38 protein-coding genes (1 of these 38 cut by a window edge) are annotated in these 40,845 nt (G+C 71.3%); 8 read left to right on the plus strand and 30 right to left on the minus strand.

Annotated features, from left to right (window positions below; genetic code table 11):
• Together P3T39_RS08850 and P3T39_RS08855 are read left to right on the plus strand one after the other, a co-directional pair.
• A protein-coding gene (locus P3T39_RS08850) for a serine/threonine-protein kinase (RefSeq protein ID WP_280696803.1) crosses the window boundary here: on the plus strand, window positions 1-399 show its 3' end. The gene continues 1,206 nt to the left of window position 1, outside the view; the window shows 399 of its 1,605 coding nt (coding positions 1,207-1,605); the start codon falls outside the window, past its left edge; the stop codon is at window positions 397-399.
• Window positions 400-696: 297 nt separating this feature from the next.
• Window positions 697-2,490: an alkaline phosphatase family protein gene (locus P3T39_RS08855; protein WP_280696804.1), complete on the plus strand. Its 1,794-nt coding sequence runs from the start codon at window positions 697-699 to the stop codon at window positions 2,488-2,490.
• A gap of 467 nt (window positions 2,491-2,957) precedes the next feature.
• On the opposite strand, the gene P3T39_RS08860 is transcribed toward P3T39_RS08855, so the two are convergent.
• Complete coding sequence (locus P3T39_RS08860; RefSeq protein ID WP_280696805.1) at window positions 2,958-3,605, minus strand: DUF4232 domain-containing protein; 648 nt, start codon at window positions 3,603-3,605, stop codon at window positions 2,958-2,960.
• 62 nt (window positions 3,606-3,667) lie between these two features.
• Window positions 3,668-4,303, minus strand: a complete 636-nt coding sequence (locus tag P3T39_RS08865; protein ID WP_280696806.1) for a hypothetical protein — start codon at window positions 4,301-4,303, stop codon at window positions 3,668-3,670.
• Between the two features lie 364 nt (window positions 4,304-4,667).
• Between P3T39_RS08865 and P3T39_RS08870 the strand changes: the two genes are divergently transcribed.
• Complete coding sequence (locus P3T39_RS08870) at window positions 4,668-5,732, plus strand: PP2C family protein-serine/threonine phosphatase (protein WP_280696807.1); 1,065 nt, start codon at window positions 4,668-4,670, stop codon at window positions 5,730-5,732.
• Between the two features lie 177 nt (window positions 5,733-5,909).
• On the opposite strand, the gene P3T39_RS08875 is transcribed toward P3T39_RS08870, so the two are convergent.
• Window positions 5,910-6,869, minus strand: a complete 960-nt coding sequence (locus tag P3T39_RS08875) for a pirin family protein (protein WP_280696808.1) — start codon at window positions 6,867-6,869, stop codon at window positions 5,910-5,912.
• Between the two features lie 270 nt (window positions 6,870-7,139).
• Window positions 7,140-7,823 (minus strand): ribulose-phosphate 3-epimerase, encoded by a 684-nt coding sequence (gene rpe / locus P3T39_RS08880; RefSeq protein WP_280696809.1) that lies wholly within the window; start codon window positions 7,821-7,823, stop codon window positions 7,140-7,142.
• A 186-nt stretch (window positions 7,824-8,009) separates the two neighbouring features.
• On the opposite strand from rpe, the gene P3T39_RS08885 reads away from it, so the two are divergent.
• The gene (locus P3T39_RS08885) at window positions 8,010-8,864 is read left to right on the plus strand and encodes a hypothetical protein (protein WP_280696810.1); all 855 of its coding nucleotides are present in this window, start codon (window positions 8,010-8,012) and stop codon (window positions 8,862-8,864) included.
• A gap of 31 nt (window positions 8,865-8,895) precedes the next feature.
• Here P3T39_RS08885 and P3T39_RS08890 read toward each other — a convergent pair whose 3' ends face one another.
• From P3T39_RS08890 to P3T39_RS08900, 3 genes are read right to left on the minus strand one after another with little or no spacing between them, the layout of a single operon-like run.
• A complete protein-coding gene (locus P3T39_RS08890; RefSeq protein ID WP_280696811.1) occupies window positions 8,896-9,600 on the minus strand; it encodes a hypothetical protein in 705 nt (234 codons plus the stop codon).
• A 2-nt stretch (window positions 9,601-9,602) separates the two neighbouring features.
• On the minus strand, window positions 9,603-10,247 hold the full coding sequence (locus P3T39_RS08895; RefSeq protein WP_280696812.1) for a sigma-70 family RNA polymerase sigma factor: 645 nt from the start codon (window positions 10,245-10,247) through the stop codon (window positions 9,603-9,605).
• Window positions 10,247-10,381 (minus strand): hypothetical protein, encoded by a 135-nt coding sequence (locus P3T39_RS08900; protein ID WP_280696813.1) that lies wholly within the window; start codon window positions 10,379-10,381, stop codon window positions 10,247-10,249. The genes P3T39_RS08895 and P3T39_RS08900 overlap by 1 nt, the downstream gene beginning before the upstream one ends.
• A 287-nt stretch (window positions 10,382-10,668) precedes the next feature.
• Between P3T39_RS08900 and P3T39_RS08905 the strand changes: the two genes are divergently transcribed.
• Window positions 10,669-11,481 carry an SAM-dependent methyltransferase gene (locus tag P3T39_RS08905; RefSeq protein ID WP_280696814.1) on the plus strand — a complete coding sequence of 271 codons (813 nt, stop codon included), beginning with the start codon at window positions 10,669-10,671 and terminating at the stop codon, window positions 11,479-11,481.
• A 38-nt stretch (window positions 11,482-11,519) separates the two neighbouring features.
• On the opposite strand, the gene P3T39_RS08910 is transcribed toward P3T39_RS08905, so the two are convergent.
• The 5 genes from P3T39_RS08910 to P3T39_RS08930 form a co-directional block, all read right to left on the minus strand.
• A complete protein-coding gene (locus tag P3T39_RS08910) occupies window positions 11,520-13,076 on the minus strand; it encodes an ATP-dependent DNA ligase (protein WP_280696815.1) in 1,557 nt (518 codons plus the stop codon).
• Between the two features lie 430 nt (window positions 13,077-13,506).
• Window positions 13,507-14,127 carry a C39 family peptidase gene (locus P3T39_RS08915; RefSeq protein ID WP_280696816.1) on the minus strand — a complete coding sequence of 207 codons (621 nt, stop codon included), beginning with the start codon at window positions 14,125-14,127 and terminating at the stop codon, window positions 13,507-13,509.
• 87 nt (window positions 14,128-14,214) lie between these two features.
• Entirely contained in the window at window positions 14,215-15,186 is a 972-nt protein-coding gene (locus tag P3T39_RS08920; protein WP_280696817.1) for an aldo/keto reductase, read from the minus strand.
• Between the two features lie 224 nt (window positions 15,187-15,410).
• The gene (locus tag P3T39_RS08925; protein WP_280696818.1) at window positions 15,411-16,247 is read right to left on the minus strand and encodes an ABC transporter permease; all 837 of its coding nucleotides are present in this window, start codon (window positions 16,245-16,247) and stop codon (window positions 15,411-15,413) included.
• Window positions 16,244-17,197: an ATP-binding cassette domain-containing protein gene (locus P3T39_RS08930; protein WP_280696819.1), complete on the minus strand. Its 954-nt coding sequence runs from the start codon at window positions 17,195-17,197 to the stop codon at window positions 16,244-16,246. Before P3T39_RS08930 ends, P3T39_RS08925 begins: the two co-directional genes overlap by 4 nt.
• Before the next feature lie 97 nt (window positions 17,198-17,294).
• Between P3T39_RS08930 and P3T39_RS08935 the strand changes: the two genes are divergently transcribed.
• Window positions 17,295-17,990, plus strand: coding sequence for a TetR/AcrR family transcriptional regulator C-terminal domain-containing protein (locus tag P3T39_RS08935; RefSeq protein ID WP_280696820.1), 696 nt, complete (start codon window positions 17,295-17,297; stop codon window positions 17,988-17,990).
• Window positions 17,991-18,111: 121 nt separating this feature from the next.
• On the opposite strand, the gene P3T39_RS08940 is transcribed toward P3T39_RS08935, so the two are convergent.
• From P3T39_RS08940 to def, 3 genes are all read right to left on the minus strand, one after another.
• Window positions 18,112-19,542, minus strand: a complete 1,431-nt coding sequence (locus P3T39_RS08940) for a transcription antitermination factor NusB (RefSeq protein WP_280696821.1) — start codon at window positions 19,540-19,542, stop codon at window positions 18,112-18,114.
• A 70-nt stretch (window positions 19,543-19,612) separates the two neighbouring features.
• Window positions 19,613-20,548, minus strand: a complete 936-nt coding sequence (fmt, locus tag P3T39_RS08945) for a methionyl-tRNA formyltransferase (protein WP_280696822.1) — start codon at window positions 20,546-20,548, stop codon at window positions 19,613-19,615.
• Window positions 20,549-20,616: 68 nt separating this feature from the next.
• A complete protein-coding gene (gene def, locus P3T39_RS08950) occupies window positions 20,617-21,162 on the minus strand; it encodes a peptide deformylase (RefSeq protein WP_280696823.1) in 546 nt (181 codons plus the stop codon).
• Window positions 21,163-21,405: 243 nt separating this feature from the next.
• On the opposite strand from def, the gene P3T39_RS08955 reads away from it, so the two are divergent.
• Window positions 21,406-21,918 (plus strand): hypothetical protein, encoded by a 513-nt coding sequence (locus P3T39_RS08955; protein ID WP_280696824.1) that lies wholly within the window; start codon window positions 21,406-21,408, stop codon window positions 21,916-21,918.
• Window positions 21,919-22,111: 193 nt separating this feature from the next.
• On the opposite strand, the gene P3T39_RS08960 is transcribed toward P3T39_RS08955, so the two are convergent.
• The 15 genes from P3T39_RS08960 to pyrR form a co-directional block, all read right to left on the minus strand.
• Window positions 22,112-24,187: a primosomal protein N' gene (locus tag P3T39_RS08960; RefSeq protein WP_280696825.1), complete on the minus strand. Its 2,076-nt coding sequence runs from the start codon at window positions 24,185-24,187 to the stop codon at window positions 22,112-22,114.
• Between the two features lie 184 nt (window positions 24,188-24,371).
• The gene (gene metK / locus P3T39_RS08965) at window positions 24,372-25,580 is read right to left on the minus strand and encodes a methionine adenosyltransferase (RefSeq protein ID WP_280696826.1); all 1,209 of its coding nucleotides are present in this window, start codon (window positions 25,578-25,580) and stop codon (window positions 24,372-24,374) included.
• 133 nt (window positions 25,581-25,713) lie between these two features.
• Entirely contained in the window at window positions 25,714-26,955 is a 1,242-nt protein-coding gene (coaBC, locus tag P3T39_RS08970) for a bifunctional phosphopantothenoylcysteine decarboxylase/phosphopantothenate--cysteine ligase CoaBC (RefSeq protein ID WP_280696827.1), read from the minus strand.
• A gap of 165 nt (window positions 26,956-27,120) precedes the next feature.
• Complete coding sequence (gene rpoZ / locus P3T39_RS08975; RefSeq protein ID WP_030240625.1) at window positions 27,121-27,387, minus strand: DNA-directed RNA polymerase subunit omega; 267 nt, start codon at window positions 27,385-27,387, stop codon at window positions 27,121-27,123.
• Between the two features lie 91 nt (window positions 27,388-27,478).
• Window positions 27,479-28,036, minus strand: a complete 558-nt coding sequence (gmk, locus tag P3T39_RS08980) for a guanylate kinase (RefSeq protein WP_280696828.1) — start codon at window positions 28,034-28,036, stop codon at window positions 27,479-27,481.
• Between the two features lie 72 nt (window positions 28,037-28,108).
• On the minus strand, window positions 28,109-28,435 hold the full coding sequence (gene mihF / locus P3T39_RS08985) for an integration host factor, actinobacterial type (protein WP_280696829.1): 327 nt from the start codon (window positions 28,433-28,435) through the stop codon (window positions 28,109-28,111).
• 265 nt (window positions 28,436-28,700) lie between these two features.
• Window positions 28,701-29,537, minus strand: a complete 837-nt coding sequence (pyrF, locus tag P3T39_RS08990) for an orotidine-5'-phosphate decarboxylase (protein ID WP_280696830.1) — start codon at window positions 29,535-29,537, stop codon at window positions 28,701-28,703.
• Entirely contained in the window at window positions 29,534-30,505 is a 972-nt protein-coding gene (locus tag P3T39_RS08995; RefSeq protein WP_280696831.1) for a dihydroorotate dehydrogenase, read from the minus strand. The genes pyrF and P3T39_RS08995 overlap by 4 nt, the downstream gene beginning before the upstream one ends.
• Window positions 30,505-31,353: a dihydroorotate dehydrogenase electron transfer subunit gene (locus P3T39_RS09000; RefSeq protein ID WP_280696832.1), complete on the minus strand. Its 849-nt coding sequence runs from the start codon at window positions 31,351-31,353 to the stop codon at window positions 30,505-30,507. Before P3T39_RS09000 ends, P3T39_RS08995 begins: the two co-directional genes overlap by 1 nt.
• Window positions 31,354-31,660: 307 nt before the next feature.
• Entirely contained in the window at window positions 31,661-32,761 is a 1,101-nt protein-coding gene (locus P3T39_RS09005; RefSeq protein ID WP_280696833.1) for a quinone-dependent dihydroorotate dehydrogenase, read from the minus strand.
• Between the two features lie 70 nt (window positions 32,762-32,831).
• The gene (carB, locus tag P3T39_RS09010) at window positions 32,832-36,140 is read right to left on the minus strand and encodes a carbamoyl-phosphate synthase large subunit (protein WP_280696834.1); all 3,309 of its coding nucleotides are present in this window, start codon (window positions 36,138-36,140) and stop codon (window positions 32,832-32,834) included.
• Window positions 36,141-36,142: 2 nt separating this feature from the next.
• A complete protein-coding gene (gene carA, locus P3T39_RS09015) occupies window positions 36,143-37,318 on the minus strand; it encodes a glutamine-hydrolyzing carbamoyl-phosphate synthase small subunit (protein WP_280696835.1) in 1,176 nt (391 codons plus the stop codon).
• Entirely contained in the window at window positions 37,315-37,878 is a 564-nt protein-coding gene (locus P3T39_RS09020; RefSeq protein ID WP_280696836.1) for a hypothetical protein, read from the minus strand. The genes carA and P3T39_RS09020 overlap by 4 nt, the downstream gene beginning before the upstream one ends.
• Window positions 37,875-39,179 (minus strand): dihydroorotase, encoded by a 1,305-nt coding sequence (locus P3T39_RS09025; RefSeq protein WP_280696837.1) that lies wholly within the window; start codon window positions 39,177-39,179, stop codon window positions 37,875-37,877. Before P3T39_RS09025 ends, P3T39_RS09020 begins: the two co-directional genes overlap by 4 nt.
• A gap of 87 nt (window positions 39,180-39,266) precedes the next feature.
• On the minus strand, window positions 39,267-39,863 hold the full coding sequence (gene pyrR, locus P3T39_RS09030) for a bifunctional pyr operon transcriptional regulator/uracil phosphoribosyltransferase PyrR (protein WP_280696838.1): 597 nt from the start codon (window positions 39,861-39,863) through the stop codon (window positions 39,267-39,269).
• Window positions 39,864-40,209: 346 nt separating this feature from the next.
• On the opposite strand from pyrR, the gene P3T39_RS09035 reads away from it, so the two are divergent.
• Entirely contained in the window at window positions 40,210-40,713 is a 504-nt protein-coding gene (locus P3T39_RS09035; protein WP_014134541.1) for a transcriptional regulator, read from the plus strand.
• Window positions 40,714-40,845: the final 132 nt, after the last annotated feature.

Consider the following 40,845-nt stretch of genomic DNA (forward strand, 5'->3'; position numbering starts at 1 on the left):
GACAGCGACCCCGCCACGGTCCCGGGCTACACCGAGGTCTACACCGAAGCCGAACTCACCTCGCCGGACCACACGTACGAGTTCGACATCAAGACCGGCAAGGTGCTCCCCGAGGGCACCGCCCCCTGGTACCTCGGCCGCAGCGCCACCGAGTTCTCCGTCCCCGAGGAGAACGACGCCTACATAGCCCAGAGCGACCAGCTCGCGCTCGCCGACTGCATCAAGGGCATCGAGAGCCAACCGGTCACCCAACTGCCGTTCAGTGCCCTGCCCTCGGGCCGGTCCTTCTGCGTCCGGGCCCAGGCCAACCATGACATCGCGATCGTCAGAGTGATCTCGACGACCACCGACGACGGACCGGTCAAGGTCTCGATGGACTACTACCGCGCCGGAGACTGACCCACTGCCTGCCCGGCCCTCGGCCGTGACCGCGGCTGTGGCCGTGACCGCGGCTGTGGCCGTGGCTGTTGCTGTTGCTGTTGCTGTTGCTGTTGCCGTGACGGGCGTTGACGCCGCGGCAGCTTCACAAGGCGGACTCTCCACCGCAGCGCACGGCTCGTCCGAACACCCGGCCGTGTCCCGGCCCTTCCCCTGCTATGGCACGTTAGCCCATTGTTTCCTCGACCGACCGCCGGGACCGCTACCAATGACCCGGCAGACGAAGGCTGTTCACACCGAGGGGACGGGTTACCGGAGATGAGACGACTTTGGCGAGCGCTCGGCGGCGCTCTCCTCCTGCTGAGCGCACTGGTCGGGGTGACGCCCGCGAACGCGGCCACCACCAGCGGGAATCTGATCGTGAACGGCGATGCGGAGGCGGGCTACTGCACCACCGACTGGACGGCGGCGTCCACCATGCCGGGCTGGACGGTGCTGTCCGGCAGTCCTGACGTGGTCTGCTACTCGGCGGGGAGTTTCGGCCACCCTGCCGCCCCGGCGCCCGGCACGGCGTTCTTCGCCCCCGGCAACCAGGGCGACGGCGCGATGGAGCAGACCGTCGACGTCTCCTCCGCCGCCACCGCGATCGACGGCGGCGGTGTCGGCTACAACCTGTCCGGCTGGCTCGGTGGTTGGACCAGCTACGCGGGCTACGTCCAGGTCTCGCTGCAGTTCCGGAACGGCTCGGGCCAGCAGCTCGGCTCGACCGCCGAACTGCCCACCGTCTCCGCGGCCGACCGCTCCAACTCCACCTCCTTCCTCGCCCGCAGCAGCACCGGCGCCGTCCCGGCCGGCACCCGCTCGATCCTCGTCGAGGCGCAGTTCCTGCAGAGCTCCGGGGAGTCCGGCTATCTGGACAACCTGTCGCTCACCCTCTCCACCCCCGTCACTCCGGCCACCCTCACTCCCCCGGCCTCCAAGGTGCCCGGCTACGACCACGTCTTCATGGTCATGATGGAGAACACCGACTACTCGGCGGTGATGGGCGACCCGACGGACACTCCCTTCATCCACAGCCTGATGGCGCAGGGCGCGTCCATGACCGACTACCACGCCGTCTACCACCCCAGCGACGAGAACTACATGGCCGTCGCGGGCGGCGACACCTACACCACCGGTGCGACCTACTGGCCCCACATCAACGCCCCGGGCACCAACCTGGGAGACCGGATCGAGGCCGCGGGCAAGACCTGGAAGGCGTATGAGCAGGGCATGGGCACGCCCTGCAACACCACCACCCAGTACGACTCGTACTACCAGCCGGACGACGCGCCGTTCATCAACTACACCGATGTCAGCGGCAATGCGACCCGCTGTGCCGCCCACCTCTTCGACACCGGCCAGCTGACCACCGACCTGCAGAACGCGGCCACCACCCCGGCCTTCTCCTGGATCGCAGCCGACGACTACAACGACGGCGAGGCCTCCGGCAACGGCAACTCCACCAGCCTCAAGGTCCAGGACGCCTGGCTCAAGCAGACCCTGGCTCCGATCATGCAGTCCCCGGCCTGGACCACGCAGAAGTCCCTGCTGATCCTCACCTGGGACGAGGACACCAGCAACCCCGACAACCAGGTGGCCGCGATCGTCGACGGCTCCCAGGGCACCGTCCCGGCCGGCACCACCAGCGGTACCCGCTACGACCACTACAGCACCGCCCGCACCATCGAGGCAGCGCTGGGCCTGTCCGGCATCACCGCCAACGACACCTACGCGACACCGCTCAACGACGCCTTCGTCCCCGTCTCCGCCCCCGCTCCGACCAGCACGCTGACCACCAGCACCCCAACCGTCACCAATGGGGCGAGCGTCACCTTCCAGTACTCGACACCGGCGGCGAGCACCAGCTCGACCAACTGGATCGGAATCTACCCGTCTGGTGTGACACCGGGTCAGAAATCCTCCCTGACCTGGCAGTACGCCCCGAACAGCAGCGGCAGCCAGACCTTCGCCACCAGCAACCTCCCCGGCCCCGGCACATACGCCGTCTGGTACCTCTACAACAACGGCTACACGCCGCTGGCGGGCCCACTCGGCCTGACGGTGCACTGACGGTGCACTGACGGTGCGCTGACGGAGCACTGACGGAGCGAGCCCTCTCCCCGGTACGGGAAGAGGGCTCGCTTCTCTGCTTTGCAAGGGACCGCCTGCCCACGGGTTCGAGGATCAGCGGTGGACCCTGGCCCGGGTCCAGACGGTGATCGCGGATTCTCTGGGGGAGAGGTGTGGCGCGAGGCGAGTCGGGACGACTTTGTGCAGCTCAGCGGCCAGTGCGCCCGGCACTACCGCGTGCAACAGGTGTGGTGCTATCGCTGGATCGGGTGAGCTGACACGGGGGCTCCCGGACCTGCCCGGTGGCATACGGCCACTGAAAGAGCGCTCGGGACGAGCCGAACGTCGACGACCTACTCCCGGCGCAGGAATTCCCGCAGGTCCGCGACTACGGCCGTCATGCCGGAGGCCACTCGACCGGCGCCGCCGCTGGCGGCGGCGCCGGTCGAGTGGCCTCCGGACGGTTCCTACCGGGCGACGGGCGGGCTCATTCGGACCTCGTCACCGCAGATGGTGACCTCCGTCGGCTTGCCGCTCTGATCCACCACCGGGACCTGGACTCCGGTGCTGTCACCCGGCGCGGCCACATCGGCGGTACTGGCAGTGACCAGGCAGTTGCCGCTGTCCGGCCCCTTGCCGTTCAACTCGGAGTAGCGCAGGGCGATCACCGCCTTCTTGCCCGCGCCCAGCGTCACCGGAGCAGGGCTGCCCTTCCCGACCCCGTCGACCTCCGGCCCCTTGCCCACGTGGAACTCAAGCTTCGGGTAACCGGCCAGGGTGCAGCTGTGGGAGCCGGAGTTGACGGCGACGAGTTCGGCGTTCGCCGGGTCCTTCGCGCTGGTGCCCGCGTCGGTGAGGCGGGTGAGTGTCCACCTCAGGTTCCGCGTGCCGCACTTGGCGGCCTTCGAGCTGCCATTGCCCGTCGGCGCCGTGGTCCCGGCGGCGGACGAGGCGGGGGCCGGAGCTGCGGACTGGCCCGCGATCGGTGCGGCGGATATCGGCACGGCCCCATCGGCCTTCGGCGGGTTGGCCGTGGGGCTGGAACTGCAGGCCGTCAGGCCGAGTCCGGCCAGCAGCGCGGACAAGGAAACCGTCAACAGATAGCGCGAGCGCATGGATCCCCCCGGATCGTCAGGACAGCCGACGGGCCACCTCTGCCCGGCCGGGCTGTGCGTTCTCAGGGGTGAAGACACCGGGGAAGGCTCGCTCGGTTGCCTCTGGATGAGATTTTCCTGAGACGCACTCGCTGAGGTTTTCGTACTGTTGTCGGGTGGTGACAGATGGTGATCCCTGCTCGCGGTTCCTCGTACCTGAGGTTCGAGACTCCTGCCTCCGCGGCGAACGTGCGTAGATGCACATCCACGGCGACGTGCGAGCGGCCGACGAGGTCACTGATGTAGTCCACGGTCTTCGGCTCTACACCCTTCACCTCCCGCAGGGCGACGCGGTTCGCCCGGTCGCCGAGCCAGGCGTGGAGGTCATCGCGGTCATCAACTCCGTTGGCAGCAAGCAGATCGGTGATGTCTTGGGCCGTCGCGACCTTGCGGGGGCTGTTGAATTTCATGGCGACGGCGAGATCTCCCATAGAGAGTCGCGCCTGGAAGCCACGGACCGTGGCAGCGTCGGGCCATGCCGACTGGAGCTGGAGGAGCCGAGGCCGGATCTGCACCTCATACTTGCGTTGCGCATGGAAGCTGGCATCGCAGATCACAGCGCCCATGTGCGTCCAGCCGCCGGGCGGCGGGAACGGGCCGTCTCCAAGGAGGGTCCGCACCTGAGCGGCGAGCCGCTCGACTGGGCTGAGTGTGGTCATGGACCAATGCTGCTGGTTCGGGCTGACAGTTGGGGCGGGACGGCAGAACTCGGAAGATCGGGAGGGCTTTCCTTCGACGGCCCCGCCACAGGAATACGGCACCCCACGAATAACGGCAGCCCACCAGTCCAGGCCGAAACCCCTGCAGGCGACCAGCGATACCCGGACGCTCCTCGCCACTCCGGCAGAAGCCGAGATTGCCGCCTGCCCGCCGGCCGAGGCTGTCGGCCCAGAGCGTGTCTGAAAGATCGTGTAAGTCCGCGATGTGACAGGCTGGCCGGGGCCTGCGATCTGGGCCTTGATCAGCCGGGACGGGAGATGCACTGTGAAAGTCCTGCGACCCACGCTGGCGAAGGTGCCGTGGATGCTCGCGGCGCTGGCCCTCGTCGCTGGCGTCCTGCTGGACCGTTTCGCGCCCCAGCCGTACACGGGACTCCCGCTGCTGGCAGCCGCACCGCTCGTCGCGGGTGCCACGCTCTCCTTCCGCTCCGCGCTCGCCGTCGTGTGTGTCACATGCGTGGTCTCGGTGTTGGTGGATATCGAACGCGGGCGTCCGGCGACACCATTGTTCGTCGATCTTGCCGTGGTCGGCTTGATCGGAGTGCTGGCTCTAGCGGTCAACCGGCTGATTGTGCGGCAAGGGCGCGATCTGGCGCTGGCCAGGGATGTCGCGGAGGGGGTCCAGCGGGCGGTGCTCCCGGAGCCGCCGAGGAAGGTCGGGCCGCTGGCCGTAGCTGCGGGGTACACGGCGGCGCAGGCCGAGGCGCGGATCGGTGGTGATTTCTTCACGGTGCAGGAGACGCCGTTCGGGGTTCGGATGATCATCGGCGATGTGCGGGGCAAAGGTATTTCGGCTGTCGCCGCCGTGTCGATCGCGATCGGAATCTTCCGTCAGGAGGCCGAGTACGCTCCCACCTTGGTCACGCTGGGGCAGCGGATGGACGAGGCGCTGACCAGGGAAGCAGCCCGGAGCAGCACGGTGTATTCCATGGAGGGCTTCATTACCGCTGTGCTGGCCGAGGTCTCCGCCGACGGCGAGGTACTGAGCCTGGTGAACCGCGGGCATCCGCCCCCGTACCTGATTCACGACGGACAGCTTGTACGGCTCGACCCGAGCACCCCGCAGCTGCCCCTCGGCCTGGGGCTGGGTGATCTCACTCCTGCTGGCTCCGTGCCTGCCGATGTGGTGCGGCTGCCCCCGGGGGCCTCGCTGTTGTTGGTGACTGACGGTGTCACCGAGGCGCGGGACAAGCGGGGGACTTTCTATGATCCGCTCGCCTCAGAGTGCATGCGCAGGTGGTTCAGTAACCCCGATGCGGTGGTGGATGCCCTCATCAAAGACGTCGGCCGCTGGACCGAGGGCAAACGCGACGACGACATGGCCATCCTGGTGGTCACCCGGCGCCACCGCCCTCCCCGCGTCGCCTGAAGTCTCGGAACCCGTGCCGATGCGCAGGCGCGCCGCCGCAAGGTGGACCTGGGCGCAGTACATCTCGGCCGCCTCGACGTCCGCAAGGTGCGTCGTCCACGCTTCGAGCCGACGGCTGCGGACTGCCGCCGGCGGACGCATCTCGGTGCGCCCCGCCCCGGGACACGTAAGCCCAGGTCAGCGTGCCCGACCCCGTGGTTTCAGGGGGACGGCGGGCAGCTCGGGAGCGGCCAGCCGAGCACCGTCGTAGCCGTGCACCTCACCGAACCGGGCCCCCTTTGCCCAGTCCTCCCGGGCCTGTACGATCTCCTCACCGGATCGGCCGATGAAGTTCCACCACATCACGATCTGCTCCTCGAACGGCTCGCCGCCGATCAGCAGGATCGAGCTGTCCGTCCGGGCCAGCAGCGGCAGTTCGCGGCGCCCGCAGCCCAGGTAGAGCATCGACCCCGGCTCGACCCGGGCTCCGTCCACATCCACGCTGCCCGTCATCGCCATCACCGCGTACTCGAAGTCAGGCTCCAGCGGCAGTCGGTGTTCGGCACCCTCGCGCAGTGTGAGGTCGGCGCCGACCAGTGGCGTGTACGTCCGTCCCGGCGAGGTCGCGCCGTCCAGTGAGCCCAGGATCAGGGTGGCGTCCAGGCCCGCCGCGGTGACCTTCGGCAGCTCGGCGTGGTGCTCGAAGGCGGGGTCGGCGTGCCGGTGTTCGCCGGGGAGCGCGACCCAGAGCTGCGCGCCGTGCAGCAGCCGGGCGTGCTCACGCGGAGACTCCTCCGAGTGCGAGATCGCCCGGCCCGAGGTCATCAGGCCCAGCTCGTACGGGCGTACGGTCTGCAGGCTGCCGAGGCTGTCGCGGTGCAGCACCTCGCCCTCGTGCAGCCAGCTGACCGTCTGCAGACCCATGTGCGGATGCGGGGGCACCTGCATACCGGTCTCGTCCGCGATGTCGTCCGGGCCGTAGTGGTCCACGAAGCACCAGGCCCCGACCATCCGCCGTCCGATGTTCGGCAGCAGCCGCCGCACCTCGGTGGACTCCCCCAGCTCCACCTGACGGCCGGTCAACAGCTCCTTCACGGGACCGGTGCCGGCCTCCCCGCCGCAGCGGGTCGGGGCGGGCTTGAGATCGAGATTGCTCATTCGCACTCCAGGGCTGGCAACGGGGTCCGCGGTCTCACGGTTTCACGGCCGAAACGATCGTCGGTCATACCGTACGGTTCACGATCCATCGGCTCACGCGCGCCACCGTCAAACCGCGGCCCGCCGCTCGGAATCCGGGCGGGCCACTGCCCGTCGAACTCGCTCGGACTCCGTCAACTTCCCCGCCGCACAGCCGCGTCGCCGCCGAACGCAGACGCCGACGGTCCGTCAGACGTCGACTGTCCGTCAGACGCCGGGGCCCCGGGCCGCTCAGTGCGCGCAGGCCCAGGGCGCGGTCGCCGTGGCCGCCTCCGCCTGGGCGCGCAGCGCGCGGACGGCCTCGGCCGGGTCGGCCGCGCCGTACACCGCCGAGCCCGCCACGAAGACATCGGCGCCGGCCTCGGCGCAGCGCTCGATGGTGGCGGCGGAGACGCCGCCGTCGACCTGGAGCCAGAGGTCCAGGCCGTGCTTGTCGATCAGTTCACGGGTGCGCCGGATCTTGGGGAGCATGATGTCCAGGAACGCCTGGCCGCCGAAGCCCGGCTCCACGGTCATGATCAGAACCATGTCGAGCTCGGGCAGCAGGTCCTCGTACGGCTCGATCGGGGTGGCCGGCCTGAGGGCCATCGAGGCACGGGCGCCCTTGGCCCGGATCTCCCGGGCGAGGCGGACGGGGGCGGCGGCGGCCTCGGCGTGGAAGGTCACCGAACCGGCGCCCGCCTCGACGTACTGCGGGGCCCAGCGGTCGGCCTGCTCGATCATCAGGTGGCAGTCGAGCGGGATGTCGGTGGCCCGGGCCAGGGACTCGACGATCGGCACGCCCAGCGTGAGGTTGGGGACGAAGTGGTTGTCCATGACGTCCACATGGAGCCAGTCCGCGCCTCGGACCGCCTCGGCCTCCTGGGCGAGGCGGGCGAAGTCGGCAGACAGGATGCTGGGGTTGATCTGCGCCATTTCCGGGTACCTTCACAACTCGGTGCGGGCGGCGGGAGCGGCCACCTGAGATCCATCATCCCTCCTGTCGTCGGCGCAGCGTGTGCAGCGAGATCCGCTCGTGACCCGCATCACAACGGTTGCGGGCCAGGATCCCGTACCCTGTGGCCCGCTTCGGTCGCGGCCCGCTCCGAGAAAGGTGTCCCGATGTCCGAGCTGGTGCATCCCGCGCGCGCCCTGTGGTGGCTCTTCGAGCCGGTGCACGCTCTCACCTACTTCTCCCCCGAGGGCCGGGCGGCGTACGAGGATGCGGGGCTGCGCGGCAGCTGGCGCGGGTACTTCGCCGGTCGGTCCGCGCCGCTGGGCGCGGTGGACGCCGCGCCGGTGGTCGCCGCCTTCTTCAACTTCGCCCCGGCGATGGTCGAGCGGGCACTCCCGGACGTCTGGCAGCGCGCCAGCCCCGAGGCCGCGCTTCGGGCCCGGACGGCAGGGGCATCGGCGGCGCTGGAGCGCGTACTGGCCACCGTCAAGCCGGATCTGATCGAGCGTTCGGTGCAGCTGCTGGAGCGCGCGGTGGACGGCCTCGACTGTTGTGGGCGCGTGCTGGCCGCCGCGAACTCCGCTCTGCCGCGCCCCGAGGGCCAGTTGGCCCGGCTCTGGCACGCCACCACCGTCCTGCGCGAGCACCGGGGCGACGGACACGTCGCCGCCCTGGTCACCGAGGGACTGGACGGCTGCGAGGCGCTGGTGGTGCGCTGCGCGCTGGACGTCCGCCGCGAGATGCTCCAGCCGTTCCGGGGCTGGACGGACGAGGAGTGGGACGCCGCCACCGTCCGTCTGACCGAACGCGGCTGGCTCGACCCCGACGGCACCATCTCCCCCGACGGACGCCGCCGCCACCAGGCCCTGGAGGCCGCCACCGACCTCGCCGCCGCCCGCGTCTGGTCCGGCTTCCACCGCTCCGAACTCGACGAACTCGCCGCCGCGCTGGGACCTGTCTCCACCGCCTGCCGCGCCGAACTCCCCCCGCTCAACCCGATCGGCCTCCCCAGCAGCAGCTGACGGCTCGCCGCAGGCGGCTCAGAGGCGGGGCTCAGGGTTGCCGGCCGGCCTGGGCGGCCGCGAACTCCCGGGCGAGGACGGGGGAGAGCGCGGGGACTTCGCCGAAGTCGGGGTCGACACGGTAGTGGAGGCGGTTGAGGGCGGCTTCGAGCCTGTGGGGCAGCACCAGGCGGCGCCTGCTGTGGCACTGCCTGATCAGGTCGCGCTGCACCTCCTCGGACAGGAGCGAGCGCAGGCCGCCGTCGGTGTGCTCGCTCAGGTGCGCCGCCAGGCGTCGGCTCTGGGCTCGCCAGTAGTCGGCGTCCCGGTGCTCGGCGCGTCTGCGGTGGGCGAGGAACAGGCAGAAGGCCGCATTTCTGCTGCCGCCGCCCGCCGCGAACTGCCACCAGAAGCAGGCGGAGTCCCGGTAGCCGGCCAGGTGCAGCAGGGCGCCGAACACGAGGGCCCCGGCGGGTTCGATGTCGCCGGTGTCGGCGAGTTTCCGCAGACCGGCGGCGGCCTGCGGGGCGGTGACGATCAGAGTGACGGCGAGGTCCAGGTCATGGGCGGCCTGGTCCGCGGCCGCGGGAAAACGGTGCGGCACCTCGGTCTTCGGCCGTGACCTGCGGCGGGCCTGCACGGCCTGGTCGATGCGCCGGCGTGCGGCCTCGCCGTCGTAGTCGTCGTACTCGTCCGCGAGAACCTCGGCATCGTCCAGCACGGCGTCGATGGAAGGGAGTTCGTCGGCGCGGTGCACGGTCACTCTTTCGAATCGGGCGGATCGGGCGGATCGGGCGGAGCCGGCAGCTCGGGCGGCTCGGGCAGGCAGAGCTCCTTGGCCAGCGCACGTCTGGCGTGCCGGACATGGGACCGGACGGTTGCCTCCTCGATCCCCAGCTGATCGGCCGTCTCCGCGGCGGACAGCTGTAGTACATAGCGCAGCACTATGACGTCGTACTGGCGGTCGGGGAGCCCGGAGATCGCCGAGTACAGGCCGAGTCCGCTCTCGATGGCGGCGAACTCGTCGCGCGTCTCGTGGACGAGCAGCTTGCGGATCGCCGCCTGGAAGGACGCGGTGCCGACCAGGGCCGGCTGTATGCCGCGCTTGTCCAGCCAGCTGTGGACGTGCTCCCTCAGGACCGTCCAGGCGTAGCCGGGCACCGACTCCTGCTCCAGGACGTGGTCCCAGTTCTCCAGGAGATCCGCGCAGGCGTCGTCCACGACGGACTGCGCCGCCGCCCGGTTGCCCACCTGGGTGTGGGTGTAGCGCAGCCAGAGTCTGCAGTGGTGCTCGTGGAAGGCGGAGAAGGTCAGGTTCCCCCGCAGAGCCGGCCGTTGCGGCGGTCGGAGGTGCGGGACGCAGGTGCCGACGGCGCCCAGGGCGCCGGTGGGCGGATGCCCCATCAGGCGCTCCTCTCCGGGGTGTCGGCCGGATCGACCGCGGCGGTGCGTATGCCGGCGGCGAGGATCCGGGAGGCGGTCCCCCGATCCGCCAGGGTTTCCAGAGCGATGATCACGGACGTCCCGTTCGTGGGCACCGCACCGCTCCACGGTGGAGGCGGCCGTCGGTGTGAGACACGCGTACTCTTGCTGATCAGCCAACCGGATAAGTGCCCCTCCTGTGCAGCCTTACCACCAAGTTTTCTCACTCAACGGAATAGTGTGACTACTTTCTGTTCAATCACCCCGGCCGGTGCCCCCTCGAAGCACGGAGGGTGTCGGCCGGATGGTTGCTCCCACCAGGAGCCGGGCATTGATCACCGGTGGCGGGGGGTGGCACGACCTGGCGCGGCCCGGATCGTCCGACGGCGGCAAGGGGCGCGCGATGGCAGACGAAGACGGCGTGGTGGACCTGGAGCTCGACCAGGCCCACTCGGCCCGGATGTACGACTACTACCTGGGCGGGACGACCAACTTCCCCGCCGACCGCGAGGCGGCCGCGAAGGCCATGACGGTGTTCCCCTCGATCCTGGCGACGGCCCGGATCAACCGGCGGTTCATGCACCGCTCCACCCGCCTGCTCGCACGGCACGGCATGTCGCAGTTCCTCGACATCGGCACCGGTATCCCCACCTCCCCCAATCTCCACGAGGTCGCCCAGAGCGTGCTTCCCGAGGCCCGGGTCGTCTACACCGACAACGACCCGATCGTCCTCACCCACGCCCGTGCCCTGCTCCAGAGTCATCCGGCGGGCCGTACCGCCTACGTACAGGCCGACGTCACCGACCCCGGCGCGCTTCTCGCCTCGCCCGGGCTGCTGGACACCCTCGACCTGGACCGGCCCGTCGCCCTGAGTCTCAACGCGCTGCTGCACTTCGTCCCGGACGCACTCGGCGCCCACGAGATCGTCGATCGTCTCAAGGCCGCCCTGGCCCCGGGCAGCACTCTCACCGTCTCCCACGCCACCCCCGACTTCGACCCCGCGGGGATCGCCCGCCTCACCAGCGCCTACCAGGCGGCCGGCACCCCCGGGCAGGCCCGCACCCGCGACGAGATAGTCCGCTTCTTCGACGGCTGGCGGCTCCTGGACCCCGGCGTCACTCCGACCCACCAGTGGCGCCCCGACCTCGACGAGGACACCGCCAACGCCACCAGTGTCGAGGCCGCCTGCTATGCCGGCGTCGCCCGCAAACCCTGACGCGGACTGCCACATCCCACTTCCCGCTTCATCCCGCTTTACCCCGCTTCATCCCGCTGCAGCCCCTCCGCCGCCAGACTGCGGACGGTGGCGACGGTGTCGGCCTCCGAGGCCGGTTTGTCCTCGCGGTAGCGCACGACCCGGGCGAAGCGCAGGGCAAGGCCGGCGGGGTAGCGGGGGCTGCGCTGGAGGCCGTCGAAGGCGACCTCGACGACCAGTTCGGGGCGGACGAAGACGGTGTACGAGTCACGGGACACCTCGCGGGCCAGGAACTGCCGGGTCTGCCAGGCGAGCAGCTCGTCGGTGAGGCCCTTGAAGGTCTTGCCGAGCATGACCCAGGGTTCGAGGCCCGCCTCACCGTCGTTGCGGGCGGCGAGATGGAGGTTGCTCAGAAAGCCCCGTCGGCGGCCGCTCCCCCACTCCGCGGCGGTCACGACCAGGTCGAGGGTGTGCCGGGGCTTCACCTTGATCCAGCCCGCGCCCCGCCGACCAGCCGCGTAGGGCGCGGCGGGATCCTTGACCACCACACCCTCGTGCCCGTGCGCCAGCGCGTCGCGGAAGAAGGCGTTCGCCTGCGCCGCTTCGCCCGTCACCGTGCGCGGGACACGCAGGTGTTCGGGTACCACGCGGGCGAGTTCGGCCCATCGCTGCTCGGCCGGACGGTCGATCAGGTCCTCGCCGTCCAGGTGCAGCAGGTCGAAGAAGAAGACCCGGAGCGGGACTTCGGTACGCAGCCGCTCCGGGTCCTGCCGGGAGGCGGTACGGGCCGACGTCACCTGGAAGGGACGCGGGCGCCCGTCGGGCCCGACGGCGATGGCCTCGCCGTCCAGGACCGCCGACGAGACGGCCAACGAGCCTGCCGCCTCGACCACTTCGGGAACCCGTGTGGTGATCTCGTCGAGGCTGCGGGTGAAGACGGAGATGCGGTCGCCCCCACGGTGCACCTGGACCCGGATACCGTCCAGCTTCCACTCCAGCGCCGCCGGGGCGACCCGCTCCAGCGCGGCGCCGACGTCGGGCGCCGAGGCGGCCAGCATCGGACGTACGGGGCGGCCGAGTTCGAGGCCGAAGGCACGCAGCGCGGGCGCACCGCCGGAGAGCGCGGCCGCCGCGACCGCCCGCGCCGAGCCACGGAACATCAGGGCCCGGCGGACGGCCGCCGCAGGCACGGCGGCGGCCTTGGCCACCGCGTCGCCGAGGACCGCGTCCAGGGCTCCCTGGCGCAACTCGCCGACCAGGACCGCCCGCAGGAACTCCTGTTCCCCGGCCGTCGCCCGCCCGAACAACTCCGCCAGCAGCCGGGCCCGTTCGGCCTGTGCGCCCTTGCCGTGGACCGCCGCGATCGCGGTGAGCGCGTCCTCGGCCTCGCGGACGCCGAGTGTCGCGGCCTGCGCCGGGGGCGGGAGCTCGCGGAGCGCGGCGTACCCGACACCGATCCGCAGCCGCCTGGACTCGCCGGAGAGCAGCGCCACGGCTGCCGGGATCTCCTCGGGGCCGAGCTCGCGCAGACAGTCGGCCAGCAGCGCGATCTTGGCGTTGCGGGCCGAGGTCGCACCGGTGGCGCGCGAGGTACTGGCGAGACGTTCCAACAGCACTGCGGACCCCCGGACACCTCTGGCGACTCACTGGGCTCCCCCATAATCCACCGGCCCCCACCCCACTCGCCTGCGCACCGCCGGTACGTTCCACGGAGGGTGACCATGCACCGCCCGGGGACGCGGGGTCGGCGTCGCGCCCGAGCCGCCCCCAGGAGGCTTCAGCTCACCGAAGGCGCCTCGGCGCACCGAGGACCGCCGGTTGATCAGCGTCTGTTCGCGGTACGGGCCGGGGAGGTCGGACATCGCCGGCAGCCGGTCGCAGGCCTCCGGCGAACTCCGCGGGTCACCGACCCAGTACGTGACAGATCCCTGCTCGGCGAACCCGCCCGTCCCCGGCCACCGCTCCGGGGGCGGGCGGCGGCGCGTTCCCCGCCCGTCGCCCCGGCAGTGCAGCACCGCACGGACAGGCCGGACGGCAGGACAGGGCTCAGTGCGCGTACGGCCCCAGCACGATCCCGCGTCCCGCGTAGAAGCGCCCGAGGTCGGCCCACGGCACCGGGGCGAAGCTCTGCGAACCGTCCGGGAACCCGGACGGGTTGTGGATGAGCAGGTGCTCGTCCTCCGCGCCGACGGCGAGCACCAGGTGGCCGCCGGTGCGCGGCGGTTGCGGGTCCAGCGTCCGGATGGAGGGGTGGACGGAGAGCATCGCAAGACGCCCCTCGGCCAGCAGGTCGGGCAGGTCCTCGGCGGGCAGCGAGCGGGCTTCGGCGAACAGCCCCCACCGCCGGTGCGCGTAGGTGGCGAAGGGCGCGTGGATCAGCCCGTCGAGCCGCCCGTCGGGGTGCCGTACATACGCCCCGGCGGCCAGGCACTCCTGGGCGAGGGCGACGGGCCCCGGGCTGACGCCCCACCAGAAGTCGAGTGCCATCCGCAGGCAGGCCATCCCGCAGAGCCGCCAGGACCAGTACTCGTAGTCCTCCGGGCTCTCCGCGCCCGAGCGTTCCCAGAGCGGGTCGTCGGCGGCGAGCAGCGTCCCGGCGAGGATGTCGGGGACGAGGTCGGGGGACTCCCACTGGGAGTGATACGGCACCTGGTGGATGATCGCCACGGAAACGATTGTCGCCTACCTGCGCGATTACGGCGTACGGCGCGCCCGCCGTCCGCAAGGCGGGCGCGCCGCAGAGATAACCGGCCGCTACCAGGCGTAGTCCTCGGGTGCGGTGCGGTGGCCGGGGAAGATCTCGTCCAGCCGGTCGAGGGTCTTCTGGTCCAGGGTCAGATCGAGGGCGCGGACCGCGGCGTGCAGTTGGCCGAGCGTGCGCGGGCCGACGATCGGGGCGGTCACGACGGGGCGGGAGAGCAGCCAGGCGAGGGCGATGTCGCCCGGCTCGTGGCCGAGTTCGGCGGCCAGGTCCTCGTACGCCTGGATCTGCTCGCGCTTCTGCTCCAGCGTCTCGGCGGAGCGGCCGGTGGCGCGCCGTACGCCTTCGCGCTCCTTGCGCAGGACGCCGCCGAGCAGTCCGCCGTTCAGCGGCGACCAGGGGATCAGGCCGAGCCCGTAGTGCTGGGCGGCCGGGACGACCTCCAGCTCCACGCTGCGCGCCAGCAGGTTGTAGAGCGACTGCTCGCTCGTCAGGCCGAGGAAGTGCCGTGCCCTGGCGGCCTCCTGGGCCTGGGCGATGTGCCAGCCGGCGAAGTTGCTGGAGCCGACATAGATGATCTTGCCCTGGGCGACCAGGACCTCCATCGCCTGCCAGATCTCCTCCCACGGCGTGGCCCGGTCGATGTGGTGCATCTGGTAGAGGTCGATGTAGTCGGTCTGCAGGCGGCGCAGGCTGGCGTCCACGGCGCGGCGGATGTTGAGCGCGGAGAGCCTGCCCTCGTTGGGCCACTCCCCCATGTCGCCGTACAGCTTGGTGGCGATCACGGTCTTCTCGCGGCGGCCGCCGCCCTGGGCGAACCAGTTGCCGATGATGCTCTCGGTGCGGCCCTTGTTCTCGCCCCAGCCGTAGACATTGGCGGTGTCGAAGAAGTTGATGCCCAACTCGTGGGCGGTGTCCATGATCTGGTGGGCCTCGGCCTCCTCGGTGTGCGGGCCGAAGTTCATGGTGCCCAGGCAGAGACGGGAGACGGTGAGGCCGGTGCGGCCGAGATGGGTGAACTTCATGCCGTCACCCTCCGCCCGCACCGGCCCGTTTGTCCAGCACTCGGTTCCCGCGCGCCTCAGACCGACCGGGCAATAGGGCCCGCGGCGTCGCGACCCCGGGGCACGCACCTCGCCGCGTTGTCGTCGGTCGCCCCAGCTCCGCTGCTACTCCCTCCTCCGCCTTGCGATGCACGCACCCCAACGCCGCTCCTTCACCCGCGCTCCCTATTGCCGGTCGGTCTCAATCACCGCCCGTGCGAGGCGAATTTGCGCACGGCGAGCGGGACGAACACGGCCAGCAGCAGTCCCGACCAGAGCAGGGTGGCGGTCACCGGGTGCTGGACCGGCCAGGCCTCCCCCACGGCGCCGGGGTTGTCGAACAGCCGGCGGCAGGCGGCGACCACCGCACTGATCGGGTTCCACTCGGCGACTGTACGCAGCCAGCCCGGCATTCCGCCGGTGGGCACGAAGGCGTTGGTCACCATAGCCAACGGGAAGGTGAGGACGGACAGTTGGGCCGCCATCTCCTCCTTCCCCGCCGCCAGTCCGAGATAGGTTCCGACCCAGGTCATCACAGACCGGAACAGCACCAGCAGTCCGTACGCGCCGAGGGCGGGGCCGAGGCCGTCCCTGATCCGCCAGCCGACGGCCAGGCCCACCAGGGTGAGCGGGACGAGGACGACGACACCCACCAGCAGGTCGGCGAGCGCCTGGCCGAGCAGCAGGGCGCTGCGCGAGACGGGCATGGACCGCATCCGGTCGGTCAGCCCCCGGCCGACGTCACGGGCGGCACCGACCATGGTCGGCATCAGCCCGTTGACGGCGACCATCACGAAGAGTCCCGGCATCAGGAACTCGCGGTAGTTCCCGCTGCCCGGCACGGTCATCGCGCTGCCGAAGACGTATCCGAAGACCAGCACCATGGCCACCGGCACGGCGAGCGAGGCCAGGACCAGACCCGGCGAACGGCGGTACGCCAGCAGCACGCGCAGCGCGGAGGTCAGGGTGTCGGACACCGGCCCGGCCCGGCGGCCGGGGGTGGTGGCGGCCGGGGCGGCGGCGGTCGTCGCGGTGGTGGTCATCGGGCGGCCCTTCCGGGTGCGGCGGTGAGTGCGAGGAAGACGTCGTCCAGGGAGGGGGTGCGCAGGGCTACGTCCTGGGCACTCACCCCGGCGGCGTCGAGCTCCCGGACGAGTTGCGGCAGAGCGATCGTCCGACCTGCGCCGGAGGTGACCTCGACCCGGCGTTCGGCCGGATCGGCGACCGGCACGCCGGCGGCCAAGTCGGCCAACACCCTGACGGCGGTGTCGAGTTGGGCGGCCTGTGCGACCGTCACCTCGATCCGGATGCCGATGGCGGCCTTGAGTCGCCCGGGCGTCCCGTGCTCGATCACCGTCCCGTGGTCGAGCACCGCGACGGCGTCGGCGAGCCGGTCGGCCTCGTCCAGATACTGGGTGGTGAGCAGTACGGTGGTGCCGCCTTCCGCCAACTCCCTTACCGCGTCCCAGATTTCCTGCCGGCTGCGCGGGTCGAGACCGGTGGTGGGTTCGTCCAGGAAGAGGACGGGCGGGGCGGTGACCAGGCTGGCGACCAGGTCAAGCCGGCGGCGCAGGCCGCCGGAGTAGGTGCGGACCAGCCGATCGGCGACCTCGGCGAGGTCGAAGCGTTCGAGCAGGTCGTCGGCGCGACTGCGGGCCCCCCGGGAACCGAGGCCGTGGTAGCGGCCGATCAGACGGAGGTTGTCCCGCCCGGTGATGCCCTCCTCCACAGCGGCGTGCTGCCCGGCCAGCCCGATGGAGCGGCGGACCTGGGCGGCCTGGCGCACCACGTCGAAGCCGTTGACGCGGGCACTGCCGGCGTCGGGGGCCGCGAGGGTGGCCAGGACCCGGACGGCGGTGGTCTTCCCCGCGCCGTTGGGGCCGAGCAGGCCGCACACGGTGCCGGCCGGGACGGTCAGGTCGAGGCCGCGCAGAGCAGCGGTCTTGCCGAAGCTCTTGCGCAGGCCGACGACAGCGATGGCTGCCTCGGTCATGTCGAAGCCTTTCTAGGTACAGCGTACGTAGAAGATGGCTCCACAGTACTACGTACGGCGTACGTAAGTAAGATGGCTGCCGAGGTGATCTTCCGAAATGCCGCACAGCCAGTACGAAGCCCCCGAACTGATCTGGCTCCACCCGGAGCACAGCGGCCGGGGACCGCGCCCCGCACACAGCCGAGCCTCGATCGCGGCAGCCGCGGTCCGCATCGCGGACGCCGAGGGGATCGAGGCGGTCTCCATGCGCAGGGTCGCCGCCGAACTCGGCGCGGGGACGATGTCGCTCTACAACTACGTCCCGAAGAAGGAACACCTCTTCGATCTGATGATCGACCAGGTAGCGGGTGAGTACGACCTCCCGGCCGGCCCCTCGGGAGACTGGCGGGCCGACCTCACCGCACTGGCCTCGATGCAGCTGGCCGTCCTGCGCCGACACGCCTGGGTGCCCCGGCTGGTCGCCACGCGGCCCGCCATCGGACCAAACGGGCTGCGCTACACCGAGTTCTTTCTCTCAGCGGTCGCTGGCACCGAGCTGAGCGGCGCCGCCAAGATGGAGGCGATGGCCCAACTCAATGGATTCCTCTGCCAGTTCGCCGAATGGGAGCGCGCGGCGACCGGCAGCAGTCCGCGCTGGATGGCCGACATGGTGACCTACCTCCAGGGCGTGGCGATGAGCGGCCGGTACCCGAGCCTCACCCAGGTACTGGCCGAGGGGTCGACCCCGGCCGACCCGAACGCCGTCTTCGACCGCCTGCTTCAGCGCATCCTGACGGCACTCTGCGAAGCCTGATGCCCCACGGCTGATGCCGTGCGGCGGACATGGGCGGCCACTGCCGCAGGACGAAGGGGCCGGGCACCGCCGAACCGGGCGGCGTAGCGCCGGTCGGCGGGTCCTCCCGCTCCCCGGACGCTCAGGCGGTGCGCCGCAGCAGCGCCAGGTACATCGCGTCGGTCCCGTGCAGGTGCGGCCAGAGCTGGATGTCCGGGCCGTCGCCCAGCGCGGGGACCCCGGGCAGCAGCGGGCGGGCGTCGATCCATTCGAGACCGGGCTCCGCGCGCAGTACGTCGTCCACCACGGCGCGCGTCTCGGCGAGGTGCGGCGAGCAGGTCGCGTAGCCGACCACGCCGCCGATCCGGGTGGCCCGGATCGCGGAGCGCAGCAGGTCCCGCTGGAGCGGGCCGAAGCCGGGGATGTCGTCCTGACGGCGGCGCCAACGGGCCTCCGGGCGACGGCGCAGCGCACCGAGGCCGGAACAGGGGACGTCCACCATGACCCGGTCGAACGCCCCGGGCCGCCAGGCGGGCCGGGTGCCGTCGGCGGCGATCACGGTGTACGGGCCCGGGTTGCCGTCCAGCGCCCGGGCGACCAGGCGGGCCCGGTGCGGCTGCTTCTCGGAGGCGACCAGCACGGCGCCGCGCTCGGCGGCGAGAGCGCCGAGCAGCGCGGCCTTGCCGCCGGGACCCGCGCAGCCGTCCAGCCAGAGCCGGTCCTGGCCCTCCACGGGCGCGTTGGCCAGAGCGAGCGCGACGAGTTGACTGCCCTCGTCCTGGACGCCGACCCGGTTCTCCCGTACCGCCTCGACTGCGCCGGGTTCGCCGCCCTCGGAGAGCTGCACGGCGTACGGGGACCAGCGTCCCGGCTCGGACTCGGGCAGCGCCTCGCGCAGTTCGGCGACGGTGGCCCGTCCCGGGCGCGCGACCAGGGTGACGGCGGGGCGCTCATTGTCGGCCCGCAGCAGCTCCTCGATCGCGGCCCTGCCGGACGCGGCGGGCTGCCAGCGGCCGAGCGAGTCCCAGAGTGCGGAGACCACCCAGCGCGGGTGCGAGTGCACGACGGCGAGGTGGTCCTCGGCGTCCTCCTCGTACGGCGGGGCGACCTGCTGGACCCAGGCGTCCAGGTCCTGGGCGCTGATCTTGCGCAGCACGGCGTTGACGAACTTGGCCCGTCCCTCGCCGAGCACCGCACGGGCCAGCTCGACGGTGGCCGAGACGGCGGCGTGCGTGGGGATGCGGGTGGTGAGCAGCTGGTGCGCGCCGAGCGAGAGCACGTCCAGGACGGGCGGGTCCACCTCGCGCAGCGGGCGGTCGATGCACGCGGCGATGATCGCGTCGTAGGTGCCCTGCAGGCGCAGCGTGCCGTAGACCAGCTCGGTGGCGAGCGCGGCGTCGCGGCGGTCCATGCCCTTCTGCTCGGCCTCGCGCAGCAGCGAGGGGAGGATCAGGTTGGCGTACGCGTCGCGCTCGTCCACGGCGCGCAGGGCGCGGAACGCGACGATCCTGGCCGGGTCCTTCTTGGGGCGGCGGTGCGGGCGGGGGGCGCGCTTGGCGCTGGGGGTGGTCACTTGTGCCTCGAAAAGTGCTGCGTTGGTTATCCGGAAAGGGGGGGTGGCGCCGGGGCCGTAACGCCGGGGCTCAGAGTCCGAGCTGCTCGCCGGACTCGATACGGACTCCTCGGGCCCAGTCTGCCGCGCGCATCGGCTTCTTGCCCTGCGGCTGGACCTCGCCCAGTTCGATCTCGTGGCTGCCGGTACCGACCCGGACGCTGTTCTTGGCGACGGCGAGCTCGCCGGGGGCCAGTTCGGCGGCGTCGGTGAGCAGCTTGACCGGGCCCGAGACCTTGAGGCGCTCGCCCCGGAAGGTGGTCCAGGCGCCGGGCGCGGGGGCGCAGCCGCGCACCAGGCGGTCGATCCGCAGTGCGGGGTGGGTCCAGTCGATCCTGGCATCCTCGACGGTGATCTTGGGTGCGAGGGTGATGCCTTCGGCGGGCTGCGGAACCGCCTTCAGGGTGCCGTCCTCGATGCCGTCCATGGTCGCGACCAGCAGCCGGGCGCCGGCGTGCGAGAGCCGCTCCAGCAGGACACCGCTGGTGTCGCCCGGACGGATCTCCTCGGTGAGCAGACCGAAGACCGGGCCGGAGTCCAGGCCCTGCTCGATCTGGAAGGTCGAGGCGCCGGTCACCTCGTCGCCCGCGAGCACCGCGTGCTGCACGGGGGCGGCACCGCGCCAGGCCGGGAGCAGCGAGAAGTGCAGGTTGACCCAGCCGTGCTCGGGGATCTCCAGGGTGCCGGGGCGCAGCAGCGCGCCGTAGGCGACCACCGGGCAGCAGTCCGGGGCGATCTCGGTGAGGCGGGCCTGGAAGTCGGGGTCGCTCGGCTTGGCCGGCTTGAGGATCTCGATCCCGGCCTCCTCGGCGCGCTGGGCGACAGGGCTGGCGACCAGTCGGCGGCCGCGCCCGGCGGGGGCGTCGGGGCGGGTGACCACCGCGACGACCTCGTGCCGGTCGGAGGCCAGCAGGGCGTCCAGGGCGGGAACGGCGACCTCGGGGGTGCCGGCGAAGACGAGGCGCATGGGTTCCTTTCGGAGGACGTTGGGGGCGTTCGGCGGGGCGTTCGGGGCGCGCTCGGGGTGAGCGGATGTCAGCGGGCGGAACCGAAGGTGCTGTGCGGGGAGATCTTCACGGTCGGCGCCGGGCCCTCGCCCCAGTCGGCCTCGCGGATCGCCTTGAGCGCGGCCTTGCGCTGCTCGCGGTCGAGGCGGTCGATGAAGATGATCCCGTCCAGGTGGTCGGTCTCGTGCTGGATGCAGCGGGCGAGCAACTGGGTGCCCTCGATGCTCACCGGGTCGCCGTACATGTTGAAGCCCTTGGCGACCACGCCGTAGGCGCGCTTGGTGTCGAAGCGCAGTCCCGGCAGTGAGAGGCAGCCTTCGGGGCCGTCCTGCTCCTCGTCGGTGAGGCTGAGGTCGGGGTTGATCAGGTGGCCGACCACGCCGTCCACGTTGTATGTGAACACCCGCAGCGAGACGCCGAGTTGAGGCGCCGCCAGCCCCGCACCGGGGGCCTCCAGCATGGTGTCGGTGAGGTCCTTGACGAGCCGGCGCAGCTCCTTGTCGAAGGTGGTCACCGGCTTGGCCGTGGCACGGAGCACGGGGTCACCGAAGATCCGGATCGGCTGGATCGCCATGGCTGGGGCTCCTGTCGGTGCGGGTTTCGGCTGGGGTGCGGCACCGGCGCGATACGGGTGTCGACCAAGGTCACAGGGAAGTCTATGCAATCGCGGACGCCCATTCGGCCCAGCTTCTGGCATATCCCGTCTCGTCCCTGTGCGTGACCCCGGCCCCCGGTCCGGCGTTGGTCAAGTCAGATTGACCGGGGCGCGATCGCGTCCCGACCGGATTCACCGTACGGAGAGGCGGCACCAAGGGCCATGGCCGAGCAGATCAACCACGACGCGCGGGCGCGGGCCAGCCTGCACCTGCTGGTGCGGGACATCGAGCGGGTACGGCGGCAGGTGGACGCGCTGCGGACCCTCACCGCCCAGCTGGGCAACGTCTACCGGCCGCGCCGACCCAGCACCTCCGCCGGATTCGTGGTGTACGGGCGCGCGCCCGCCCCCACCGTCCGGCTTGCCCAGGAACTGCGCGAAAGCGTGGAGACCCTGGTCGCGGCGGCCGTCGAATTCGACCGGGCCCTGGGCTTCTCCTGGGACTCCGTCGGCTCCGCGCTGGGCGTCACCAAGCAGGCGGTCCACCGGCGGTACGGCATGCGCCGGCCGAGCAGCGAGCTGCTGGCCGCAGGCGTACCCGCCCCGGGCGTCCCCGCACCGTCCCGACCCGACCGCGGCGAGGACCTGGCCCCCAGCAGCCAACCGCTGACCCGCACCGTCCCCGCCGCCCGCCAGGGCGGCCTCGAACGCCCGAGCATCCCCCTGCGCGGCTGACCAGGAAAACCCCTCCGTCCCCGGCGCCAAGCCGCCCCCAGGCCCCCTCCACGGCCCGGCGCCGGGCCTCCACACCACACGCCGCGTGTTCCCCGGTACAGCGACCATGCACCACCCGTCAAGCACCCCCCACGCCCCTTGAAAGCACTCCCCCAGCGCCCCTTCCGCGTCGCGCACGTGGTTGGTCCCGGCCTCAGCCGATGTCCGGCGGGTCGATGCGGACCTTCACCGGGTCCGCCGTGCGCAGGGCCACCCGGGCGATCTGCGCTGCCTTGAGGGCCGCCGCCAGGGCCGCGCCCTGGCCCGGGGCGACCCGGAGCAGGGCACGCTCCAGCTCTTCGCCGCGCCCGGCGAGCCCCTGGACCGGGATCGGCCCGAGGATGTCGGTGCCCTCCGGCAACCGGACCAGCGAAAGCAGATCCTCGACGGCCTGCGGCACACCCGTCACCGAGGCCATCCGCGAGACCGGCGGGAAGTGGAGTTGGGCCCGCTCCTCCAGCTCCAGCGCCGCATGCCCCGCCGGATCCCACCGCACCAGCGCCTGCACCGGCCGCGCCGTCGGCTCCGCGACCACGACCACCGTGCCGCCCTGCTCGGCGGGCCGGACCAGCCCGGCGGCGTTCGTCCACAGCCGCAGCGCCTCCTCCCCTGCCCGCAGGTCGGGGCGGCCCAGCAGCGCCCATCCGTCCAGCAGCAGCGCGGCCGCATACCCGACGCCCTCGGCGACCGGCTCCGCGCCCGGCGTGGAGATGACCAGTGCGGGCTCCCCCGGCACGGTCGCGAGCACCGCGTCCCGCCCCGAAGTACGGACGGGTACCCGCGGGAAGGCCTTGCCCAGCTCCTCGGCCGTCCGCCGCGCCCCGACCACCTGAGCCCGCAGCCGGAACGACCCGCACTCGGGGCAGTGCCACTCCGCCTCCGGCTGCCCGCACCAGCCGCACTCCAGCGGCGCCGCCGCCGAGCCGGCCTCCAGCGGCCCTACGCAGTGCCGGCACCGCGCGGGCGTCCGGCACCGGGCGCAGGCCAGCCTCGGGACGTAACCCCGCCTGGGCACCTGGATCAGCACCGGGCCGTGCTTGAGCGCCTCGTGCGCGACCTCCCAGGCCAGCCACGGCAGCCGGGCCGCCTGGGCGGCCGCGTCCCGCGCCTGATCCTGATCGGTGACGGTACGCACCCGGGGGGCAGTTGCCCGTACGGTCTCCCGCTCGGCGGCCAGTGGGCGGGCCCAGCCCGTCCGCATCAGCTGCGCGCCCTCGACCGTGACCGACAGGCCGCCGAGCAGGACGCCGGTGTTCTCCTCGGTGGCCCGCAGCAGTGCCACCTCGCGGACGTGGGGGTGCGGGGCACGCGGGTCGCTGTGGCTGCTGTCGCCGTCCGACCAGACCACCACGAGGCCCAAGTCCCTGACCGGTGCGAAGACCGCCGCCCGAGTCCCGACGGCCGCCCGCACCGAGCCCCGGCTGACCGCAAGCCAGCGGCGGTAGCGCTCCTTCGGACCCAGGTCGGCGGCCAGCACGGCGTGTCGGCCGCTGCCGAGCAGTGCGGTGAGTGCCTCGTCCACCCTGGCCACCGCCCGGCCGTCCGGGAGGACTACGAGTGCTCCCCGGCCGCCGGCCAGGGTGGCCGCGACCGCGCGGGCGATCTCCTGCGGCCAGCTCGGCCCCGGCAGCGCCGTCCACACCGCACGTGGCGATCGGCCCTCGGCGAGTGCCTCCAGGTAGTCCGCGCCCTGCGGGTAGCGCGCCCAGCTGCCGGCCTCGGGCCGCGCGGGCGGGGGCAGCAGCGACGGCGAGGGCTCGGCCTCGGCCTTGGCGTGCCGGGGCGGAACCGCCAGCTGGAGCACATCGGCGAGCGAGCCCGCGTAGCGGTCCGCGACCGTGCGGCAGAGCCGCAGCAGCTCGGGGGTGAGCACCCGCTCCGGCGAGAGCACCTGGGCGAGCGGGGCCAGCGGCCCCGCGTAGTCGGAGTCCGCCCGGCGCTCCACGATGAAGCCGCTGTGCAGCTCACCACCCTCACGGCGGCCCGGCGCGACGATCCGGGCGCCGAAACGGACCCGCACCCGGACCCCGGGCTGGGCCTCCTCGGCCATGGTCGCGGGGACGGCGTAGTCGAAGTACTGGTCGAGGTGGAGCAGCCCCTTGTCGACCAGCACCCGCGCCACCGGCAGCTCGTCCGCCAGCTGCGCACCGCGCCACGTCCGGGGCTTGGCCCTGCGGACCGTCTCCCGGATGAAGGCCAGCTGCTCCCCGGCCCCGTCTTCGCTGCTCATCGGACCTCTCCGTACCACCCACCACCCCAGGCCTGCCCAACATAGCCCCCACCACCGACAACGTGGAAAAACGCCCCAGCGGCAAGCGCCCCTGAAGAGTTGCCCCTTGCCCCTTGCCCCTGAAAAGCCGGACGGCGGCCACCCCGAAGGGTGACCGCCGCCTGCGGCATGCGGTAGTGCGGGGTCAGGCGCCGACGGCCTTCTTCAGGGCCTCGGCGCGGTCGGTCCGCTCCCAGGTGAACTCCGGCAGCTCACGGCCGAAGTGGCCGTACGCGGCGGTCAGGGAGTAGATCGGGCGCAGCAGGTCGAGGTCGCGGATGATCGCGGCCGGGCGAAGGTCGAAGACCTCCGTGACGGCCTCCTGGATCTTCAGCACCGGGGCGGTCTCGGTGCCGAAGGTCTCGACGAACAGACCCACCGGCTCGGCCTTGCCGATCGCGTAGGCGACCTGGACCTCGGCGCGGCTGGCCAGACCGGCCGCGACGATGTTCTTGGCGACCCAGCGCATCGCGTAGGCGGCCGAGCGGTCGACCTTGGACGGGTCCTTGCCGGAGAAGGCGCCGCCGCCGTGGCGGGCCATGCCGCCGTAGGTGTCGATGATGATCTTGCGACCGGTGAGGCCGGCGTCGCCCATCGGGCCGCCGATCTCGAAGCGGCCGGTCGGGTTGACCAGCAGCCGGTAACCCTCGGTGACCAGCTTGATGCCCTGGTCGGCGAGTGCCTTGAGCTCGGGCTCCACGACGAACTCGCGGATGTCCGGGGTCAGCAGCGACTCCAGGTCGATGTCGCTGGCGTGCTGCGAGGAGACCACCACGGTGTCCAGGCGGACGGCCTTGTCACCGTCGTACTCGATGGTGACCTGGGTCTTGCCGTCGGGGCGCAGGTACGGGATGGTGCCGTTCTTGCGGACCTCGGTCAGGCGGCGCGAGAGGCGGTGCGCCAGGGTGATCGGCAGCGGCATCAGCTCGGGCGTGTCGTCGCACGCGTAGCCGAACATCAGGCCCTGGTCGCCGGCGCCCTGCCGGTCGAGCTCGTCGTCCTCGCCGTCGACGCGGTGCTCGTGCGCGGTGTCGACACCCTGGGCGATGTCCGGGGACTGTGCGCCGATCGAGACCGAGACGCCGCAGGAGGCGCCGTCGAAGCCCTTCTTGGAGCTGTCGTAACCGATCTCCAGGATCTTCTCCCGGACGAGCTGCGCGATGGGCGCGTACGCCTTCGTGGTGACCTCACCGGCGATGTGCACCAGGCCGGTGGTGATCAGCGTCTCCACGGCGACCCGGGAAGTCGGGTCGTCCTTGAGGAGAGCGTCCAGGATGGTGTCGCTGATCTGGTCAGCGATCTTGTCGGGGTGTCCCTCGGTGACGGACTCCGAGGTGAACAGGCGGCGAGACACAGCGCTCCCTGGGGTTGCAGCGGCTGCTGACTGAATGCCTCCGGCAGTCCGGGGGCATCCGGAAAGAGTTGATTCCTGGAGTGTAACGGTCAGCTACCGGCTGGCGGCACTCACATCGAAATCTTGAGACCGATCACTCACATTCGGCCGTACGGCCGAGCCGGGCGGCCACCTCGTCCCAGATCCGGTCGGCCAGGTCCTCCTTGGGCCCGTCGGGGACGGCGACCTCGGCGCCGTCCGCGCCCAGCAGCACCGCCGCGTTGGTGTCCCGGCCGAACGCCTTGCCGCCGCCCACCTCGTTGACCACCAGCAGATCGCAGCCCTTGCGGGCGAGCTTGACCCGGCCGTTGGCGAGGACGTCGTCGGTCTCGGCGGCGAAGCCGACCACCAGCTGGCCGGGACGGGCCCGATGGGCGGAGAGCTCGGCCAGGATGTCCGGATTGCGCACCAGGGTGATCGGCGCCGGGTCCACCCCGTCCACCTTCTTGATCTTGCCGGTGACGTACTCGGCCGGACGGAAGTCGGCCACGGCGGCGGCCATCACGACCACGTCGGCGTCCGGGGCGGCCTTCAGCGCGGCCTCGCGCAGCTGGAGGGCGGTGGAGACGTGCACCACGTCCACCCCGGCGGGGTCGGGCAGGGTGGCGTTGGCCGAGAGCAGGGTGACCCGGGCACCTCGGGCGGCGGCCGTGGTCGCCAGCGCGTAGCCCTGCTTGCCCGAGGAGTGGTTGCCGAGGAAGCGGACCGGGTCGAGCGGCTCGCGGGTGCCGCCCGCCGAGATCACCACGCGGCGGCCCGCCAGGTCCTGCTCCAGAGTGCCCCTGGCGAGCACCCGGCGGCAGGCTTCGAAGATCTGGCCCGGCTCCGGCAGCCGTCCCTTTCCGGTGTCCACACCGGTGAGCCGTCCGACGGCGGGCTCCAACACGATCGCACCCCGGCGGCGCAGCGTGGCGACGTTCTCCCGGGTGGCCGGGTGCTCCCACATCTCGGTGTGCATGGCGGGGGCGAAGACCACCGGACAGCGCGCGGTGAGCAGGGTGTTGGTGAGCAGGTCGTCCGCCATGCCGTGGGCGGCCTTGGCGAGCAGGTCCGCGGTGGCGGGGGCGACCACGACCAGGTCGGCCTGCTGGCCGATCCGTACGTGCGGGACCTCGTGCACCCGCTCCCAGGTCTCGGTGGCGGCCGGGCGGCCGGAGAGCGCGGCCCAGGTGGCCTCGCCGACGAAGTGCAGCGCCGCGGCGGTCGGCACCACGGTCACCCGGTGCCCGGACTCGGTGAACCGTCGCAGCAGCTCACAGGCCTTGTACGCGGCGATGCCGCCGCTGACGCCGAGGACGACACGGGGGGCGTCGGGCTGCTCCGGGCGAGCGTTCATGACGGGGTCTCTCTCCTCCGGGTGGGGTCGGGGCCCACCCTACGGCGCATCAGATGCACGCTGCACCGTGTGCCGCAACACAACGACCCGACGAGACGGCGGGTCGGCGGAAACCGCGAAGGGGCCCGCCGGACGCAAGTCCGACGGGCCCCTTCGACGACGGGCTCAGGCAGCCTCGATGGCCTCGGCCGTGAGCATGCCGGCGTTGATCTCGCGCAGCGCGATCGACAGCGGCTTCTCGTGCACGTGGGTGTCGACCAGCGGGCCGACGTACTCCAGCAGGCCCTCGCCCAGCTGCGAGTAGTACGCGTTGATCTGGCGGGCACGCTTGGCCGCGTAGATCACCAGGCTGTACTTGGAGTCGGTGGCCTCAAGCAGCTCGTCGATCGGCGGGTTGATGATGCCCTCGGGCGCGGTCATGGAAGAGGACACGCGAAAACCTTCCGAAAGGGTGGCTAAGAAACAGAGATGCCGATCAGATCAGCAGTACTGCGGTGCCGCAGCAGGTGGTGCAGCGATCTGGTCAGGCTACACCGAGCAAGGCTAGCAGCTCGGTCGCTACCTGCTCGACGGACCTGTTGACAAGGGTCGCGTCGAACTCGGTCTCGGCGGCCAGCTCGATCCTGGCCGCGGCCAGCCGCTCGTCGATCACGTGCTGCGGCTCCGTCCCCCGGCCGGTGAGCCGGCGGACCAGCTCCTCCCAGCTCGGCGGGGCCAGGAAGACCAGCTGCGCCTCCGGCATCGACTCCCGCACCTGGCGGGCGCCCTGCAGGTCGATCTCCAGCAGTACCGGCTCGCCGCGGTCGAGCCTCTCCTGCACGGCCTGCCGGGGCGTGCCGTAGCGGTTGCCGGCAAAGACGGCCCACTCCAGCAGTTCGCCGTTGGCGACCAGCTTGTCGAACTCGTCGTTGTCGACGAAGTGGTACTGGACCCCGTGCTGCTCGCCGGGCCTCGGGTGGCGGGTCGTCGCCGACACCGAGAGCCAGACCTCGGGGTGCTGCTGCCTCATATGAGCGACGACCGTGCTCTTGCCGACCCCCGAAGGGCCGGAGAGCACGGTCAGCCGCGGACGTTCACTCATGCACCGATTATCCCGGATCGCGGACGTTCCGGGGACCACAGGGCCCCGGACGGCGCGACCGGGCTGCCGGAATCAGGAGGCGGCGTTGCCGAACTCCCGCTCCAGCGAGGCGATCTGGTTCGAACCGAGACCACGCACGCGGCGGCTCTCGCTGATCCCGAGACGCTCCATGATCTGCTTGGCCCGCACCTTGCCGACGCCCGGAAGGCTTTCGAGCAGGGCGGACACCTTCATCTTGCCGATGACCTCGTCATCGGACTTGCCCGCCTTGATCACGTCGTGCAGCGAAGCACCGGAGTGCTTCAGCTTGTTCTTGACGTCGGCGCGCTTCCGGCGAGCATCGGCGGCCTTGGCGAGCGCAGCGGCGCGCTGTTCGGGGGTAAGGGGCGGAAGAGCCACGCCGTTCACCTCGGGATGTGGAAGGAAGGGATGAGCTATGACTGTTGGTGCCAAGGACACCGGCTGCAGTGGAACCTAATGGCTCTGACCTGCAAGAGCAACGCTTCGCGAAGCCCTTTGGTGACCTATCGCCGGACACTACCCAACTTGAGCGCGCACGTCAGGAAAAGAACACGAAAAGTCCTGGTCAGCCGAGGCCGACCAGGACTTTTCCGGACAAATCAGCCGGTCGGAAAGCAGGTTTTCCCAACCAATGTGATGCTGCTCACTTTTCCAGTGCGGCGCTGATTTCCTCGACAAAGCGCGCCGAAGCCTCACGCAGAGCCGCCACCGAAGGCCCGTGCTTGAGCACGTCACGGCTGACGTTCGGCACCACGTCGCGGACCGCGCTGCCGAAGACCCGGGGCAGATCGGCGGCGGTTGCGCCCTGCGCGCCGACACCGGGGGCGAGCAGCGGGCCGTTGATCGCCAGATCCACTCCGGCCTCGGCCAGGGTGGCACCGACGACGGCGCCGAAGGAGCCCATCGGCTCGGCACCCGCGTTCTCGGCGGCCAGGCGGTACAGCACGTTCTGGGCGACGCTCTCACCGTTGGCGGCCACCGCGCGCTGCACCTCGTGGCCCTCCGGGTTGGAGGTGAGGGCCAGCACGAAGACCCCGGCGCCGTTGGCGCGGGCCAGGTCGATCGCGGGCTGGAGCGAGCCGAAGCCGAGGTACGGGCTGACCGTGACGGCGTCGGAGAACAGCGGGCTCGCGGGCGAGAGGAAGGTCTCGGCGTAGGCGGCCATGGTGGAGCCGATGTCGCCGCGCTTGGCATCCATCAGCACCAGGGCACCGGCCTCGCGGGCCTCGGCGACGGTCCGCTCCAGGACGGCGATGCCCCGGCTGCCGAAGCGCTCGAAGAAGGCGGCCTGGGGCTTGAGTACGGCGACCTGCTCGGCCAGTGCCTCGACCACGGTGCGGCTGAACTTCTCCAGCCCGGCGATGTCGTCGCCGAGCCCCCAGGCGGCCAGCAGGGAGGCGTGCGGGTCGATGCCGACGCAGAGCTGGCCACGGGTGTCGAGAGCGTGGCGCAGGCGGGCGCCGAAGGGAGCGAGGGTCATGGGAGCCTTTCAGCAGGGGTGGGACGGTGGGCGTAGCCCACCGCATCGGTGAACTTGGCGAAGCCGCGTCGGGCCAGCTCGGTGCGCAGCTCGTCGAGGATGCGCAGGGGGGCGGTGGGGTCGTTGAACAGGGCGGTGCCGACGGCCAGTTGGCTCGCCCCGGCCAGGGCCAGCTCCAGGGCGTCCCGCCCGCTTCGTACGCCGCCCATGCCGATGATCGGCACCGGCGGGATCCGTCCGGCCAGCATCGCGGCGTGCACCTGGTGGATGCAGCGCACGGCGATCGGTCGGACGGCGGGTCCGGACAGGCCGCCGGTGCCGGCGGCCAGGGCGGGCCGCAGGGTGTCCAGGTCGATGGCCATCCCGAGGACGGTGTTGACCATCGACAGGCCGTCGGCCCCGGCCTGGACACAGGCGGCGGCGATCTCGGTGATCGAGGTGACGTCCGGCGAGAGCTTGGCGTAGAGGGGCAGGTCGGCGTCGGCGACCTTGCGGACAGCGCGGACGACGTCGTAGCTGGTGGCCGGGTTGCAGGCGAAGACCAGACCGCGGTCCGCGACGTTGGGGCAGGAGATGTTGAGTTCCAGGCCGATCACACCCGGCTGCCCGTTGAGCCGCGAGGCGACCTCGGTGAAGTCCTCAAGACGCTCCCCCGCGATCGAGACCAGCACCCGGGCGCCGCGCTCGGCCAGCCAGGGCAGCTCGTGCCGGACGAACGCGTCGATCCCGGAGCCCTGCAGCCCGATCGCGTTGAGCATCCCGGACGGCGTCTCGGCCATCCTCGGGGTGGCCAGCCCCGAGCGCGGGTGCGGCATGATCGTCTTGGTGGTGACCGAGCCCAGCTCGTCCAGCGGGACGAACTTGGCCAGTTCCCGCCCGTACCCGGCACAGCCGGAGGCGGTGGTGAGCGGATTCGGCAGCGTCAGCGGGCCGAACTGGACGCTGAGGTCCACATCCTGAGGATCCATCAGTCCTTCCCTCCCATCGCGGTGGCACCCTCCAGATCCGCCGGTACGGTGCCGATGTCGCCCCAGCGGACCCGGGCGCCGTCGAAGACCGGTCCGTCGGTGCAGGAGCGGACGAAGCGGCTCACGCCGTCCGCGTCGACCACCGGCAGCACGCAGGTCATACAGATACCGACGCCGCAGGCCATCGCCTCCTCCACGGCGGTGTGGCAGCGGGCGCCGAGGCCCAGGGCGATGGTGGTGACGGCACGCAGCATCGGCATCGGTCCGCAGGCGTGCACCACGCTGGCGTCGATCGCCTTGATCGCCTGAGCCAGCGGGTCGGTGACCCGGCCCTGGAGTCCGGCGGAACCGTCCTCGGTGACCACCAGCACGTCCTGGGTGAGCGCCCTGGCCTGCTCGACCCCGTACAGGCGGTCGGCGGTGGCCGCGCCGAGGATGAAGCCGATCTGGCCGCCGCGCCGCCGGATCTCCTCGCCCAGTGCGAACATCGGCGCGCTGCCGTAACCACCGGCGACCAGCAGGGCGGAGACCGGCCCGTCCGGGAGCGGGAAGGGCGTACCGAGCGGGGCGATCAGATCGAGCCGCTCGCCGACCCGGGTACGGACCAGCTCCCGGGTGCCCTCGCCGTGCTCGGCGACGACCAGTTCGACCGTCCCCGCTTCGGGGTCCGCCCGGTGGATCGAGAACGGCCGGCGCAGCAGCATCCCGGAGTCGGCGCAGGCCAGGGTGGCGAAATGGCCCGGTCTGACCCGCGGCGCGGCCTCGGGGGCGAGCAGCACCAGACGGTGGTACGGGCCCTCGGTGATCCGGGAAAGCACCTCGGCTCGCGCCTGAACGGGGTTGGCCATCAGACCTCCTTGGGAGCAATCCTTGGTTTCTGCGGCGGAACGCCGCAGCCAACTCGTATGCTGGCCTCTCCTGCCATCGCGGCAGCAGGCAGGGCCTGCCCGGGGCGAGGCCGCCAGGCAGAGCTTGAAGCTCCACGGCTCCGACCGTTGGGGCGGAGTCACGTGTGGTTCACCTTCCGGCTGCGCACGCTAACGGCTGAAACGCTTCCGAACCAACCAGGCACTGTTAATTTCGCCCGAACGAGCTGGGACCGACTGGTAACAGGACGCCTCTACGCCACCTGTCACCAGTCGGTCCCGTGCCGTGTCAGCTCGCCTCGGCGGAGCCCACCGCGTCGGCGATGGTGCGGTGGCCGCTGGCACGCAGCCTGGCTGAGAGGCCCTTGTGCATCCGGCGCATCCAGAACGGGCCCTCGTAGATGAAGGCGCTGTAGCCCTGGACCAGGTCGGCGCCGTGCACGATGCGCTGCCAGGCGTCCTCGGGGGTCTCGATGCCGCCGACGGCGATCAGCGCGAGGCGGCCCTTGGTGCGGGCGCGCAGGCGCTGCAGCACCTCCAGCGAGCGCTCCTTCAGCGGGGCGCCGGACAGGCCGCCGGCGCCGATCTCCTCGATCCGGGCGGCCGACTCGCGCAGCCCGCCCCGGCCGATGGTGGTGTTGGTGCAGATGATGCCGTCCAGGCCGAGGTGCAGGGCCATGTCGGCGATCTCGTCGATGTCCTCGTCGGCCAGGTCCGGGGCGATCTTCACCAGCAGCGGCACGTGGCGCGCGGTGACCTCGTCCGCCTTCTTGCGGACGTCCCAGAGCAGCGGGCCGAGGACCTTGACGGCCTGCAGGTTGCGCAGACCGGGGGTGTTCGGCGAGCTGACGTTGACCACCAGGTAGTCGGCGTAGGGGGCGAGCCGCTCGGTGCTCTTCAGGTAGTCGGCGGTGGCCTCGGTCTCCTCGACCGCCTTGGTCTTGCCGATGTTGACGCCGATCACCGGGGTGGAGCTGGTGTGCGGACGGGCCGCGAGGCGGGCGGCGACCCGGGCGGAGCCCTGGTTGTTGAAGCCCATCCGGTTGATCAGCGCACGGTCCTCGACCAGGCGGAACAGGCGCGGCGCCGGGTTGCCGGGCTGCGGCTCACCGGTGATGGTGCCGATCTCGACGAAGTCGAAGCCCAGCATGGACAGGCCGTCGATGCCGATGCCGTTCTTGTCGAAGCCCGCGCCGAGGCCGAACGGGCCCGGCAGGTCGAGACCGAGTGCGGTGGTCCGCAGCCGCGGGTCGCGCGGGGCGAGCACCAGGCGCACCAGCGAGCGCAGGCCGGGCACCGAGGCGGCCAGCCGGATCCAGAAGAAGGCGAGGTGGTGGGCCTTCTCCGGGTCCATCTTCTTGAAGACCAGGTTGAACAGGAGCTTGTACACGGCGGTGAGCCCTTCCTGAGCATGGGTGTGGGGGGCACCCGTTGTGCGGTGCCCCCCACGTGGAATCGGACTACTTACGGCCCGCGTTGATCAGCGCCGCGTGCTCCTGCAGCGACATCACGCCGACCTCGCCGCGCAGCAGCGCGTCGATGCCCTGCACGGCCGCGCCCATCGCCTGGACGGTGGTCAGGCACGGCACGCCGCGCGAGACGGCGGCGGTGCGGATCTCGTACCCGTCGAGGCGGCCGCCGGTGCCGTACGGCGTATTGATGATCAGGTCCACCTCGCCGTCGTGGATCAGCTGGATGATGGTCTTCTCACCGTTCGGGCCCTCGCCCTCGCTGTGCTTGCGCACCAGGGTGGACGGGATGCCGCCGCGCTGCAGGACCTCGGCGGTACCGGCGGTGGCCAGCACCTCGAAGCCCTGGTCGACCAGCGCACGGGCCGGGAAGACCAGGTTGCGCTTGTCGCGGTTGGCGACCGAGACGAAGACCTTGCCCTTGGTCGGCAGCGCCCCGTAGGCCCCGGACTGGGCCTTGGCGTAGGCGGTGCCGAAGACCTTGTCGATGCCCATGACCTCACCGGTCGAGCGCATCTCCGGGCCGAGCACGGTGTCCACTCCGCGCCCGTGGATGTCGCGGAAGCGGCTCCACGGCATCACGGCCTCCTTGACGGAGATCGGGCAGTCGGCCGGCAGCGTGCCGCCGTCGCCCTCGGCCGGGAGCAGGCCCTCGGCGCGCAGCTCGGCGATGGTCGCGCCCAGCGAGATCCGGGCGGCGGCCTTGGCCAGCGGGACGGCGGTGGCCTTGGAGGTGAACGGCACGGTGCGCGAGGCGCGCGGGTTGGCCTCCAGGACGTAGAGGATGTCCCCGGCCAGCGCGAACTGGATGTTGATCAGTCCGCGGACGCCGACGCCACGCGCGATCGCCTCGGTGGAGGTGCGCAGGCGCTTGATGTCGTAGCCGCCGAGGGTGATCGGGGGCAGGGCGCAGGCGGAGTCGCCGGAGTGGATACCGGCCTCCTCGATGTGCTCCATGACGCCGCCGAGGTAGAGCTCGGTGCCGTCGTAGAGGGCGTCCACGTCGATCTCGACCGCGTCGTCCAGGAAGCGGTCGATCAGCACCGGGTGCTCGGAGATCAGACCGGCGTGCCGCTCCAGGTAGGAGGCGAGCGACGCCTCGTCGTAGACGATCTCCATGCCGCGCCCGCCGAGCACGTAGGACGGGCGGGCCAGGACCGGGTAGCCGATCTCGTCGGCGATCGCCTTGGCCTCCTCGAAGGAGAAGGCGGTGCCGTGCTTGGGCGCCGGCAGGCCCGCGTCGCGCAGCACCCGGCCGAAGGCGCCGCGCTCCTCGGCCAGGTCGATGGCCTCGGGCTGGGTGCCGACGATCGGCACGCCGTTGTCCTTGAGCGCCTGGGCCAGGCCCAGCGGGGTCTGGCCGCCGAGCTGGACGATCACACCGGCGAGCGGGCCGGCCTGCTGCTCGGCGTGGACGATCTCCAGCACGTCCTCCAGGGTGAGCGGCTCGAAGTAGAGCCGGTCGGAGGTGTCGTAGTCGGTGGAGACGGTCTCCGGGTTGCAGTTGACCATGACGGTCTCGTACCCGGCCGCGGCGAGCGCGAAGGAGGCGTGCACACAGGAGTAGTCGAACTCGATGCCCTGGCCGATACGGTTCGGGCCCGAGCCGAGGATGATCACGGCGGGCTTGGTGCGCGGCGCGACCTCGTTCTCCTCGTCGTAGGACGAGTAGAAGTACGGGGTCCTGGCGGCGAACTCGGCGGCGCAGGTGTCCACGGTCTTGAAGACCGGGCGGATCCCGAGCGCGTGGCGGACCTCGCGGACGACGTCCGGCTTGAGGCCGCGGATCTCGCCGATCTGCTGGTCGGAGAAGCCGTGGCGCTTGGCGTGGCGGAGCAGCTCGGGGTCGAGCTTCTCGGCTTCGGCCAGCTCGGCGGCGATCTCGTCGAGCAGGAAGAGCTGGTCGACGAACCACGGGTCGATCTTGGTGGCCTCGAACACCTCCTCGGCGGTGGCGCCGGCCCGGATGGCCTCCATGACGGTGTTGATCCGGCCGTCGGTCGGGACCTGGGCCTTGGTCAGCAGCTCGTCCTTCTTGCCGGTCGCACCGACCCAGGAGAACTGGGAGCCCTTCTTCTCCAGCGAGCGCAGCGCCTTCTGCAGCGCCTCCGTGAAGTTGCGGCCCATGGCCATGGCCTCGCCGACCGACTTCATGGTGGTGGTCAGCGTGGCGTCGGCGCTCGGGAACTTCTCGAAGGCGAAGCGCGGGACCTTGACGACCACGTAGTCGAGCGTCGGCTCGAAGGAAGCCGGGGTCTGCTCGGTGATGTCGTTGGGGATCTCGTCCAGCGTGTAGCCGACGGCCAGCTTCGCGGCGATCTTGGCGATCGGGAAGCCGGTGGCCTTGGAGGCCAGCGCGGAGGAGCGCGAGACGCGCGGGTTCATCTCGATGACGATGACCCGGCCGTCCTCGGGGTTGACCGCGAACTGGATGTTGCAGCCGCCGGTGTCGACGCCGACCTCGCGGATGACGGCGATGCCGATGTCCCGCAGGATCTGGTACTCACGGTCGGTGAGCGTCATCGCCGGGGCGACGGTGATCGAGTCACCGGTGTGCACGCCCATCGGGTCGAAGTTCTCGATCGAGCAGACGACCACGACGTTGTCGTGCTTGTCGCGCATCAGCTCCAGCTCGTACTCCTTCCAGCCGAGGATGGACTCCTCCAGGAGCACCTCGGTGGTCGGCGAGAGGGCCAGGCCCTGGCCGGCGATCCGGCGCAGGTCCTCCTCGTCGTGGGCGAAGCCGGAACCGGCGCCGCCCATGGTGAAGGAGGGGCGGACGACGACGGGGTAACCGCCGAGCGTCTCGACGCCCGCGAGGACGTCCTCCATGGCGTGGCAGATCACCGAGCGGGCGGACTCGCCGTAGCCGATCTTGGCGTTGACGGCCTCCACGACGCCCTTGAAGAGCTCGCGGTCCTCGCCCTTGTTGATCGCCTCGACGTCGGCGCCGATCAGCTCGACGCCGTACTTCTCCAGCGTGCCCGCCTTGTGCAGCGAGATCGCGGTGTTGAGCGCGGTCTGGCCGCCCAGGGTCGGCAGCAGGGCGTCGGGGCGCTCCTTGGCGATGATCTTCTCGACGAAGTCCGGGGTGATCGGCTCGACGTAGGTGGCGTCGGCGATCTCCGGGTCGGTCATGATCGTGGCCGGGTTGGAGTTCACCAGGATGACCCGCAGGCCCTCGGCCTTGAGGACGCGGCAGGCCTGGGTGCCGGAGTAGTCGAACTCCGCCGCCTGGCCGATCACGATCGGGCCGGACCCGATGACCAGGACGGACTTGATGTCAGTGCGCTTCGGCACGGTCAGCTCCCTGCGGTGGTGCGGGCCGGGGCACCGGCCATCAGGTCAACGAAGCGGTCGAAGAGGTACGCGGCATCGTGGGGGCCGGCCGCCGCTTCGGGGTGGTACTGCACGCTGAAGGCGGGCACGTCCAGGCACTGCAGGCCCTCGACCACGTCGTCGTTGAGGCAGACGTGGGAGACCTCGGCCCGGCCGTACGCCGTGTCGCTCACCTTGTCCAGCGGTGCCTGGACGGCGAAGCCGTGGTTGTGCGCGGTGACCTCGACCTTGCCGGTGGTGCGGTCCTGCACGGGCTGGTTGATGCCCCGGTGGCCGTACTTCAGCTTGTAGGTGCCGAAGCCGAGCGCGCGGCCGAGGATCTGGTTGCCGAAGCAGATACCGAAGAACGGGGTCCTGCGCTCCAGCACGCCCTGCGCCACGGCGACCTGGTGGTCGGCGGTGGCCGGGTCGCCCGGACCGTTGGAGAAGAAGACACCGTCGGGCCCGACGGCGTAGAGCTCCTCGATGGTCGAGTTGGCCGGGAAGACGTGCACCTCGATGCCGCGCTCGGCCATCCGCTGCGGGGTCATCGCCTTGATGCCGAGGTCCAGCGCCGCCACGGTGAACTTCTTCTCACCGATCGCCGGGACGACGTACTTCTCGGTGGTGGCGACCTCGGCGCACAGGTCGGCGCCCTTCATCTCGGGCGCGGCCTGCACCTTGGCCAGCAGGGCGGCCGGCTCGGCCAGCGCCACGCCGGAGAAGATGCCGACGCGCATCGCGCCGCGCTCGCGCAGGTGCCGGGTCAGCGCGCGGGTGTCGATACCGCTGATGCCGACGACGCCCTGCTCGGTGAGCTCCTCGTCCAGCGAGCGCTGCGAGCGCCAGTTGGAGGGGATCCGAGCGGGATCGCGGACGACGTACCCGGCGACCCAGATCCGCTTGGACTCCGGGTCCTCGTCGTTGACGCCGGTGTTGCCGATCTGCGGGGCCGTCATCACGACCACCTGGCGGTGGTACGAGGGGTCGGTCAGGGTCTCCTGGTAGCCGGACATGCCGGTGTTGAAGACCGCCTCGCCGAAGGTCTCGCCGATCGCGCCGTAGGCCTGGCCACGGAAGGTCCGACCGTCCTCCAGGACGAGCACGGCGGGCACTCGCTCCCGCCTGGGACGCGGCGTAGTGGGGGCAGGTGCGGTCATTGGGCGGCCTCTTCCGTCTTCTTCGTCTTCGTACGTGTCACAAGAGCTTCGACCGCCTCGATCCAGGCGGCGTGCTCATCAGGGTGGTCGGCCCGGAAGCCGGAATCCAGCGCGGTGCCCTGGTGCGTCCAGGTGACGACCAGCAGGCCGGAGGGGACGACCTTGCCCGCGATACCGGAGTCGGTACGCGCTCCGGTCAGCTGCTCGGCCGGGATCCACAGGTCCACATCCCCCGGGCGGCGGACCAGCAGACCGTGCTCGGTCAGGGTGAGCTCGGCCAGGCTGCGGGTGCCGAGCCCGTGGGCGACCACCCGGTCCAGCCAGTTCCCCGCAGTGGTGGTGCCGTGGTAGCGGCCGCTCGTCTCGCAGAGCGCCGGGCCGGCTTTCTCCGGTACGGCGGGCAGCGGCGGCAGCTCGGACTGGAGGGTGCGGCGCCAGTTCCAGCCCTGCCGCATCAGCCAGTAGACCAGCGCGATCACGATCAGCAGGCCGACCGCCCAGCCGATGTACCCGGGCCAGTCGGTGACCTTGGCCTGCTGCTCGGCAAGCCGGCCGATCATGCCAGGTCCTCGGGCGCGGCCAGCTCGCCGGCCAGCACGGTGGCGACGCCGCGCAGGAAGGTCGCATGGACCCGTCCCGGCAGCTCAAGACCCCGGTAGGGGGTGTTGCGGCTGCGTGTGGCGAAGGTCTCGGCGTTCACGGTCCCACGGTACGCGGGATCGAAGAGCACCAGGTTGGCCGGCTCACCGACCGAGATCGCGCGGCCGTGACCGCTCAGGCGGCCGATCCTGGCCGGGCGGTGCGACATCCGGTCCGCCACGCCCTCCCAGTTCAGCAGGCCGGTGTCGACCATGGTCTGCTGGACCACCGAGAGCGCGGTCTCCAGACCGACCATGCCCATCGCGGCAACCGCCCAGGCGCAGTCCTTGTCGGCCGAGGGGTGCGGCGCGTGGTCGGTGGCGACGGCGTCGATGGTGCCGTCCGCGAGCGCGGTGCGCAGCGCGTGCACATCGGAGGCGGTGCGCAGCGGCGGGTTCACCTTGTAGACCGGGTCGCCGGAGCGCACCAGTTCGTCGGTGAGCAGCAGGTGATGCGGTGTCACCTCGGCGGTGACGTCCCAGCCCTGGGCCTTGGCCCAGCGGACGATCTCCACCGAACCCGCGGTGGACAGGTGGCAGACGTGCAGCCGGGCGCCGGCGTGCGCGGCGAGCAGCACATCGCGGGCGATGATCGCCTCCTCGGCGACGGGCGGCCAGCCGGGCAGCCCGAGCTCGGCGGAGACGGTGCCCTCGTTCATCTGGGCACCCTCGGTGAGCCGGGGCTCCTGGGCGTGCTGGGCGACGACGCCGTCGACGGTCTTGACGTATTCGAGGGCCTGGCGCATCAGCGCCGCGTCGTCCACGCACTTGCCGTCGTCGGAGAAGACCCGGACACCGGCGGCGGAGTGGTGCATCTCCGCCAGCGCTGCCAGCTCCTTGCCCTCCAGGCCGACGGTGACGGCGCCGACCGGCTGCACGTCGCAGTAGCCGCTGGCCCTGCCCAGCTCCCAGACCTGCTCGACCACGGCGGCGGTGTCGGCGACCGGGCTGGTGTTGGCCATCGCGTGCACGGCGGTGTAGCCGCCCATCGCGGCGGCGCGGGTGCCGGTGAGGACCGTCTCGGCCTCCTCCTTGCCGGGCTGGCGCAGGTGGGTGTGCAGGTCCACCAGGCCGGGCAGCAGGATCAGGCCGTGCGCGTCGAGGTCGACGTCGGCCTCGACCGCGAGGTCGGTGCCGATCTGCTGGATGACGCCGTCCGCGATGAGGACGTCCTGCGGGGCGCCGCCGAGGATCTTGGCATTGCGGATCAGATAGCTACTCACAGGGCGGCTCCGGGGAGTTGGTGCGGGGTGGTACAGCGGCGGCGCGGTTGGCGGCGGACATGGCCGGCGGGGGTGTCGCGCATCCCCTCACTCCCCGGCGATGGCCTGGGTGGAGCGGGCGGCGTAGTCGCGGTCGCCGACCAGGACGGCGTCCCGGCCGTCCACCTCCATAAGCCTGACCTGGACGGCTTCGCGCAGCGAGGTCGGCAGGTTCTTGCCCACGTAGTCGGCCCGGATCGGCAGTTCGCGGTGTCCCCGGTCGACCAGGACGGCGAGCTGGACGGCGCGCGGGCGGCCGATGTCGCTCAGCGCGTCGAGCGCGGCGCGGATGGTGCGGCCGGAGAAGAGCACGTCGTCGACCAGGACGACCAGCTTGCCCTCGATGCCGTCGGCCGGGATCTCGGTGTGCTCGGCGGCGCGGGCCGGCTTCAGCTGGAGGTCGTCCCGGTACATGGTGATGTCCAGGGTGCCGAGCGGGATGTCGCGGCCGGTGATCTGGGTCAGCTTGGCGCTGAGCCGCCGGGCCAGATGGACCCCTCGGGTGTGGATGCCGAGCAGGACGACATCCTCCGCGCCCTTGGCGCGCTCCACGATCTCGTGGGCGATCCGGGTGATCACCCGGGCGATGTCGGTGGCGTCCAGCACCTGATGCGGCGGACGCGTGGAGTCAATGCGTGTGGTCATGCCGAAGCCGACCTCCTTCCCCGCCTCACGGGACGGGCTTTAAAGGATGTCTGGGGGGTGGCCCCGGGCAGCACCCAGAGCTTCCAGCCATCCTAACAGCGCGGTTGCGGCGCCCTGCGCCACCGCAGACCGGCCCGGTCCGGCGTGGTCCGTTGACAGCGCGGGACTGCACTATTCGCACGACTGCCCCATTCGGCTTGACGCAGCTACCTCACTCTACGTAATCTCACAGTGAGTTACGAGACGGCCGACGCACCCACCGGTGAAGTGGTCGGGTGAGCGGTCACCCACCCGCGATCCTCGTGACTCGACACTCAACGCGAAGCAATCTCGTCCGGGGAGACCAATGTCCAGCGACTACGCGAAGCAACTCGGGGCCAAGCTCCGAGCGATCCGCACTCAGCAGGGGCTCTCCCTGCACGGCGTCGAGGAGAAGTCCCAGGGGCGCTGGAAGGCGGTCGTGGTCGGCTCGTACGAGCGCGGCGACCGCGCGGTGACGGTGCAGCGTCTCGCTGAGCTGGCCGAGTTCTACGGCGTCCCGGTGCAGGAACTGCTGCCGGGTGGCACCCCGGGCGGCGCGGCCGAGCCGCCGCCGCGCCTGGTGCTCGACCTGGAGAGACTGACCCAGGTGCCGTCCGAGAAGGCCGGCCCGCTGCAGCGCTACGCAGCCACGATCCAGAGCCAGCGCGGCGACTACAACGGCAAGGTGCTCTCGATCCGCCAGGACGACCTGCGCACGCTGGCCGTGATCTACGACCAGTCGCCGTCGATCCTCACCGAGCAGCTGATCAGCTGGGGCGTGCTCAACCCGGACGCGCGGCGCGCGGTCCGCGAGGAGGACGCCGGCTGACCTTCCGGTCAGCTGTGCAGAAACGTCACGGCGGGGTGGGCCCCCCCCCCCCGGGGGGGGCCCCCCCCCCCCCCCCCCCACCAACACCCACCCCCCCCCCCCCCCCCCCCCCACCCCCCCCCCCCAACCCGG

The sequence above is a fragment of the Kitasatospora sp. GP82 genome (genome assembly GCF_029892105.1).
In the GTDB taxonomy this organism is placed as follows: Bacteria; Actinomycetota; Actinomycetes; order Streptomycetales; family Streptomycetaceae; genus Kitasatospora.

Coding starts and splice junctions, on each gene's coding strand:
- P3T39_RS08955 (WP_280696824.1), top strand. CDS start 21,406: ATGGCCGAGCAGATCAACCACGACGCGCGGGCGCGGGCCAGCCTGCAC.
- pyrR (WP_280696838.1), bottom strand. CDS start 39,863: ATGACCACACGCATTGACTCCACGCGTCCGCCGCATCAGGTGCTGGAC.
- P3T39_RS08905 (WP_280696814.1), top strand. CDS start 10,669: ATGGCAGACGAAGACGGCGTGGTGGACCTGGAGCTCGACCAGGCCCAC.
- P3T39_RS08855 (WP_280696804.1), top strand. CDS start 697: ATGAGACGACTTTGGCGAGCGCTCGGCGGCGCTCTCCTCCTGCTGAGC.
- P3T39_RS08960 (WP_280696825.1), bottom strand. CDS start 24,187: ATGAGCAGCGAAGACGGGGCCGGGGAGCAGCTGGCCTTCATCCGGGAG.
- P3T39_RS08870 (WP_280696807.1), top strand. CDS start 4,668: ATGCTCGCGGCGCTGGCCCTCGTCGCTGGCGTCCTGCTGGACCGTTTC.
- P3T39_RS08885 (WP_280696810.1), top strand. CDS start 8,010: ATGTCCGAGCTGGTGCATCCCGCGCGCGCCCTGTGGTGGCTCTTCGAG.
- P3T39_RS08935 (WP_280696820.1), top strand. CDS start 17,295: ATGCCGCACAGCCAGTACGAAGCCCCCGAACTGATCTGGCTCCACCCG.
- P3T39_RS09035 (WP_014134541.1), top strand. CDS start 40,210: ATGTCCAGCGACTACGCGAAGCAACTCGGGGCCAAGCTCCGAGCGATC.
- P3T39_RS09000 (WP_280696832.1), bottom strand. CDS start 31,353: ATGGCCAACCCCGTTCAGGCGCGAGCCGAGGTGCTTTCCCGGATCACC.
- pyrF (WP_280696830.1), bottom strand. CDS start 29,537: ATGACCCTCGCTCCCTTCGGCGCCCGCCTGCGCCACGCTCTCGACACC.
- P3T39_RS08930 (WP_280696819.1), bottom strand. CDS start 17,197: ATGACCGAGGCAGCCATCGCTGTCGTCGGCCTGCGCAAGAGCTTCGGC.
- P3T39_RS08860 (WP_280696805.1), bottom strand. CDS start 3,605: ATGCGCTCGCGCTATCTGTTGACGGTTTCCTTGTCCGCGCTGCTGGCC.
- P3T39_RS08875 (WP_280696808.1), bottom strand. CDS start 6,869: ATGAGCAATCTCGATCTCAAGCCCGCCCCGACCCGCTGCGGCGGGGAG.
- P3T39_RS08925 (WP_280696818.1), bottom strand. CDS start 16,247: ATGACCACCACCGCGACGACCGCCGCCGCCCCGGCCGCCACCACCCCC.
- P3T39_RS09020 (WP_280696836.1), bottom strand. CDS start 37,878: ATGATCGGCCGGCTTGCCGAGCAGCAGGCCAAGGTCACCGACTGGCCC.
- P3T39_RS08895 (WP_280696812.1), bottom strand. CDS start 10,247: ATGGGGCATCCGCCCACCGGCGCCCTGGGCGCCGTCGGCACCTGCGTC.
- carA (WP_280696835.1), bottom strand. CDS start 37,318: ATGACCGCACCTGCCCCCACTACGCCGCGTCCCAGGCGGGAGCGAGTG.
- fmt (WP_280696822.1), bottom strand. CDS start 20,548: ATGCGCCTCGTCTTCGCCGGCACCCCCGAGGTCGCCGTTCCCGCCCTG.
- P3T39_RS08995 (WP_280696831.1), bottom strand. CDS start 30,505: ATGGATCCTCAGGATGTGGACCTCAGCGTCCAGTTCGGCCCGCTGACG.
- P3T39_RS08920 (WP_280696817.1), bottom strand. CDS start 15,186: ATGAAGTTCACCCATCTCGGCCGCACCGGCCTCACCGTCTCCCGTCTC.
- gmk (WP_280696828.1), bottom strand. CDS start 28,036: ATGAGTGAACGTCCGCGGCTGACCGTGCTCTCCGGCCCTTCGGGGGTC.
- P3T39_RS08865 (WP_280696806.1), bottom strand. CDS start 4,303: ATGACCACACTCAGCCCAGTCGAGCGGCTCGCCGCTCAGGTGCGGACC.
- coaBC (WP_280696827.1), bottom strand. CDS start 26,955: ATGAACGCTCGCCCGGAGCAGCCCGACGCCCCCCGTGTCGTCCTCGGC.
- rpe (WP_280696809.1), bottom strand. CDS start 7,823: ATGGCGCAGATCAACCCCAGCATCCTGTCTGCCGACTTCGCCCGCCTC.
- def (WP_280696823.1), bottom strand. CDS start 21,162: ATGGCGATCCAGCCGATCCGGATCTTCGGTGACCCCGTGCTCCGTGCC.